At 69.0% G+C, this 56,813-nt stretch carries 55 protein-coding genes, 4 tRNA genes and 1 pseudogene (1 of these 60 running past the window's edge); 20 read left to right on the top strand and 40 right to left on the bottom strand.

Features of this window, described 5'->3' with window-relative positions; all coding sequences use genetic code 11:
- The 3 genes from hrpA to ABD357_RS30270 form a co-directional block, all read left to right on the top strand.
- Window positions 1-3,236, top strand: the 3' portion of a protein-coding gene (gene hrpA, locus ABD357_RS30280; RefSeq protein WP_344394198.1) for an ATP-dependent RNA helicase HrpA. Its footprint begins 724 nt before the window's first position; the window shows 3,236 of its 3,960 coding nt (coding positions 725-3,960); its start codon lies beyond the left edge, outside the window; it ends in the stop codon at window positions 3,234-3,236.
- 94 nt (window positions 3,237-3,330) lie between these two features.
- A tRNA-Asp gene (locus ABD357_RS30275) sits at window positions 3,331-3,408 on the top strand.
- A 240-nt stretch (window positions 3,409-3,648) separates the two neighbouring features.
- On the top strand, window positions 3,649-3,846 hold the full coding sequence (locus ABD357_RS30270) for a DUF6274 family protein (RefSeq protein ID WP_344394197.1): 198 nt from the start codon (window positions 3,649-3,651) through the stop codon (window positions 3,844-3,846).
- Window positions 3,847-4,273: 427 nt separating this feature from the next.
- Here ABD357_RS30270 and bldC read toward each other — a convergent pair whose 3' ends face one another.
- Complete coding sequence (gene bldC / locus ABD357_RS30265) at window positions 4,274-4,480, bottom strand: developmental transcriptional regulator BldC (protein ID WP_003949541.1); 207 nt, start codon at window positions 4,478-4,480, stop codon at window positions 4,274-4,276.
- Between the two features lie 444 nt (window positions 4,481-4,924).
- Window positions 4,925-5,767, bottom strand: coding sequence for a DUF8083 family protein (locus ABD357_RS30260; RefSeq protein ID WP_344394196.1), 843 nt, complete (start codon window positions 5,765-5,767; stop codon window positions 4,925-4,927).
- 233 nt (window positions 5,768-6,000) lie between these two features.
- Here ABD357_RS30260 and ABD357_RS30255 point away from each other — a divergent pair, with 233 nt between their 5' ends.
- Both ABD357_RS30255 and ABD357_RS30250 read left to right on the top strand, forming a co-directional pair.
- Window positions 6,001-7,083, top strand: coding sequence for a Leu/Phe/Val dehydrogenase (locus ABD357_RS30255; protein ID WP_344394195.1), 1,083 nt, complete (start codon window positions 6,001-6,003; stop codon window positions 7,081-7,083).
- Window positions 7,084-7,382: 299 nt separating this feature from the next.
- A complete protein-coding gene (locus ABD357_RS30250; protein WP_165342952.1) occupies window positions 7,383-7,640 on the top strand; it encodes a DUF3073 domain-containing protein in 258 nt (85 codons plus the stop codon).
- Between the two features lie 192 nt (window positions 7,641-7,832).
- Here ABD357_RS30250 and purM read toward each other — a convergent pair whose 3' ends face one another.
- From purM to purS, 9 genes are all read right to left on the bottom strand, one after another.
- Window positions 7,833-8,930 carry a phosphoribosylformylglycinamidine cyclo-ligase gene (gene purM / locus ABD357_RS30245; protein WP_344394194.1) on the bottom strand — a complete coding sequence of 366 codons (1,098 nt, stop codon included), beginning with the start codon at window positions 8,928-8,930 and terminating at the stop codon, window positions 7,833-7,835.
- A 34-nt stretch (window positions 8,931-8,964) separates the two neighbouring features.
- Window positions 8,965-10,491, bottom strand: a complete 1,527-nt coding sequence (purF, locus tag ABD357_RS30240) for an amidophosphoribosyltransferase (protein WP_344394193.1) — start codon at window positions 10,489-10,491, stop codon at window positions 8,965-8,967.
- Window positions 10,492-10,552: 61 nt separating this feature from the next.
- Complete coding sequence (locus ABD357_RS30235; RefSeq protein ID WP_344394192.1) at window positions 10,553-11,368, bottom strand: META domain-containing protein; 816 nt, start codon at window positions 11,366-11,368, stop codon at window positions 10,553-10,555.
- Window positions 11,369-11,442: 74 nt separating this feature from the next.
- The gene (locus ABD357_RS30230) at window positions 11,443-12,246 is read right to left on the bottom strand and encodes a maleylpyruvate isomerase family mycothiol-dependent enzyme (RefSeq protein WP_344394191.1); all 804 of its coding nucleotides are present in this window, start codon (window positions 12,244-12,246) and stop codon (window positions 11,443-11,445) included.
- A gap of 10 nt (window positions 12,247-12,256) precedes the next feature.
- Window positions 12,257-13,090 carry a M23 family metallopeptidase gene (locus ABD357_RS30225; RefSeq protein WP_344394190.1) on the bottom strand — a complete coding sequence of 278 codons (834 nt, stop codon included), beginning with the start codon at window positions 13,088-13,090 and terminating at the stop codon, window positions 12,257-12,259.
- 27 nt (window positions 13,091-13,117) lie between these two features.
- Window positions 13,118-13,618: an ArsR/SmtB family transcription factor gene (locus tag ABD357_RS30220; protein ID WP_344394189.1), complete on the bottom strand. Its 501-nt coding sequence runs from the start codon at window positions 13,616-13,618 to the stop codon at window positions 13,118-13,120.
- Between the two features lie 117 nt (window positions 13,619-13,735).
- Window positions 13,736-15,994 carry a phosphoribosylformylglycinamidine synthase subunit PurL gene (purL, locus tag ABD357_RS30215; protein WP_344394188.1) on the bottom strand — a complete coding sequence of 753 codons (2,259 nt, stop codon included), beginning with the start codon at window positions 15,992-15,994 and terminating at the stop codon, window positions 13,736-13,738.
- Window positions 15,991-16,671 carry a phosphoribosylformylglycinamidine synthase subunit PurQ gene (gene purQ, locus ABD357_RS30210; protein ID WP_344394187.1) on the bottom strand — a complete coding sequence of 227 codons (681 nt, stop codon included), beginning with the start codon at window positions 16,669-16,671 and terminating at the stop codon, window positions 15,991-15,993. Before purQ ends, purL begins: the two co-directional genes overlap by 4 nt.
- Window positions 16,668-16,934 carry a phosphoribosylformylglycinamidine synthase subunit PurS gene (purS, locus tag ABD357_RS30205; protein ID WP_165342945.1) on the bottom strand — a complete coding sequence of 89 codons (267 nt, stop codon included), beginning with the start codon at window positions 16,932-16,934 and terminating at the stop codon, window positions 16,668-16,670. Before purS ends, purQ begins: the two co-directional genes overlap by 4 nt.
- Before the next feature lie 418 nt (window positions 16,935-17,352).
- On the opposite strand from purS, the gene ABD357_RS30200 reads away from it, so the two are divergent.
- From ABD357_RS30200 to ABD357_RS30175, 6 genes are all read left to right on the top strand, one after another.
- Entirely contained in the window at window positions 17,353-17,670 is a 318-nt protein-coding gene (locus tag ABD357_RS30200; RefSeq protein WP_344394186.1) for a histone-like nucleoid-structuring protein Lsr2, read from the top strand.
- A gap of 134 nt (window positions 17,671-17,804) precedes the next feature.
- Window positions 17,805-17,876 (top strand) — tRNA-Gly (locus tag ABD357_RS30195).
- Between the two features lie 79 nt (window positions 17,877-17,955).
- Window positions 17,956-18,031, top strand: a tRNA-Gly gene (locus ABD357_RS30190).
- Window positions 18,032-18,236: 205 nt separating this feature from the next.
- Window positions 18,237-19,589 (top strand): histidine kinase, encoded by a 1,353-nt coding sequence (locus ABD357_RS30185; protein ID WP_344394185.1) that lies wholly within the window; start codon window positions 18,237-18,239, stop codon window positions 19,587-19,589.
- Window positions 19,586-20,206 (top strand): response regulator, encoded by a 621-nt coding sequence (locus ABD357_RS30180; protein ID WP_344394184.1) that lies wholly within the window; start codon window positions 19,586-19,588, stop codon window positions 20,204-20,206. Before ABD357_RS30185 ends, ABD357_RS30180 begins: the two co-directional genes overlap by 4 nt.
- A 23-nt stretch (window positions 20,207-20,229) precedes the next feature.
- Window positions 20,230-20,302: transfer RNA gene (locus tag ABD357_RS30175), tRNA-Gly, on the top strand.
- Window positions 20,303-20,360: 58 nt separating this feature from the next.
- Here the strand turns inward: ABD357_RS30175 and ABD357_RS30170 are convergent.
- From ABD357_RS30170 to ABD357_RS30110, 13 genes are all read right to left on the bottom strand, one after another.
- Window positions 20,361-21,260: a phosphoribosylaminoimidazolesuccinocarboxamide synthase gene (locus tag ABD357_RS30170; protein ID WP_344394183.1), complete on the bottom strand. Its 900-nt coding sequence runs from the start codon at window positions 21,258-21,260 to the stop codon at window positions 20,361-20,363.
- 159 nt (window positions 21,261-21,419) lie between these two features.
- On the bottom strand, window positions 21,420-22,940 hold the full coding sequence (locus ABD357_RS30165; protein WP_344394182.1) for a N,N-dimethylformamidase beta subunit family domain-containing protein: 1,521 nt from the start codon (window positions 22,938-22,940) through the stop codon (window positions 21,420-21,422).
- A 226-nt stretch (window positions 22,941-23,166) separates the two neighbouring features.
- A complete protein-coding gene (locus ABD357_RS30160) occupies window positions 23,167-25,005 on the bottom strand; it encodes a M48 family metalloprotease (protein WP_344394181.1) in 1,839 nt (612 codons plus the stop codon).
- 271 nt (window positions 25,006-25,276) lie between these two features.
- Window positions 25,277-26,530 carry a phosphoribosylamine--glycine ligase gene (gene purD, locus ABD357_RS30155; RefSeq protein ID WP_344394180.1) on the bottom strand — a complete coding sequence of 418 codons (1,254 nt, stop codon included), beginning with the start codon at window positions 26,528-26,530 and terminating at the stop codon, window positions 25,277-25,279.
- A gap of 220 nt (window positions 26,531-26,750) precedes the next feature.
- Window positions 26,751-29,207, bottom strand: coding sequence for a SpoIIE family protein phosphatase (locus tag ABD357_RS30150; protein ID WP_344394179.1), 2,457 nt, complete (start codon window positions 29,205-29,207; stop codon window positions 26,751-26,753).
- A gap of 434 nt (window positions 29,208-29,641) precedes the next feature.
- On the bottom strand, window positions 29,642-31,063 hold the full coding sequence (locus ABD357_RS30145) for an ATP-binding protein (protein ID WP_344394178.1): 1,422 nt from the start codon (window positions 31,061-31,063) through the stop codon (window positions 29,642-29,644).
- Between the two features lie 64 nt (window positions 31,064-31,127).
- A complete protein-coding gene (locus tag ABD357_RS30140) occupies window positions 31,128-31,394 on the bottom strand; it encodes a WYL domain-containing protein (protein WP_344394177.1) in 267 nt (88 codons plus the stop codon).
- A complete protein-coding gene (locus ABD357_RS30135) occupies window positions 31,367-32,191 on the bottom strand; it encodes a helicase-associated domain-containing protein (RefSeq protein WP_344394176.1) in 825 nt (274 codons plus the stop codon). Before ABD357_RS30135 ends, ABD357_RS30140 begins: the two co-directional genes overlap by 28 nt.
- Entirely contained in the window at window positions 32,181-32,768 is a 588-nt protein-coding gene (locus tag ABD357_RS30130; protein ID WP_344394175.1) for a hypothetical protein, read from the bottom strand. Before ABD357_RS30130 ends, ABD357_RS30135 begins: the two co-directional genes overlap by 11 nt.
- On the bottom strand, window positions 32,759-32,920 hold the full coding sequence (locus ABD357_RS30125; protein ID WP_344394174.1) for a hypothetical protein: 162 nt from the start codon (window positions 32,918-32,920) through the stop codon (window positions 32,759-32,761). Before ABD357_RS30125 ends, ABD357_RS30130 begins: the two co-directional genes overlap by 10 nt.
- A gap of 411 nt (window positions 32,921-33,331) precedes the next feature.
- Complete coding sequence (locus ABD357_RS30120; protein WP_053752750.1) at window positions 33,332-33,754, bottom strand: PIN domain nuclease; 423 nt, start codon at window positions 33,752-33,754, stop codon at window positions 33,332-33,334.
- Window positions 33,751-33,966 (bottom strand): type II toxin-antitoxin system VapB family antitoxin, encoded by a 216-nt coding sequence (locus ABD357_RS30115; RefSeq protein ID WP_307662469.1) that lies wholly within the window; start codon window positions 33,964-33,966, stop codon window positions 33,751-33,753. The genes ABD357_RS30120 and ABD357_RS30115 overlap by 4 nt, the downstream gene beginning before the upstream one ends.
- 101 nt (window positions 33,967-34,067) lie before the next feature.
- Window positions 34,068-36,497 carry a helicase-associated domain-containing protein gene (locus ABD357_RS30110; RefSeq protein WP_344394173.1) on the bottom strand — a complete coding sequence of 810 codons (2,430 nt, stop codon included), beginning with the start codon at window positions 36,495-36,497 and terminating at the stop codon, window positions 34,068-34,070.
- 657 nt (window positions 36,498-37,154) lie between these two features.
- Here ABD357_RS30110 and ABD357_RS30105 point away from each other — a divergent pair.
- Window positions 37,155-37,574 (top strand): hypothetical protein, encoded by a 420-nt coding sequence (locus ABD357_RS30105; RefSeq protein ID WP_344394172.1) that lies wholly within the window; start codon window positions 37,155-37,157, stop codon window positions 37,572-37,574.
- A 188-nt stretch (window positions 37,575-37,762) separates the two neighbouring features.
- Entirely contained in the window at window positions 37,763-37,954 is a 192-nt protein-coding gene (locus ABD357_RS30100; RefSeq protein WP_344394171.1) for a hypothetical protein, read from the top strand.
- Between the two features lie 216 nt (window positions 37,955-38,170).
- On the opposite strand, the gene ABD357_RS30095 is transcribed toward ABD357_RS30100, so the two are convergent.
- The 4 genes and pseudogenes from ABD357_RS30095 to ABD357_RS30080 form a co-directional block, all read right to left on the bottom strand.
- Complete coding sequence (locus tag ABD357_RS30095) at window positions 38,171-38,593, bottom strand: WD40/YVTN/BNR-like repeat-containing protein (protein ID WP_344394170.1); 423 nt, start codon at window positions 38,591-38,593, stop codon at window positions 38,171-38,173.
- A 173-nt stretch (window positions 38,594-38,766) separates the two neighbouring features.
- Window positions 38,767-39,507, bottom strand: a complete 741-nt coding sequence (locus tag ABD357_RS30090; RefSeq protein ID WP_344394169.1) for a hypothetical protein — start codon at window positions 39,505-39,507, stop codon at window positions 38,767-38,769.
- Between the two features lie 124 nt (window positions 39,508-39,631).
- On the bottom strand, window positions 39,632-40,090 hold the full coding sequence (locus tag ABD357_RS30085) for a copper chaperone PCu(A)C (RefSeq protein WP_425585062.1): 459 nt from the start codon (window positions 40,088-40,090) through the stop codon (window positions 39,632-39,634).
- Window positions 40,087-40,751 (bottom strand): annotated as a pseudogene (locus ABD357_RS30080) (SCO family protein). Before ABD357_RS30080 ends, ABD357_RS30085 begins: the two are co-directional and overlap by 4 nt.
- A 297-nt stretch (window positions 40,752-41,048) precedes the next feature.
- On the opposite strand from ABD357_RS30080, the gene ABD357_RS30075 reads away from it, so the two are divergent.
- Entirely contained in the window at window positions 41,049-41,606 is a 558-nt protein-coding gene (locus ABD357_RS30075; protein ID WP_344394168.1) for a DUF2752 domain-containing protein, read from the top strand.
- 28 nt (window positions 41,607-41,634) lie between these two features.
- Here the strand turns inward: ABD357_RS30075 and ABD357_RS30070 are convergent, their stop codons facing one another.
- The 10 genes from ABD357_RS30070 to ABD357_RS30030 form a co-directional block, all read right to left on the bottom strand.
- Window positions 41,635-42,276, bottom strand: a complete 642-nt coding sequence (locus ABD357_RS30070) for a DUF305 domain-containing protein (protein ID WP_344394167.1) — start codon at window positions 42,274-42,276, stop codon at window positions 41,635-41,637.
- Window positions 42,273-42,905, bottom strand: coding sequence for a thioredoxin-like domain-containing protein (locus tag ABD357_RS30065; RefSeq protein WP_344394166.1), 633 nt, complete (start codon window positions 42,903-42,905; stop codon window positions 42,273-42,275). The genes ABD357_RS30070 and ABD357_RS30065 overlap by 4 nt, the downstream gene beginning before the upstream one ends.
- 113 nt (window positions 42,906-43,018) lie before the next feature.
- Entirely contained in the window at window positions 43,019-43,504 is a 486-nt protein-coding gene (locus ABD357_RS30060; protein WP_344394165.1) for a hypothetical protein, read from the bottom strand.
- A 137-nt stretch (window positions 43,505-43,641) separates the two neighbouring features.
- Window positions 43,642-44,616, bottom strand: a complete 975-nt coding sequence (locus tag ABD357_RS30055; RefSeq protein WP_344394164.1) for a M56 family metallopeptidase — start codon at window positions 44,614-44,616, stop codon at window positions 43,642-43,644.
- On the bottom strand, window positions 44,613-44,987 hold the full coding sequence (locus tag ABD357_RS30050) for a BlaI/MecI/CopY family transcriptional regulator (protein ID WP_344394163.1): 375 nt from the start codon (window positions 44,985-44,987) through the stop codon (window positions 44,613-44,615). Before ABD357_RS30050 ends, ABD357_RS30055 begins: the two co-directional genes overlap by 4 nt.
- An 86-nt stretch (window positions 44,988-45,073) precedes the next feature.
- Entirely contained in the window at window positions 45,074-45,187 is a 114-nt protein-coding gene (locus ABD357_RS44880; protein ID WP_425585067.1) for a hypothetical protein, read from the bottom strand.
- A complete protein-coding gene (locus ABD357_RS30045) occupies window positions 45,150-45,794 on the bottom strand; it encodes a tRNA-dependent cyclodipeptide synthase (RefSeq protein ID WP_344394162.1) in 645 nt (214 codons plus the stop codon). Before ABD357_RS30045 ends, ABD357_RS44880 begins: the two co-directional genes overlap by 38 nt.
- Window positions 45,795-45,881: 87 nt before the next feature.
- Window positions 45,882-46,271, bottom strand: coding sequence for a hypothetical protein (locus ABD357_RS30040; protein WP_344394161.1), 390 nt, complete (start codon window positions 46,269-46,271; stop codon window positions 45,882-45,884).
- 390 nt (window positions 46,272-46,661) lie between these two features.
- Window positions 46,662-47,897, bottom strand: a complete 1,236-nt coding sequence (locus tag ABD357_RS30035; protein ID WP_344394160.1) for an SWIM zinc finger family protein — start codon at window positions 47,895-47,897, stop codon at window positions 46,662-46,664.
- A complete protein-coding gene (locus ABD357_RS30030; RefSeq protein WP_344394159.1) occupies window positions 47,894-50,740 on the bottom strand; it encodes a DEAD/DEAH box helicase in 2,847 nt (948 codons plus the stop codon). Before ABD357_RS30030 ends, ABD357_RS30035 begins: the two co-directional genes overlap by 4 nt.
- Before the next feature lie 207 nt (window positions 50,741-50,947).
- Between ABD357_RS30030 and ABD357_RS30025 the strand changes: the two genes are divergently transcribed.
- The 3 genes from ABD357_RS30025 (at window position 50,948) to ABD357_RS30015 (ending at window position 52,091) form a co-directional block, all read left to right on the top strand.
- Window positions 50,948-51,316 (top strand): hypothetical protein, encoded by a 369-nt coding sequence (locus ABD357_RS30025; RefSeq protein ID WP_344394158.1) that lies wholly within the window; start codon window positions 50,948-50,950, stop codon window positions 51,314-51,316.
- A 128-nt stretch (window positions 51,317-51,444) separates the two neighbouring features.
- Window positions 51,445-51,693, top strand: coding sequence for a type II toxin-antitoxin system CcdA family antitoxin (locus ABD357_RS30020; RefSeq protein WP_344394157.1), 249 nt, complete (start codon window positions 51,445-51,447; stop codon window positions 51,691-51,693).
- Window positions 51,690-52,091, top strand: a complete 402-nt coding sequence (locus tag ABD357_RS30015) for a PIN domain-containing protein (protein WP_344394156.1) — start codon at window positions 51,690-51,692, stop codon at window positions 52,089-52,091. The genes ABD357_RS30020 and ABD357_RS30015 overlap by 4 nt, the downstream gene beginning before the upstream one ends.
- 617 nt (window positions 52,092-52,708) lie before the next feature.
- On the opposite strand, the gene ABD357_RS30010 is transcribed toward ABD357_RS30015, so the two are convergent.
- Window positions 52,709-53,134 (bottom strand): PIN domain-containing protein, encoded by a 426-nt coding sequence (locus ABD357_RS30010; RefSeq protein WP_344394155.1) that lies wholly within the window; start codon window positions 53,132-53,134, stop codon window positions 52,709-52,711.
- Window positions 53,131-53,409, bottom strand: a complete 279-nt coding sequence (locus tag ABD357_RS30005; protein ID WP_344394154.1) for a ribbon-helix-helix domain-containing protein — start codon at window positions 53,407-53,409, stop codon at window positions 53,131-53,133. The genes ABD357_RS30010 and ABD357_RS30005 overlap by 4 nt, the downstream gene beginning before the upstream one ends.
- 343 nt (window positions 53,410-53,752) lie before the next feature.
- On the opposite strand from ABD357_RS30005, the gene ABD357_RS30000 reads away from it, so the two are divergent.
- The 3 genes from ABD357_RS30000 to ABD357_RS29990 all read left to right on the top strand — a co-directional run bounded on the left by ABD357_RS30000 (window position 53,753) and on the right by ABD357_RS29990 (window position 55,914).
- Window positions 53,753-54,490: a hypothetical protein gene (locus ABD357_RS30000; RefSeq protein ID WP_344394153.1), complete on the top strand. Its 738-nt coding sequence runs from the start codon at window positions 53,753-53,755 to the stop codon at window positions 54,488-54,490.
- A protein-coding gene (locus ABD357_RS29995) for an IS3 family transposase (RefSeq protein ID WP_344394152.1) occupies window positions 54,390-55,570 on the top strand; the annotation gives its coding sequence in 2 pieces (ribosomal slippage) (window positions 54,390-54,654 and window positions 54,654-55,570; 1,182 coding nt in all). The genes ABD357_RS30000 and ABD357_RS29995 overlap by 101 nt, the downstream gene beginning before the upstream one ends.
- A gap of 83 nt (window positions 55,571-55,653) precedes the next feature.
- Window positions 55,654-55,914 (top strand): DNA-binding protein, encoded by a 261-nt coding sequence (locus ABD357_RS29990; RefSeq protein ID WP_344394151.1) that lies wholly within the window; start codon window positions 55,654-55,656, stop codon window positions 55,912-55,914.
- Window positions 55,915-56,813 lie beyond the last annotated feature (899 nt).

Below are 56,813 nucleotides of genomic sequence, written 5' to 3'. Positions count from 1 at the left end.
GGCACTTCGGGGATGCCCCGATCGTCGAGGTCAGCGGCCGTACGTACCCCGTCGAGGTCCGTTATCGCCCGCTCCTCGAGGAGGACAGCGAGGACGTCGACCGGGACCAGATCACCGCGATCACCGACGCCGTCGAGGAGCTCCAGGCCGAGGGGAAGGGCGACATCCTCGTCTTCCTCTCGGGAGAGAGGGAGATCCGGGACACCGCCGATGCTCTCACCAGGAAGAACTACCGGTTCACCGAAGTACTCCCCCTCTACGCCCGCCTCTCGCACGCCGAGCAGCACCGCGTCTTCCAGCCGCACACCGGCCGCAGGATCGTGCTGGCGACCAACGTCGCGGAGACCTCGCTGACGGTCCCGGGGATCAAGTACGTCATCGATCCGGGCACCGCTCGTATCTCCAGATACAGCCACCGTACGAAGGTCCAGCGCCTCCCCATCGAGGCGATCTCGCAGGCCAGCGCCAACCAGCGCAAGGGCCGCTGCGGGCGCACCAGCGACGGCATCTGCATCCGCCTCTACAGCGAAGAGGACTTCACCGCCCGGCCGGAGTTCACGGACGCCGAGATCCTCCGTACGAACCTGGCCTCCGTCATCCTCCAGATGACCGCCGCGGGTCTTGGGGACATAGAGAAGTTCCCGTTCATCGATCCGCCGGACCACCGGAACATCCGTGACGGCGTCCAACTCCTCCAGGAACTGGGCGCGCTGGACCCCAAGCAGAAGGACGTACGCAAGCGCCTCACCGAGACCGGCCGCAAGCTGGCCCAGCTGCCCGTCGACCCCCGGCTGGCGCGGATGGTCCTGGAGGCCGACAAGAACGGCTGTGTCCGCGAGGTCATGGTGATCGCCGCCGCGCTCTCCATCCAGGACCCGCGTGAACGCCCGGCCGACAAGCAGACGCAGGCGGACCAGCAGCACGCCCGGTTCAAGGACGAGACGAGCGACTTCCTCGCCTTCCTCAACCTGTGGCGGTACATCCGCGAGCAGCAGAAGGAGCGGGGTTCGTCCTCGTTCCGCCGGATGTGCAAGCAGGAGTACCTGAACTTCCTGCGGATCCGGGAGTGGCAGGACATCTACTCCCAGCTGCGCACGGTCGCCAAGCAGATGGGCATCCATCTGAACGAGGACGACGCGCCCGACCAGCAGGTCCACGTCTCGCTCCTCGCCGGGCTGCTCTCGCACATCGGCATGAAGGACGTGAAGGAAGGCGCGAAGAACGAGTATCTGGGCGCCCGGAACGCCAAGTTCGCGATCTTCCCGGGCTCCGCACTCTTCAAGAAGCCCCCGCGTTTCGTGATGTCCGCCGAGCTCGTCGAGACGTCCCGGCTCTGGGCGCGCGTCAACGCGAAGATCGAGCCCGAGTGGGTCGAGCCCCTCGCCGGGCACCTGCTGAAGCGCACGTACAGCGAACCGCACTGGGAGAAGGACCAGGCGGCGGTGATGGCGTACGAGAAGGTCACGCTGTACGGCGTACCGATCATCGCGCAGCGGAAGGTCAACTACGGGCGCATCGACCCGGAGACGTCCCGCGATCTTTTCATTCGCAACGCGCTCGTCGAGGGCGACTGGCGCACGCACCACAAGTTCTTCGCCGACAACCGCAAACTCCTCACCGAGGTCGAGGAGTTGGAGCACCGCGCGCGACGCCGGGACATCCTGGTCGACGACGACACACTCTTCGACTTCTACGACCAGCGGGTGCCCGAACACGTCGTGTCGGGCGCGCACTTCGACTCCTGGTGGAAGCACAAGCGGACCATCGAAGGCGCAGAGCCCGAACTGCTCGACTTCGAGCGGTCGATGCTCATCAATGAGCGCGCCGGCGATGTCAGCAAGGACGACTACCCCGACTCATGGCGGCAGGGACGGCTCAAGTTCCGCGTGACGTACCAGTTCGAGCCGGGGGCCGACGCGGACGGCGTGACCGTGCACATTCCGCTCCAGGTCCTCAACCAGGTCACGGACGAGGGCTTCGACTGGCAGATCCCGGGGCTCAGGGAAGAGGTCGTCACGGAGCTGATCCGGTCCCTCCCGAAGCCGATCCGGCGGAATTACGTCCCTGCCCCCAACTTCGCGCAGAAGTTCCTGGACCGGGCCGTACCCCTCCAGGAGCCGGTGACGACGACGATGGCGCGCGAACTGAAGCGCATGGTCGGCGTGCCCCTCACCGCCGACGACTTCGACTGGTCGAAGGTCCCCGACCATCTCCGCATCACCTTCCGGATCGTCGACGAGCGGCGGCGCAAGCTGGCCGAGGACAAGGACCTGGAGGCACTGAAGCTGCGCCTGAAGCCGAAGGCACGGCAGGCGATCTCACAGGCGGCAGCGGCCACGGCCGAACGCACGGGCGGGGAGTCCCTGGAGCGCAAGGGCCTCACGGACTGGACGATCGGCTCGCTCACCCGCGTCTTCGAGACGCGTCGCGCCGGCCAGCCGGTGAAGGCGTACCCGGCGCTCGTCGACGACGGCGACACCGTCTCCGTACGCCTCTTCGACACCGAGGCGGAGCAGCAGCAGGCGATGTGGATTGGCACGCGGCGGCTGATCCTGCTGGGGATCCCGGTGAACCCGGCCAAGTTCGCGTCGGAGAAACTCACCAACCCGCAGAAGCTGGCGCTTTCGGCGAACCCGCACGGATCGATCCAGGCGCTGTTCGACGACTGCGCGACGGCTGCCGCCGACAAGCTGATCGGGGACTTCGGGGGGCCGGCCTGGGACGAAGAGTCGTATCGGAAGCTGTACGACAAGGTGCGGGCCGAGATCGTGGACACGACGGTCCGTACGGTCGACCAGGTCCAGCAGGTCCTTGCCGCCTGGCAGGCGTGTGAGCGGCGCCTGAAGTCCGTACGGAGTCCTGCGTTGCTCGCGAACCTCAGGGACGTACGGGCGCAGCTGGACGCCCTGGTGAAGCCGGGCTTCGTGACGGCCGCGGGTCTTCGCCGCCTGCCGGATCTGATGCGGTATCTGGTGGCCGCGGACCGGCGTCTCCAGCAGATGCCGACGAACGTCCAGCGGGACACGACGCGTATGGCGAAGGTCCATGAGATGCAGGACGAGTACGCCTGGCTTCTTGAGCAGATGCCTGCGGGGCGGCCCGTTCCTCAACAGGTCCTGGACATCCGGTGGATGATCGAGGAGCTGCGGGTCAGCTACTTCGCTCACGCGCTGGGCACGGCTTATCCCGTCTCGGACAAGCGGATCGTGAAGGCCATCGATGCGGCAGTTCCGTGACGGTGTCTGTGCGTTGGGTGAGTTCGACCCTTGGGGCTCTGCTCCTGTAGAGTCTCTTCTCGCAGCGCAACGCGACAATCGCTCTGCGAAACCAGGTCCTGTGGAGCAGTTTGGAGTGCTCGCCACCCTGTCAAGGTGGAGGCCGCGGGTTCAAATCCCGTCAGGACCGCCAGTTGTAGGGGCCCGCATCCGGTAAGGGTGCGGGTCTCTTTGCGTGGGGTTCCTTTCCTCAGCCCCGCCCCTTCCCGAAACTGGGGGCTGCGCCCCAGGCCCGCCTTGCCTCCGGCGGGGGTGGGTGGGGTTCGTGGGCGGATGGGGCGCCTGGCGGGGAACGAGCCCGCTCCCCCATTGACGGCGTCACATTCCGCCGGTACTCAAACACCAAGGGCAACCGACCCCTTGGAGGTGGCGTATGACCGCGTTCGCCCGGCACGAGACGCGGGCTCTGCTTCGCGCCCATCTGCAGGCAGCCTCCGGGTACCGGCATCTGACCCGGCACTGCCCGATCTGCCACCGTCTCCAGAACCTGGCCATGGCCATGGAGCTCGCTCCGGACGACGCGGACACACCGGACGGTGTAGCGGAGGACGAAAGCCCCGCAACGGCATGAGCTCCCCCCTCTACCGCAGGTAACACACCCTCAACAAGGCCCCCGGTGTGTGACGGGTGTCACTGCATAGGTTTTCAAATCGGCGGTACTTACCCGTCACCTACAACCGGTCAATTTAATATGTGCAATTGCACCCCACCCCCGGAGCGGCCCCGAAACCGGATCCAAACCGGCCCCAAGCGGCATCGCAGACCGCTCAGATACCACACAGACACCCCACAACCGCTCACACCCCGTCAGGGATCCCGCACAAAAAAGATCGCGCTGGACCCGGCGGAGTCCAGCGCGATCGACGACGCACCCTTGTTGCTTGAGGTTCTGGCTCGGGCGTGGGCTCTGTTGGGGCAGAACCCGCGTCGCTTGGAGCTTTGGTCGAGCAGTCCGGCACATTGGGGGAACCTGCCGAAATGCCCTGCTATGCAGTTGTTCAGGCTTCGCTACGCTGCTGCGGGATGCCCGCGAGCAACGCGCGGACCTCAGCTTCGCGGTAGCGGCGATGCCCGCCGAGCGTACGGATCGACGTGAGCTTGCCTGCCTTCGCCCACCGTGTGACCGTCTTCGGGTCAACACGGAACATCGTGGCGACCTCAGCGGGGGTCAGCAGCGGCTCGGCATCAGGGGTGCGAGCGGTCATGAGCGGCCTCCTCGGGAGAACCGAACCTTCTCGGTTCTTTCCTCTAAATTCTGCACCTTGACCCGCGTTGCCCGAAATGGCGGACGCGGGTCGAGTCGGTTATAGGACGAACGGCTTGTCCTCGGCACTACAACTACACCATCTGTCCAGCCGCGTCGGCCAAACCGATGGAATTGCCCTCCCAGGTGTTCATCAGCGACGGAAGCCGATGGACCATGCCATAGCGGACAGTCACGCCACTGTGACGATCAGTCACAGGGCGATCAGGAGTCACGAGACCCCCCATAGCGTGCAATGCTGAGATTCCACCCATACATGGGTAGATGGAGTCCTCCCCGGACTCCTTGTCCTATTTTGACATGAGGAGGGGCGTCTGGTGCAAGGTCCGCGTTAGTGCCATCCGTCACCCTTACCCACAAAGTCCTGATGGTGACTTACGTCCCGTCAGTTCGCCGAACGGCGATCCCGGACCGCCCGCCAGCGTTCGACCAGCCGGCCGTACGCCTCCCCGGCCCCGACCCCGTCGCCCGTACGCAGCGCCTCGATCCCCTCGGCCACATCCGCCGCCGAATGGTCGCCGTCCAGCTGCTCGGCGGGCAGGACGTGCACCAGGCCGCCGTAGTCCAGCTCCACCAGCGAGCGTGGATGGAACTCCTCCAGCCAGCGCCCCACATCGACAAGCCCGTCGATCAGCGGCCCTTCGTCGATGGCGTCCTTGAGCGCCTTCAGCCCCCGCGCCACCCGCCGCCGCGCCTGCACCATGGGCGTCCGGTAGCGCAGTACGGGCGCGTCCTCGTCCGAGCCCTTGTCGTACTCGCGCTCCTCGTCGGCGACCAGCACGAACCAGTTCAGCGGTACGTGCCAGGTCGAGGTGCGGATCCAGGGGCGGGCGTCGGGGTTGCGGCTCAGCCAGCGCTCGTAGTCCTGGGAGGTCTGTCGGCGTACGACCGGGGGCAGCACCGCGTCCAGGACCGGCCCCGGCAGCTCCTCGGCCAGCTCTCCCAGGGCCTGCCAGCCACGCAGCCGGGTGCGCCAGGGGCACACGCACAGCACACCGTCCACGTCCGCGACGAACGCGTCGCCGCTCTCGTGCACGGGCACCGGGATCGGTGGCGTGGGCAGCAAGTCGGCCAGTGAGCGTCGCAGTTCGTCCTGGTACGAGGGCCGGTCGGGGCGGCTCGCGTACCGCGCCCAGTGGCCGCGCTCCGGTTCCGGGAAGGCGGCCAGCGGTTCGTACACGCGCAGATAGGCCGCGTACGGGACGATCACCGAGGACACCTTGGGCACGCTTGCTCCCTCCCCCGCGGACCTGACGGAAAACCCTCGAAACCCCCGCGCGGGGCCGCGGGGACACACTGCACAGCGTCCGATGCCACAACGTGACCGTACTCCGGGAGAAGGTGATCCTGAGCACCGCACCAGTGGCGGGTACGCGGAAGCTCTAATCTCAATGTCACGGAACCCGCCATCCTTACGGGCCCCGCCCCAGAACCGCCGCTACTTACCCAGGAGTCACCACCGTGACCGACGTAACCAACGGCGTCCTGCACACCCTGTTCCACTCGGATCAGGGAGGTCATGAGCAAGTCGTGCTCTGCCAGGACCGCGCCAGTGGCCTCAAGGCCGTCATCGCCATCCACTCGACCGCCCTGGGCCCCGCCCTCGGCGGCACGCGCTTCTACCCCTACGCGAGCGAGGAAGAGGCCGTCGCCGACGCGCTGAACCTGTCGCGCGGGATGTCGTACAAGAACGCCATGGCCGGGCTCGACCACGGCGGCGGCAAGGCTGTGATCATCGGGGAGCCCGAGAAGATCAAGACCGAGCAGCTACTGCTCGCGTACGGCCGGTTCGTGGCCTCGCTCGGCGGTCGGTACGTCACGGCGTGCGACGTCGGCACGTACGTGGCCGACATGGACGTCGTGGCCCAGGAGTGCCGCTGGACGACCGGCCGCTCCCCGGAGAAGGGCGGAGCAGGCGACTCCTCCGTACTGACCGCGTACGGCGTCTACCAGGGCATGCGGGCCTCGGCCCAGCACCTGTGGGGCGACCCCTCGCTGCGGGCCCGCCGGATCGGCATCGCCGGCGTCGGCAAGGTGGGCCGCCACCTGGTGGAACACCTCGTGGCGGAGCGCGCCGAGGTCTTCGTCACGGACGTACGCGAGGAGGCCGTACGGCGGATCACCGAGCGGCACCGGGACGTACTGGCCGTCAAGGACACCGACGAACTGATCCGCGTCGACGGCCTCGACATCTACGCCCCCTGCGCGCTGGGCGGGGCCCTGGACGACGACTCCGTGCCGGCCCTCACCGCGAGGATCGTGTGCGGTGCCGCCAACAACCAGCTCGCGCACCCGGGCGTCGAGAAGGACATCGCCGACCGCGGGATCCTGTACGCGCCGGACTACGTCGTGAACGCAGGCGGTGTCATCCAGGTCGCCGACGAGCTCCATGGCTTCGACTTCGAGCGGTGCAAGGCGAAGGCCGCGAAGATCTACGACACCACGTTGGCGATCTTCGCACGCGCGAAGGAAGACGGGATTCCGCCGGCCGCGGCGGCCGACCGGATCGCCGAGCAGCGGATGGCGGAGGCGCGGCGCCACTGAGGCCGCGGCGGAGCCCGGGCCTCCGGCGGGTACCCGCCGACGGGCGTTGGAGATTACTCTCACGTTCGTCGGCGGGTCGTACGTCCAGAAGAGGTTAAAATCGCGGTTGACCAGCGGGGACAGGGCTCCCCGAGGGTCCTGGGCGGCGGCACGTCCTGCGGGCGACGTACCGTATGGGCGTGGGCTCAGGTACCGTGGAAGCCCTACGGACCGGTCTCTCTGCGGAGAGCCCGTTCCAGATCATGAACGCGTGTCAAGACTCTGGGGCCGTCGAGCCCCGTCACCGAGGGGGTCGAGCCATGGGGCGCGGCCGGGCCAAGGCCAAGCAGACGAAGGTCGCCCGCCAGCTGAAGTACAACAGCGGCGGGACTGACCTGTCGCGTCTGGCCAGTGAGCTGGGCGCTTCGACTTCGAGCCAACCGCCGAACGGCGAGCCGTTCGAGGATGACGAAGACGATGACCCGTACGCCCAGTACGCGGATCTGTACAACGACGACGATGAGGACGAGGACGACGAGTCCGGTCCTTCGTCGCAACAGCAGCGTCGCGGCGCTTGACTGTCTTAGCAGCGCTTCACCCGGTCCGGAGCGGATAACGCACCGGACCGGGTTTTGTGCATGGCGCTCCGCTGGGTTCGGAGCTGCGGGTTCGTTGTGGCTGGTCGCGCCCACGCGGCGGAGCCGCACAGTGATACTGCCCCGCGCCCCTATGAGGGGCGCGGTAACCGCACCGGACTTCAGCCAGTACGATTACGCAGCGTAGTCGCCGGTGAGCTCCGCGCCCGTCTCGTGGTCGCCTCGGTCGGTGATCTCGCCTGCCACCCAGGCGTCCACCCCGCGGTCGGCCAGTGTGGCCAGTGCCACGTCTGCCGACTCCTCGGGGACGATCACGATCATGCCCACGCCCATGTTCAGGGTCTTTTCCAGCTCCAGGCGGTCGACCTGGCCGGTCGTACCGACCAGGTCGAAGACCGGGGCGGGGGTCCAGGTGGTGCGGTCCACCCTTGCGTGCAGGGCGTCGGGGATCACTCGGGCCAGGTTGGCCGCCAGCCCGCCGCCGGTGACGTGTGAGAAGGCGTGGACCTCGGTCGTACGGGTCAGGGCCAGGCAGTCCAGGGAGTAGATCTTGGTGGGCTCCAGGAGCTCCTCGCCGAGGGTGCGGCCGAAGTCCTCGATGTGCTGGTCGAGGCTGAGCCCGGCGCGGTCGAAGAGGACGTGACGGACGAGCGAGTACCCGTTCGAGTGAAGGCCGGAGGAGGCCATGGCGATGACCGCGTCCCCCTTGCGGATGCGATCGGCGCCAAGGAGCCGGTCGGCTTCGACCACTCCGGTGCCGGCGCCCGCGACGTCGAAGTCGTCCGGGCCGAGAAGCCCGGGGTGCTCGGCCGTCTCACCGCCGACGAGGGCGCAGCCCGCAAGTACGCAGCCCTCGGCGATGCCCTTCACGATGGCGGCGACGCGCTCGGGGTGGACCTTGCCGACGCAGATGTAGTCGGTCATGAAGAGCGGCTCCGCGCCGCACACCACGATGTCGTCCATGACCATGGCGACTAGGTCGTGGCCGATGCTGTCGTACACACCGAGCTGCCGGGCGAGGTCGACCTTCGTACCGACGCCGTCCGTGGCGGAGGCAAGCAGCGGGCGCTCGTAGCGCTTGAGGGCGGAGGCGTCGAAGAGGCCGGCGAAGCCGCCGAGGCCGCCGAGGACCTCGGGGCGCTGCGTCTTCTTCACCCACTCCTTCATGAGCTCCACGGCGCGGTCGCCCGCTTCGATGTCGACGCCGGCGGCCGCGTAGGAAGCACCAGCGGTGCCCGGCGACGAAGTCGACTGATCAGATGCAGCAGACATTGCCTGAGAACCTTCGGGTTGGTTGGTACGGGGCTTACGGGCGACGGATCGCGTCGGCCGCGGCCGTGGCCGCCGGGCCCGCCGCCAGCTCCGTCTCCAGGAGCTGCTTGCCGAGCAGTTCGGGGTCCGGGAGGTCCATCGGGTACTCGCCGTCGAAGCAGGCGCGGCAGAGGTTCGGTTTGGCGATGGTGGTCGCCTCGATCATGCCGTCGATGGAGATGTACGCCAGGGAGTCGGCGCTCAGGGACTTGCCGATCTCGTCGACCGTCATGCCGTTGGCGATCAGCTCGGCGCGGGTGGCGAAGTCGATACCGAAGAAGCAGGGCCACTTCACGGGCGGCGAGGAGATCCGGATGTGGACCTCGGCCGCGCCCGCCTCGCGCAGCATCCGTACGAGCGCGCGCTGCGTGTTGCCGCGCACGATCGAGTCGTCCACGACGACCAGGCGCTTGCCCTTGATGACTTCCTTGAGGGGATTCAGCTTCAGGCGGATGCCCAGCTGGCGGATGGTCTGTGAAGGTTGGATGAAGGTGCGGCCGACGTACGCGTTCTTCACCAGACCGGCACCGAAGGGGATACCGGAGGCCTCCGCGTAACCGATCGCGGCGGGCGTGCCGGACTCCGGAGTCGCTATGACGAGGTCGGCTTCGACGGGGGCTTCCTTGGCGAGCCTGCGGCCCATCTCGACGCGCGAGAGGTATACGTTCCGGCCGGCTATGTCGGTGTCCGGGCGGGCCAGATAGACGTACTCGAAGACACAGCCCTTGGGCTTCGCTTCCGCGAATCGCGAGGAGCGCAGACCGTTCTCGTCGATGGCGACGAACTCGCCCGGCTCGATCTCGCGTACGAAGCTGGCGCCGCAGATGTCGAGGGCGGCGGACTCGGAGGCGACCACCCAGCCACGCTCCAGGCGACCCAGGACCAGCGGGCGGATGCCCTGCGGGTCACGGGCCGCGTACAGCGTGTGCTCGTCCATGAAGGTGAGGCTGAAGGCGCCCTTGACCTGCGGGAGAACCTTGGCGCAGGCCTCCTCGATGGTCAGCGGCTTGCCGTCCTCGTCGACCTGGGCGGCGAGGAGCGCCGTGAGCAGGTCGGTGTCGTTGGTGGCCGCCACACGCGGAGTGCGGCCCTCCTGCTTGGGCAGGTCGGCGACCATCTCGGCGAGCTGGGCCGTGTTGACCAGGTTGCCGTTGTGGCCGAGCGCGATGGAGCCGTGCGCCGTGGCACGGAACGTGGGCTGGGCGTTCTCCCACACCGAGGCGCCGGTGGTCGAATAGCGGGCGTGACCGACCGCGATATGGCCCTGGAGGGAGCCGAGTGCGGCCTCGTCGAAGACCTGGGACACCAGGCCCATGTCCTTGAAGACGAGGATCTTGGAGCCGTTGCTGACCGCGATTCCCGCGGATTCCTGGCCCCGATGCTGGAGGGCGTAGAGCCCGAAGTAAGTGAGCTTGGCGACCTCTTCACCGGGAGCCCAGACTCCGAAGACGCCGCAAGCGTCCTGGGGGCCTTTCTCGCCGGGGAGCAGATCATGACTGAGTCGACCGTCACCACGTGGCACGCCACCGAGTGTAGGCGAGGTCGGCCGCTGGTCCGAATGGGCGATTCGGGCTCGTTGTGGATCACTTGGCGGCGACGGCTTCGAAGCCGCTGCCGTTTTCGCTGGTCAGGGTGAGGGTGCGGTGCTTCAGCTCATAGGTGGCCTTGCCGTTGAAGAGCTTCAGCAGGGCCTTTTCGGTGTCCATGAGTGAGGGGGAGCACATCATGCGGGTGGTGGATGGGGACCCCAGAGTGATCTGCCCGTCGCTGACCGTCGCCTTTGCCGACACCTTGTTGCAGCCCAGCTGACCGTGGACGGTGCCCTTGCCGTCGAAGGTGAGGTGGACCTTGCCCTCCGCTTCGGAGGCCAGCGCGCTGACCGTGCCGCCCTTGTTGACGCTGCCGGTGACGTTCCACTTCGTGCCCTCGAGCTTGGCCGGTTTCTGGGCGGTGAGCTTCACCGTGTGCCCGTCCTTGGTGGTGAGCGTCAGCTTGTCGCCGTCGACCTTGGTGGTGATCGTGCTCTCGGAGAGCGTCTCGGCCATCTTGGACTCGAACTCCATGGGCTTCTCGCCGCAGGCCATCTTGGTCTGCAGGGTGTCCGAGCCGACCTTCATCGTGTCGCCCTGCATCTCGGCGGTCGCCCCGAAGTGGTTGCAGCCGTAGTTGCCGCCCACCTTGCCGTCCTCGCCGAATTCGATGTGGGCGTCGGCCGGGGCGTCGTACGTGGTGCCCCCGACGTTCACGCTGTCCACTTTCCAGTGCTTGCCGGTGATCTTCGTCTGCTGTCCGGCGCCGACGGACGCGGATCCGTCGTCACCCTTCTCCGTACCGCAGGCCGCGGTGGCGAGCAGGCCGGTGACCGCCAGGACGCTGAGAGTAAGCCGTTGCGTTCGCATGTCGCTGTGACGGGACGGGTGGGGTTGTTGGTTCCCTTCCATTTTCGCTCAACTTCCCGTCCCTCCCCGGCCGCTCAGCCCATCAGCGGGAGCAGTCCGCCCAGGTCGGCCCGCTCGCCGCTGGCGCTGACCTTGGCGTCGGCAAGGGCCGTACGCCATTCCGTACGCCCGGTCGCGAGGCGGATCCAGGTCAGCGGGTCGGTCTCCACGACGTTCGGCGGGGTTCCGCGGGTGTGCCGGGGACCCTCGACGCACTGCACGACCGCGAACGGCGGAACGCGGACCTCGGTGGAGGCGCCGGGCGCCTTCACGGCGAGCGCGTCGGCGAGCAGCCGGGTGCAGGCGGCGAGGCTCTGACGGTCGTACGGGATGTCCAGGCCGGGCACGGCGGCGTTCAGGTCGTCGGTGTGGACGACCAGTTCGATGGTGCGGGTGACCAGGTAGTCGGCGAGGGTCATGAAGCCGGGCCGGGTGGCGAGCAGCCGCTCGCCCGGTGTGACGGCCAGCCGCTCGGACAGCCGCTGCTCGGTGCGGGCGTACAGCGCGTCGAGGTCCTGGTGCTCACGGGCGAAGTCGCGGGTGCGGTCGGCGTTGGCGGCGGCAAGCGCGGGGTCGACGGTCGCGGACGGCCAGTCCAGCAGGGCGAGTTCGGCCTTCGCCGGCGGCTCCAGGTCGATGGTCCGGCTGACGCTTTCGACGGCCACGGCGATATGGGCGGCCAGTTCTCGTACGGTCCAGTCGCCGAGGCGCGTGGGTTGCGTGAGCTGCTCGGGGGTGAGGGTGCGGACGGCTGCCCGTACGTTCCCGAACTGGGCCAGTACGGCGGCGCGGATCTTGACGGGGTCGTATGTACGGGTGCGCTTCTTGGCCGGCGGCATGGCCATCACCCTAGGCGTGGGAGTCCGCGGCGGCGGGTGCTTCGAAGATCTCTCCATTGCGGGGCACGCCGATGCCGTGCCAGCGGAAGGGGATCCCGCGGGCGGTGTCCGGGTCGGGGCCGTCCATCAGCTGGAAGTGGAGGTGGGGCTCGGTGGAGTTGCCGGAGTTGCCGCAGCGGGCGAGCGGCTGTCCGGCACGCACCCGGTCGCCCTCGCGAACGGTGAGGGAGCCGCGCTGCAGGTGGGCGTACAGGGCGTAGGTGCCGTCGCCGAGGTCGAGGACGACGTGGTTGCCGACGACCCGCTTGACTCCGGACAAGTCGCGCACGGATGCCTCCAGGATCATCAGGTACAGCAGCGCGGGCAGCGACGTACGGCTCAGGTGGTCGCGCTGCCGGTCGGTGGCCCGTACGACCGTGCCGTCGGCCACCGCGAGGAGCGGGGCGCCGAAGGCAGGGAAGGCGCTGTTGCGGCGGGCGAGCGGCCACAGCCAGCGGAAGCCCGGTCGGGTGCCCGGCTCGGGCTCGGCGACGATATCGATGGCGTATGTCTGGCCGTAGGCGTGGGTGCCATGGCTCGGAGTACGGTCGGCCGGGCTGTTCTGCGCCGACCAGCGGCCGGTGACGGGCGGGGCTACCTCGACCGGTTCCCGGGCCACGCGGGGACTGTCCGGGGCACCGCCCCACCTGTGGACCACGATGACGATCACGTAGGACAGGGCGATCGGCAGGAAGTTCCACCACCACGGATAACCGAGGTCCAGCGAGAAGTGGGCGATCACCAGGCCCACGAAGGTCAGCTGCAGAACTCGGTAGGCGATCTTGGTGAGTTTGCGTCCGGACATCGTTCCCCCCTTGTGCGTGTCTGTGTGTCAGGGCCGGGCCGTCGACAGCGCCACCAGCAGCGGTACGACCCGCCCCGGCGGCACCTCGTAACGGCCCCGCCCGGTGGTGTGCAGCCAGCCCGCGCCGGTCAGTTGGCGCAGGTGGTGGTAGATCTGGCCGGTCGTGCCGACCTCGTCCAGCTCGGCGAGTTCGGCCGCGGTGCGGCGACCGCCGAGGATCTCGCGGAGCAGCCGCAGCCGGACCGGGTGGCCGAGCGCCGCGAACGTCTCGGCGGCGTCGGTCCAGTCGCCGTCGAGCAGCGCCTCGGTCAACGTGCCGCGCTGCCAGGCGTACTGCTCGCCCGTCGGCAGCCGTACCGCACCGGTGAACAGGACGCCGCCATCGGCCGCTCCCAACTCGCTGAGCTGCTCCTTCAGCCCTTCGAGGGCCCAGAAGTCGCCCTCACCCAGGCGTGGAGCGGGCCGGTCCGCGGCTTCCAGTGCCGCCAGCCGGCGTTCGAGGTCGGCAACGCGTTGTTCCAGTTCCATTCCACTCCTCCGATATTACGGAAGTACGTAATCACGTGCAAGCGGTTCCTGGACATACCGAAGGCCCCACCCGGACTCGGTCAAGTTCGGGCGGGGCCTTCAGGGGCGTACGGGATATCAGGCAAGCATCGCCGGGATCGTCCCCTCGTGCGCCTCGCGCAGCTCGGCCAGGGTGAGCGTGAACTCGCCCTGGATCTCGACCACGTCACCGTCCACGACACCGATACGGGTGACGGGCAGGCCCCGGGCGCCGCACATGTCGTTGAAGCGGAGCTCCTCGGAGCGCGGTACGGCGACGACCGCACGGCCCGCCGACTCCGACAGGAGGAAGGTGAACGCGTCCAGGCCGTCCGGGACGATCAGGCGTGCGCCCTTCCCACCCAGCAGCGCCGACTCGACGACCGCCTGGATCAGGCCGCCGTCGGACAGGTCGTGCGCGGAGTCGATCATGCCGTCGCGGGAGGCGGAGATCAGGATCTCGGCCAGCAGCCGCTCGCGCTCCAGGTCCACCTGGGGCGGCAGCCCGCCGAGGTGGTCATGGACCACCTGTGACCAGGCCGAACCGCCGAACTCCTCACGGGTGTCGCCGAGGAGGTACAGCAGCTGGCCCTCTTCCTGGAAGGCGACCGGCGTACGGCGGGCGACGTCGTCGATCACGCCGAGTACGGCCACGACCGGGGTCGGGTGGATGGCCGCCTCGCCCGTCTGGTTGTAGAGCGAGACGTTGCCGCCGGTCACCGGGGTGCCCAACTGCTGGCAGGCATCCGCCAGTCCGCGGATGGCCTCGGCGAACTGCCACATCACCGCCGGGTCTTCGGGCGAGCCGAAGTTCAGGCAGTCGGAGACGGCGAGCGGCTTGGCGCCGGTGGTGGCGACATTGCGGTACGCCTCCGCGAGCGCCAACTGTGCGCCCGCGTACGGGTCGAGCTTCGCGTACCGCCCGTTGCCGTCCGTGGCGATCGCGACGCCCAGCCCGGAGGCCTCGTCGATACGGATCATGCCCGAGTCCTCGGGCTGGGCCAGCACCGTGTTGCCCTGAACGAAGTGGTCGTACTGGGAGGTGATCCAGGACTTGGAGGCCTGATTGGGGGAGGCCACCAGCTTCAGGACCTGGTCCTTGAGCTCGTCCGGACCGCCCGGTCGCGGAAGCTTGTTGGCGTCGTCCGCCTGGAGGGCGTCCTGCCAGGACGGACGGGCATACGGGCGCTCGTAGACCGGACCGTCGTGCGCGACCGTGCGCGGGTCGACGTCGACGATCTTGCCGCCGTGCCAGTAGATCTCGAGCCGGTCGCCGTCCGTCACCTCACCGATGACGGTCGCGATGACATCCCACTTGTCGCAGATCTCCAGGAACCGGTCGACCTTCTCCGGCTCCACGACCGCGCACATGCGTTCCTGCGACTCGCTCATGAGGATTTCCTCGGGCGAGAGGGTCGAGTCACGCAGCGGTACGTCGTCCAGCGTCACGCGCATACCGCCGGAGCCGTTGGACGCCAGCTCGGACGTGGCGCAGGAGAGACCCGCCGCACCCAGGTCCTGGATGCCGACGACCAGCTTCTCCTTGAACGCCTCCAGGGTGCACTCGATGAGCAGCTTCTCCTGGAAGGGGTCGCCGACCTGGACGGCGGGGCGCTTCGAGGGTTTCGCGTCGTCGAAGGTCTCGCTCGCCAGGATCGAGGCGCCGCCGATGCCGTCACCGCCCGTCCGAGCCCCGTACAGGATGACCTTGTTGCCCGCGCCGGAGGCCTTCGCGAGGTGGATGTCCTCGTGTCGCATGACACCGATGGCACCGGCGTTGACCAGCGGATTGCCTTGGTAGCAGGCGTCGAAGACGACCTCGCCGCCGATGTTCGGCAGGCCCAGGCAGTTGCCGTAGCCGCCGATGCCGGCGACGACACCGGGGAGTACGCGCTTGGTGTCCGGGTGGTCCGCCGCACCGAAACGGAGGGGGTCCACGACGGCGACCGGACGGGCGCCCATCGCGATGATGTCGCGCACAATGCCGCCGACGCCCGTGGCCGCGCCCTGGTAGGGCTCGACGTACGAGGGGTGGTTGTGCGACTCGACCTTGAAGGTGACCGCGTAACCCTGACCGACGTCCACGACGCCGGCGTTCTCACCGATGCCGACGAGCAGGGCGTCGGACTGGGGCGCCTTCTCGCCGAACTGGCGCAGATGCACCTTCGACGACTTGTACGAGCAGTGCTCGGACCACATGACCGAGTACATGGCGAGTTCGGCACCGGTGGGCCGGCGGCCGAGGATCTCCACGACGCGCTCGTACTCGTCCTTCTTCAGACCGAGTTCGGCCCAGGGCAGCTCGACGTCCGGGGTCGCGGCCGCGTGCTCGACCGTGTCCAGAGGAGTGCGGCTCATACGTTGACCAGCTTCTTGAGGATCGAGGTGAAGAAGGGGAGGCCGTCGGTGCGGCCGGTCCCGATGAGCGGCTCCACGGCGTGCTCCGGGTGGGGCATCAGGCCTACGACGTTGCCGGCCTCGTTGCTGATACCGGCGATGTCGCGCATCGAGCCGTTCGGATTGAAGTCCACGTAACGGAACGCAACCCGGCCCTCCGCCTCCAGCATGTCGAGGGTGCGCTCGTCGGCGACGTACCGCCCGTCCATGTTCTTCAGCGGAATGTTGATCTCCTGGCCCGCTTCATAGTCGATGGTCCAGGCCGTGTTCGCGTTCTCCACCCGCAGCTTCTGGTCACGGCAGATGAAGTGAAGGTGATCATTTCCGAGCATCCCGCCGGGGAGGAGATGGGCCTCGGTGAGGATCTGGAAACCGTTGCAGATGCCCAGTACCGGCATTCCCGATTTCGCCTGCTCGATGACGGTCTCCATCACCGGCGAGAAGCGCGCGATGGCGCCGGCGCGCAGATAGTCGCCGTAGGAGAAACCGCCGCACAACACCACGGCATCGACCTGTTTGAGGTCCTTGTCCTTGTGCCACAGCGCCACGGGCTCGGCACCCGCGAGCCGGATCGCACGCTGTGTGTCCCGGTCGTCGAGGCTGCCCGGAAAGGTGACGACGCCAATACGAGCGGTCACTTTCCCGCCTCCGCCTTCACTTCCTCCACCTTGACGGCGAAGTCCTCGATCACGGTGTTGGCGAGGAAGGATTCGGCGAGTTCATGGATGCGGGCGAGCACGGTGTCATCGACCGGCCCGTCCACCTCGAGTTCGAAGCGCTTTCCCTGACGTACGTCGGAGATGCCCTGGAAACCGAGGCGCGGCAGTGCACGCTGCACCGCCTGGCCCTGGGGGTCGAGGATCTCCGGCTTGAGCATGACGTCGACTACGACGCGTGCCACTGGCACTCCCGGTGTGTGGTGCTGAGCAGGTTCCTTCAGACTACCCGGCCCAGGTTTCTACGCGAGTAGATTCGTAGGAATCTACGTGACGGCCATCACGATTTCGCATCGACGGGCTTCCTTCACGGAAAATCCAGGGAAAGATCCGGATCAGCATCCGGAACCCTATTGCGGTGGGACACCGAGACCGATTAAGTCATGCTTCACATTGCATTGGGCGAGGGCTGTACAACGGAAGCAGTAGCGCAGAAGCTGTACAGCGGAATTGGCAATAGGCGATACTTTGCCCGTTCGCTCCATCCATGAGTCCGTACACTTCACGGACCCCATACCCCTCTATAAATCAGCCAACAGTCGGCATCTCCGCACGTCACCGCAACGTTGCCGCCAGAGATGCCGCACGAAGGGACCGATATTCGTGGCGCAGCGTGTCGTAGTCACTCTCTTCGACGACATCGACGGCTCGGAAGCGGCGGAAACGATCGCCTTCGGTCTGGACGGCAAGTCGTACGAGATCGACCTCAACCAAACGAACGCCAAGGAACTGCGCAAGGCGCTCGCGCCCTACGTGGAGGCCGGCCGCAAGCACTCACGCTCCGGCAAGGCGTACCGGCAGACTGCGGTGGCTCCCGACCCGGCGGCCGTCAGGGCCTGGGCCCAGTCCAACAAGATGGACGTGCCTGCGCGGGGGCGGATCCCGAAGAAGGTGTACGAGGCGTTCACCGCGGCTCAGTGAAGGGTGCCCCAGGGTTCGTCGGGTTCGTCAGCGGACCCTGGGGACAACCGACTTGCGCTGCACCCCGGCTGGTCAGCTAGAGTCTGGAGCACGCCGAAGGGCCGGGCCGAAAGGCCGCAGCTCAACGGAGTTACGCGGGTGTAGTTCAGTAGTAGAACATCCCCCTTCCAGGGGGAAGGCGCAGTGTGCAATTCCTGTCACCCGCTCTGCATCTCTTACCGGGCATCCTTTTGGATCAGGTAAGGTGGTGCTCGCGCCGATCGGTGAGAGCCGGTCGGATGCAATGCGGACGTAGCTCAGTTGGTAGAGCGCAACCTTGCCAAGGTTGAGGTCGCGAGTTCGAACCTCGTCGTCCGCTCCAGCGTCAGAAGTTCAGAGATAAGGCCCCGGTCCCGGCGACCGGGGTTTTTTCGTGTGCTCGCTTCCGGTTCGTGCGTCGGCTCCCGGGCGGATGACATTTGTCATGAACAGTAATGACAGCGTGCACTGCTCCGGCGGGTCTGCTGTGCGACGGTGGTCCCGGGGAATCGCGGCGGTGACGGCGTACGCACAGGGGGGGTAACGACATGCGCAGGGCCGGGACTTGGTGGCGGGGGAAGAGCACTCCGGCGAAGGTGGAGACGTATACGCGCTGGTCGTTCCACTTCCTCTCGTTCGTGGAGGTCTTTACCTTCGGGCTGCCGGTCTTCGGGGAGATGCCCTCGTCCTTGTCCTGGGTGCTGTTCCTGATGGTCGTCGGGCATGCGGCGCTCTGCGCAGTGTTCGCGTCGCGGGCCCTGGACTGGACTCGTGGCACCCGGGCGCGGCCGGTGCGGCTGCTGGGGGCGCTCGCGGTCGCCACCGCAGTGGTCGGCATAGTGACCATCGCCCTTGCGACACGCGGCCAGGGGGATGACGAGAAGGCCACGGCAGCGGTGGCGCTGTTCATCGGTGTCCTGGGCTTCGGAACCGGCACGCTCGCGCTCGCGGTGCATGAGCACCGGCGCATGGCCTACACGGTCCTCGGCTTCGCCCTGGCCACCGGCGCCTACTCGTTGTCGGTGGGCGCCCCAACGCTCGCGGCACTCGTCACGGTCGGGTCGGTGCTGCTTGCCGCCGGGTTCTACACCTTCGTCTCCGCGTTCTCCGTCTGGCTGCTCAACTCCGTCTACGAGCTCGACGCGGCCCGTGAGACCAGGACCCGGCTCGCCGTGGCGGAGGAGCGGCTGCGGTTCGGGCGCGATCTGCACGATGTGATGGGACGGAATCTGGCGGTGATAGCGCTGAAAAGCGAGCTCGCCGTGCAGCTCGCGCGGCGTGAGCGGCCGGAGGCCGTGGAGCAGATGATCGAGGTGCAGCGGATAGCGCAGGAGTCGCAGAAGGAAGTACGGGAGGTCGTACGCGGCTATCGCGAGGCCGAACTCGGTGCCGAACTGGCCGGTGCGCAGGGGGTGTTGAACGCGGCCGGGATCAGCTGCACGGTGACCCGCTCCACGGCCGGGCTGCCCGCGGCGGTCCAGTCGGCGCTCGGCTGGGTGGTGCGGGAGGCGACCACGAATGTGCTGCGGCACGGGAACGCCGAGCGCTGTGACGTCTCGCTGCGGGCGGCGGGCGGCCTTGCCGTGCTGACCGTGGAGAACGACGGGGCGCCACCGGACTCGCGTGGCGGGACCTGGACCGGGTCCGGGTCAGGGCTTGCGGGGCTGCGGGAGCGGCTTTCGGTGGTGGACGGGACGCTGGAGGCGGGGCCTGCCGGGGGTGGGATGTTCCGGGTGGTGGCTCAGGTGCCGTTGCCTTCGCCGGCGGTGCCGTCTCCGGCTTCCTTGCCGGAGGGATCTTCGGCTGCGTCGGATTCGTCTTCGGCGTCCCCGTCGCCCTCCGGGCCACGGCCGGTGCGTAAGGCGATGGGTGAGGGGATCAGCGAGAGGTTCGCCTCATGACGGCCGTACAGCGGGTTCGGCTGTTGCTTGCCGATGATGAGCATCTGATCAGGGGGGCGATGGCCGCGCTGCTCGCGCTGGAGGACGATCTGTTCGTGGTGGCGGAGGCGGCTTCGGGGCCCGAGGCGTTGGCCATGGCTCGGGCGCATGCGCCCGACGTGGCCGTACTGGATCTTCAGATGCCCGGTGCGGACGGTGTGAAGGTGGCCACATCGCTGCGGGCCGAACTGCCCGGGTGCCGGGTGCTGATCGTGACGAGTCATGGGCGGCCGGGGCATCTGAAACGGGCTCTTGAAGCGGGGGTGCGGGGGTTCGTGCCTAAGACCGTCAGCGCGCAGAAGCTCGCGGAGATCATCCGTACCGTGCATGCCGGGAACCGTTATGTGGACCCGGAGTTGGCGGCGGACGCGATTGCCGCCGGAGATTCGCCGCTGACCGCGCGTGAGGCCGAGGTGCTGGAGCTGGCGGCCGAGGGGGCGCCGGTCGCGGAGATCGCGGAGCGGGCCGCGCTGTCGCAGGGCACCGTACGCAACTATCTCTCGTCGGCCGCGTCCAAACTGGGGGCCGAGAATCGGCACACGGCGGCGCGTCTCGCTCGGGAGCGAGGTTGGGTATAGTAGCTGTCGCGCAACGGCGCAGTGCGGACGTAGCTCAGCTGGTAGAGCGCAACCTTGCCAAGGTTGAGGTCGCGAGTTCGAACCTCGTCGTCCGCTCAGGAAAAGGAAGCCCCCGGTGTTCGGCCGGGGGCTTCCTTGTGTTTGTGACCAGGCTTTACGACCAGCTCGTGCCGGTCAGGCGCTCGTACGCCTCCACATACTTGGCGCGGGTCGCGGTGACGACCTGCTCGGGCAGGGGCGGCGGGGGCTGCTCGCTCCCCCGGTCCCAGCCGGAGTCGGCGGAGGTCAGCCAGTCGCGTACGTACTGCTTGTCGTACGAGAGCTGCGGGCGGCCCGGCTGCCACTCGTCGGCGGGCCAGAAGCGGGAGGAGTCCGGGGTCAGCACCTCGTCCGCGATGACAAGCTGTTCGCCGTCGAAGCCGAACTCGAACTTCGTGTCCGCGAGGATGATCCCGCGGTCGCGGGCGATGTCGCGGCCGCGGCTGTAGACGGCGAGCGTGGCCTGGCGCAGCTGCGCCGCGGTCTCCGCTCCGACCTGCCGGGCCACCTCCTCGTACGACACGTTCTCGTCGTGCTCGCCGACCTCCGCCTTCGTTGCGGGCGTGAAGATCGGCGCGGGCAGTTCCGAGCCGTCGGACAGGCCCTCGGGGAGGGCGAGGCCGCAGACGGTGCGGGTCTCCTTGTACTCGGCGAGGCCGGAGCCCGTGAGATAGCCGCGGGCGACGCACTCGACCGGGATCATCCGCAGGGACTTGCAGACGACGGTGCGGCCCTCCCAGTCGGCGGGGGCGCCGGGCGGAAGGTCGGTGGTCAGGACGTGGTGCGGGACCAGGTCGGCGATCTGGTCGAACCACCACTGGGAGAGCTGGGTGAGGATGCGGCCCTTGTCGGGGATCTCGGTGGGGAGCACCCAGTCGAATGCGGAGATACGGTCGCTGGCGACCATCACGAGGTCGCCGGCCTCGTTCTGGTACAGCTCGCGCACCTTGCCGGTGTGCAGATGCACCAGGCCCGGGACCTCGATCGGCTCGGGCTTTTCGACGAATCCGGACACGGTTCCTCCCCGCGGTTGAAAAAGAGGTGCGCCCGGAGGGCCCGAGTAGGGCGGTGGTGGGTGACGGGTGGGCGCAAGTGGCTCGATTCTCCCGTATGCGGGGGGTTGATTCGCGCCGGGGCTCGTCGGGAAGAGCTGCCCGGGTCGGCAGGGATGAGGTCAGTCGCGCTTGCAGATGCGATCCACCAGGTTGGCCGTGGCTCGCTGGATGCGCTCGTCGACGTGGCCCGGGCGGTCCAGAGCCGGGGACCAGGCGAAGGTGCCGGAGGCGAAGACCAGGGCGCCGGAGGGGGCGCGGTACAGGGACGTCTCCTGATGGCAGAGGGCGCCTTCGGCGTCGCGGTACGGGGAGTGGGCCAGGAGGATACGGCGCTGGTGCTCGGGAAGCGGGGTGCGCGGGAAGTAGCGGTCGGCCTCGCCTGCGACCAGGCCCTTCAGTTCGTCGCCCTCGTGAGCACCGGTGGCCTCCCACAGCCAGTGTTCGGCGTTGCGGACGACCAGGGGGTGCGGTTCGGGGACCCGGCCCGCGTACTGGATGCCCAGGAGTTCCTGCTCCGGGCGGTCGAGTTCGCGCCAGAGGGCGGGTTTTCCGGGGCCGCGGCGTTTTAGGCAGGTCAGGAGGCGGTCGGGGACACCCGACGGGGAGGGGCTCAGCTCCGCCTGCCAGTACATGGTGTTGGCGGAGAGGAAGACGAGCGAGGTGCCGTGTTCGCGGGCGAGTTCGGTGGTGCGGCGCATGGGCACCGACCAGTACTCGTCGTGACCGGGGAAGACCAGGCCGCGGTAGCGGGTGGGGTCGACGCGGCCGGCGTGCAGGTCGCGGGCGTCGGCGTAGGCGAGGTCGTAGCCGTAGCGCTCGGCCCAGCGGATGAAGTCGTATGCGTGGCCGACGTGCAACGGCAGGCCCGCGCCGGCGTACGGCCGGTCGAACGAGACCGTCGTCGCGGCGTCCGCCTCGCCGAGCAGTCGGCCGTTCTCGTCCCAGGCGTGGTAGAGGCTCGCGCCGGTGCGGCCGTCCTCGGGATACAGGTTGTACGCCTGCCAGGTGACGTCCGGGAGGAGAAGCAACAGGTCTGCTGGGTGGGTGTCGCGGACCGTGAAGGGGACGTGGGAACGGTAGCCGTCGACGGTGGTGAGGACGGCGACGTATGCGCCGATGCTCCAGTAACTCGGGATCTGCAGGCGCCAGGAGAGCCACCAGTGGTGGCAGGAGACTGTGCGGTCGGCGGTGAGCGGGGGCAGTTGCACAATGCCCTGGAGGCGGGGGCTGGTGGTGATCTTGCTGGCGCCTTCGCCCGCGTAGTGACCGATGCGGTAGACGTCCACGCTGAACTGCTGGGGCGGGTCGACGGTGACGTGAAAGTCGATGGCCTCGCCCGGCGCTGCCGCGCCGGTGGAGGTGAAGCCCTTGATCTGACGGTGGACGTCGTCGGCCGAGCGGGGGCCTCCGGCGGTTCGGGGGGTGGGGATCTTGGGTGTACGGGTTGCTGTCCGGGTTGTTGCGCGGGGGGTGGCGGCCGGGGTGGGGTCCACGTCCACGTACCAGGGGACCACCTGGCCGGTGTCGTCGAAGTAGTGCTCGCTGCCGCGCAGCCAGGGGACGGGGCCCTGGCCGAAGGGGTCCGTCACGGCATGCGCCAACGCACCCGATTCCCAGCGGCGGATGTGCTCCGAGCCCATGCGTTGTCCCCTCCCTGGTGCCCCCGTAAGGCCTTGCTGCGCGTATGACGCGGTATCAGGACATCACATTACGGAGGCATGAGGTTACGTTTTGTTGTTATCGCCCCCGCCGCCCCTACCCGTCCGGTCACTGGGGCTGCGCCCCGGGCCCCCGCCAGGGGGTGGGGGGTGACAGTCGTGTCGCTGCTGCGGGTGCGTTGTGGCTGGTCGCGCCCGACAACGAACCTCAGACCAGCCGAACCGGCTTCTCCGCGCGGATGCCCGCCTTGCGAAGCCAGTCCCGCAGGGGTGTGGGGTCGCCCCCCTCTATGAGGGCCAGGACCCGCGGTGTGAGGTCGGCGGAGCGTTCGCCGTTGACGAGGAGGGACGGGCCGTCCAGCCAGTCGAGGCCAGGGCTCGCACCGGCCGTGTCCATCGCAGCGCAGCAGACCATCGCCGTGACATGGTCCGTGAGGACTTCGCGCGCTGTCCGCGGCTGCTGCAGCGGAAAGAGCGGCAGCGTTCCGTCGTCCCAGAGAGCGGCGTCCGGCCCGCTCTGGACGGCGGGGACGCCATTCGGCGGCGACGCCGGACGTATCGCCGGCGCGGCAGCCTCCTCACGGGCGAGCTCCGCGCTGAGGCCCGCTGCCAGCGCGGCGGTCCGCGCGTTGGCGACGCCGCCTCCGTCGTCGTCGTCCTCGTCCTCGTACGCACCGTACGGAACGCCCGGTTCGGCGAGGGCCGCCTCCCGAGGGACCCGCGCCTTATCGCCGCCCCCCGAACCGCCGGAGGCCCCCGCTCCCGTCAGAGCCGTCAGGTGATCCATCACCCGAGCCAGCGTCGGTCCCCCGGGCGCCAGGACCGTCGGATCCGAGGAGCGGCTGACGCCCTGCGCGTCCAGCACCCGGTGCAGCCGAGCCGCGTCCATACGCCACTTACGGTCGACGACCTCATCGGGGTACTCACCCCAGTCCACAGGTGCCCAGTCGGGGCCAGCGTCGGCGGGGCCACCGTGGAAGAGGCGAGCGGCCAGGAGGGAGGCGGCCTCGTCGATCACGCCGGGCTCTTCCAGGAGGTCGCAGGCCGGGCGCTCGCCCAGGCGGGAGGCGAAACCCTCGGCGAGGCGGTCGCGCCGGGACAGTTCGGTGAGGGCCGCGACGACGCCCGCGTCCAGGCGGGACGGCCAGCGGCCCATACGCCAGGCAGGCAGCGCGACGCGGGTCAGCAGCCGGTCCCAGCCCGCATACGCGAGCCCCACCTGCTCCTGCGCGACAATCCGCAGACCGTAGTCCACAGCCTGTGCACGGTCGGCTGCCGCCGCCGCAACGCCCCGCTCCATCTCCGCCGCATGGCCTCGGCAGCTGCGCAGGAGCAGACGCGCGACCCAGCCGACACCGGCGAGGGCCACGTGGGTGACACCTCCACGTGCGGGGGCGGCCGTCACCGCCACCGCCGCGTCGAGGCCCCGTACAAAACGGCGGGCCGCGGCTATGTCGGGGTGCGCCGACGGTCCCGTACCCGCGACGACCGGGGCGAGGACCGCGCGCAGCTCACCGACGCGCATCCACCACAGGAAGGGCGAGCCGATGACGAGGACGGGCGCGGCGGGCGTACGGGTCTGGAGGCCGCGTACACCTGCTATCTCGTCCGGGGATTCCGGACGGGGCGGGCCGTGGGCCCGGTGGGTGCGGTCCTCCAGCCAGCTGTCGCAGTCCGGGGTGAGCGCTATCGCGGAGGGGGCGGGCACCTCGAGGCGGTCGGCCAGGTCCCGCACCATGCGGTACAGATCGGGCGCGGACTCCTCGGAGATCGGGATCGTGGGGCTCACGGCCGGCCGGGAGCGGGCGACGACCAGTGCGATGCCCGCGGCGGCGAGGAGGGCCAGGAACGCGACGGCGGCCAGGATCCAGCTCGCGAGCCGCCAGCCCCCGCCGTCCACATGGTCCGTGGCCCCGGCGACGAGCAGGACGACGGCGACGGCCGTGGGCAGCAGGGCGACGGCCAGCGCCCTGCTGCGGATACGCAGCACGGCGAGAGCCCGGGAGCGCGCACTCTGCGCGCCCGCCTCCACACCCGTACCGGACACGACCGGTGTCACCCCCTAAAGCCGCCCGGCGCGTGCATACCGAGCCACTGCCGGCGGACGTCCATGGCGTTGCTCACTCCCCCACTGTGGCACCCAGGACTGACATCGCAATGCCGGTGGGCCAAGTGCCGGACCGCTTGCGCCGCACCCTAGTTGGGGCTCCGGCCCACGTCAGCCGGATAGAGGATCGGTCACTCGATGGAATGGCTTTGGGGAGAGGTGGCTGACGGGAGGGGTGAGAAAGGCCTGACGGGAAGGGTGAGAAGGAGGGTTACGATCCGGCCGCCGCCTTGGCCGCGATGTCCGTGCGGTGATGCGAGCCGTCGAGGCGGATGCGGTCGACGGCCGCGTATGCGCGTTCGCGGGCCCGGACCAGGTCCGTACCGCTCGCCGTGACGGAGAGCACACGACCGCCCGCGCTGACGATCGCGTCGCCGTCGCGCCTGGTGCCGGCATGCAGGACGTACGCATGCGGAGCGTCCTGTGCGGCCACCTCGTCGAGGCCCTCGATGGGGTCGCCGGTGCGCGGGGTGGCGGGGTAGTTGTGGGAGGCGATGACCACTGTGACGGCCGCGTCGTCGCTCCAGCGCAGGTCCGGGAGGTCGGCGAGCGTGCCCTGGGCGGCGGCCAGGAGTACGCCCGCGAGCGGAGTCTTCAGGCGGGCCAGAACGACCTGGGTCTCGGGGTCGCCGAAACGGGCGTTGAACTCGATGACCCGTACGCCCCTGCTGGTGATCGCCAGGCCCGCATAGAGGAGGCCGGAGAAGGGGGTGCCCCGGCGGCGCAGCTCGTCGACGGTCGGCTGGAGGACGGTGTTCATGACCTCCTCGACCAGGTCGGCTTCCGCCCACGGCAGGGGGGAGTACGCGCCCATGCCACCGGTGTTGGGGCCCTCGTCGCCGTCCAGGGCCCGCTTGAAGTCCTGGGCGGGCTGCAGCGGGACGACGGTCTCGCCGTCCGTGATCGCGAAGAGGGAGACTTCGGGGCCGTCGAGGAACTCCTCGATGACCACGCGGTCGCAGGCGTTGGCGTGCGCCCTTGCCTTCTCGAGGTCGCCGGTCACGACGACACCCTTGCCGGCCGCGAGACCGTCGTCCTTCACGACGTACGGAGCGCCGAAGGCGTCGAGCGCCTCCTCGACCTCCTCGGGAGTCGTGCAGACGTAGGAGCGGGCGGTCGGGACGCCCGCGGCCGCCATCACTTCCTTCGCGAAGGCCTTGGAGCCCTCGAGCTGCGCGGCCTCCTTGGAGGGACCGAACGCCGGGATGCCCGCATCGCGCACGGCGTCGGCGACCCCTGCGACGAGCGGTGCCTCCGGGCCTACGACGACCAGATCGGCGTCGAGCTCCGTGGCCAGCGCTGCCACGGCCTTGCCGTCGAGGGCGTCGACCTGGTGCAGCTCGGCCACCTCGGCGATGCCCGCGTTACCGGGGGCACAGTGCAGGGCGGTGACGGCGGGATCGAGGGAGAGAGAGCGGCACAGGGCGTGTTCGCGGGCACCGCTGCCGATGACGAGGAGCTTCACGGGGTCAGCCTAACGGGCTGCCTCCGCCGGTCGGGCGGGCTACGGGGGTGGTGGGTTGGGGTGCCGTTCGGCGGGTGAGGATTGTGTGTGGCTGGTCCCGCTTCCGGTCGCGGACGTCGCGGGCCTCGCGGCCTTTCGCAGTGCCCTTGGGCTCGCGTCGGCGTTCTCCTCACACGTAGGTGCCGCATCGCGTAGCGCGCCGAGCTGCCGCAGGCCGGCGTCAGCTGTACTCGACACTCTGTTCCGCCCAGATCGTCTTGCCCTTGGTGGTGTGGCGGGTGCCCCAGCGCTGGGTCAGCTGAGCGACCAGGAGCAGGCCTCGGCCGCCCTCGTCGTAGGTGCGGGCGCGGCGCATGTGGGGTGCCGTACTGCTGGCGTCCGAGACCTCGCAGATGAGACTCCGGTCGTGGATGAGACGCAGCTGGATGGGCGGCTCGGCGTGCCGTATGGCGTTGGTGACCAGTTCGCTGACGATCAGCTCGGTCACGAAGGCCGCATCAGTCAGGCCCCACGCCGCCAGCTGACCGACGGCGTTCTTGCGGGCCTCGGCAACGGTGGCGGGGTCCGGGGCCACCTCCCAGGTGGCGACCCGGTCGGCCTTGAGTGCCCGGGTGCGGGCGACGAGGAGGGCCACGTCGTCGGCGGGCCGACCGGGGAGCAAGGTGGCGATCACCGTGTCGCACAGCACGTCCAGGGAGACCGCGGGACCGGCGAGGACCCGCTGCAGCCGGGAGACGCCGTCGTCGATGTCGTAGTCGCGGGACTCGATGAGGCCGTCGGTGTAGAGGGTGAGCAGGCTGCCCTCCGGCAGTTCCGTCTCCATCGCCTCGAAGGGCAGTCCGCCCAGGCCCAGCGGCGGTCCCGCCGGAACGGCGAGCAGTTCCGCGGTGCCGTCCGGGCTCACCACGACCGGGAGCGGATGCCCGGCCCGGGCCAGTGTGCAACGGCGGGAGACGGGGTCGTACACAGCGTAGAGACAGGTCGCCCCGACGTCACCCGTGGTCTCCCCTTCTCCGGCGTTCCCGGCGGTCCGCTCCGCGCCCTCCGCCTCCAAGGCCAGGCGGCCCACCAGGTCGTCGAGGTGAGTGAGCAGTTCGTCCGGGGACAGATCGATGTCGGCGAGAGTTCGTACGGCCGTACGCAGCCGTCCCATGGTTGCGGCGGCGTGGATGCCGTGGCCCACGACGTCGCCCACGACCAGCGCCACCCTGGCTCCGGACAGCGGGATCACGTCGAACCAGTCTCCGCCCACCCCGGCCCGGGCACCGGCCGGGACGTAGCGGAAGGCGACGTCCACCGCGGTCTGTTCCGGCAGCCGCTGCGGCAGCAGGCTGCGCTGCAGGGTTACCGCCGTGCTGCGCTCGCGGGTGTAGCGGCGGGCGTTGTCGATGCAGACCGCCGCCCGGGCCGCCAGTTCCTCGGCCAGCACCAGGTCGTCCTCCTGGAACGGGTCGGGGTGCCGGTGACGAGCGAAGACGACGACGCCCAGCGTGGCTCCGCGTGCCGTCAGAGGCACGGTCATCACCGAGTGGAAGCCGAATTCGCGGATCCGGGATGACCGGAGCGGATCCTCGGCCACCCAGTCGGCGATCGCCGGCTCGGTCACCTGGTACAGCACGGCGCGTCCCGACCGCAGACTCTCACCCGGAGGGGACCCCTCCGGGTACTCGTCCACCTCGCCCGGCGCGATGACCGCCTCGGGGCTTCCCGGATACACGGATTGGTGGGCGATGCGCCGCAGCGCGAGACGGCTGCCCGCCATCAGCGCTTCCGGGGACTGCTCGGGCAGGCCGTCGAGGGACACCAGGAGATCGACGCTGATGAAGTCGGCGAGTCCCGGAACCGCCACGTCCGCCAGCTCCTGCGCCGTCCGCGTCACGTCGAGCGTGCTGCCGATACGGGTACTGGCCTCGGCGATCAGCTGAAGGCGCTTGCGGGCCCAGTACTGCTCGGTCATGTCGTGCCCGGTGGACGCCACGCCCAGGACCCGGCCGTCCGGGTCCTCCAGGCGGTAGAAGTGGACCGACCAGGCGTGCTCACGGGTCTCGCCGGGGGCGCGCGCGTGGTTCTCCATGTACTGCGTCTCGCCGGTTTCCAGGGCCCGCCGCATCCGCCGCTCGGCTACTTCCGCCACCGGTTCGGCGAGCACGTCCGTCAGCCGCAGCCCACGCATGTCGTCGTCGCTCAGGCCCAGTGCGTCCTGCCCGGACCGGTTGGACCGGCGGAAGCGCAGGTCCGTGTCATACACCGAGGTCGCGCAGCACGGGGAGTCGAGCAAACCCCGCCTCACGAGCGCCTCGTCGTCACGATGGGGCTGCGCCCCGGTCACGGCGGAGACCAGGAGCCAGTCGCGGGGCCCGTCGTCAGGTGTCCTGTGATGCGCCAGGACCCTCGCCTCCAGGCGGTAGCCGTCGCGGTGCCGGAGAGCGAGAGTGCCGTGCCACCTCTGCAGTGCCGAGAAGGCCGGGAGGTCGCTCGTCGTGGGCTCCTCGGCGAGGAGTGAGGCCGCCGGCCGGCCCAGGATCTGCGCCGACGCATACCCGAGCAGGTGCTCCGCACCCTCACTCCACCCGATCACGGTGCCGTGTTCGTCGACGTTGGCGCGTGCGGTGAGCTCCTCGCCTACGACGTCCCCGACGGAACGCGCTTCCTGGTCGTCGACGGCACGCCGTTCCATGGTCGCTCATCTCGCTCTCGTCGCGTTCTCGACCGCGCTGAGATCCGCACAGCTCAGGGCACGTGTCGGCGTGGCACTCGAGAGCGCACCACACACCCCGACATTCGATCCTTTTTGGTACTTACCCGCCAGATCACCATCATCACGCACGAAATACCGAACCCCCAGATCAGCGACCTGGGTTGTTGCGGCATGGTCCGGACCACTCGATGTGGGTTGCTCAGTGGTGGGCATGTACGACGGCGTGCACGCACGCCGAAGGGCCCCACCGCGAACGGTGGGGCCCTTCGACATCGTCCAAATGTTCGTCTGGGAGTTCAGGAGTGATCAGGAGCGTTCTGGCCTGCGGCAGAGTGGGGCTGGGGGTAGGTGGCGGACGGCGCTGGACGGGGGTGAATGCAACCAGAACTGCAACCAGCGGGGCCGGTCCCTGCTCACGCCCTGCGCCAGGCACTGAGCAATTCCTCGGGACCGTACGCCGCCTGGAGCCCGGAACAACTGGTCCCGTTGCGGGAGACCGCCACGAGCGGAACGGGCTCGTCGGTGATTGCCGCCCGGTGCTTCTGCAGCGCGGCCAGGTCATGGCTGTCGAACGCGGAAGTCTCCAGCCACTTGACCGACCCCAGAAAGAGCAACTGCCTGGCCACCGGCTGCCGGTCGGCGCCCACCAAGTCGATTTCGACGTCGTTGCTGCGGGTCCAGTACCCGCCGATCGCCGGGGCGGCGGGCAGGAGCCCGTCCGGCAGGAGACGGGCGAGGGATTCCCGGACCAGCGGTTCGATCGCTCGGCCCCGCCAGCTGGTCCACTGCTCCTTGATCCGGGCCAGAGTGAGATCTCCTCGCATTCGCTCGATCTCCGCCATGTGCGGATCCAGAAACGCGAGCCAGAACCGCAGGTAAGGGTCGGCCACCCGGTAGCGGCGTTCCTTCGACGGCCGTATCGAGAGCGGCAGCTCGGCTGCCACCACCCGTTTCCCTGTCAGGACATCCGTGGCTCGAGTGAGAGTGGTGTGGGCGATGCCGCCGGCGGCGCGCGCGATGTTGGTGAACGTTCGCTCCCCGCTTCCGATGGCCCGCAGCACTTCCCGGCTCATCGCCTGCGGTGGGAACTCAGCGGCCAATGAGCGCTCGGCGGAGACCAGCAGCGCCGAGATCGGGTTGTCCAGCGAGTCGCGGAGGAACTCCCAGACATCCGCTCCCGCCCGCCACTCCGCGCAGATCAGCGGGAGACCGCCCGTGATGAGGGCGGCGTCGAAGGCGGCCGCCGGCGACAGGTCGAGCATCTCGCCGATGTCGGCCGGGTTCAGCGGCCCCACGACCATTTCCCGGCCGCGCTGATGGAAGGGGCGGTCGTAGCTGTTCAGCGCCTCCATCATCGACAGGTCGGATCCGACCAGGAGGAGGAGTACCGGCTTACGGCTGAGCAGCCGGTCCCATGCCCGCTGGAGCATGCCCTCGAAGGCGTCGATGCGGTCCATGAGATACGGAACCTCGTCTATGACGACCACGCTCGGGCTGTCATCGGGCAGGATCTCCGCGAGCAGCCTGAATGCCGCATTCCACTGCTCCGGGGTTTCCTCCTCAAACAGTTCCCGCCCCGGCAGCGTGGACCTGGCGACGGCGTCGAGCAACTCCGTCAGTTCGTCCTGAGCCGTGCCGCCCGCAGCGGTGAAGAAAAGGTACGGCGTCTCGGTGCGCCGGAGGAACTCCTCGACGAGGCTGGACTTGCCGACCCGCCGCCTTCCTCGCATGAGGATGCACTGGCCCGGCTTCGCTGGCCCGACGGCATCGCGAACCGCCTGCAAGGCGTTGCCGAGCACGTTCAGCTCGCGGTCCCGCCCAATGAAACGGCGCATGACGAGCCTCCTGCAGAAGATGGTATCGAGAGAGATACTATCTCGATCGATACCATCTTCCTTCTCATTCGGGCACGCTCATGAAGCTGTGGAGGCGGGAAAGGGTGAAGACCCGTTCAGCGTCCCTGAGGTGGCACCAGGCTTCGAGGTAGGGCGGGTCGAGCATGAGGCGGCTCAGAGTACGCACGGTCCGATTGCCGGAGGTGGCGACGTACTCGACGGTGATGGCCTGACCAGTATCGATGGCGGGGGCGAGCTGGCGGACGTCGCCGTACAGCAGGCGCTTCACCCCCCCTGCGACGATCACCTCGGTGTCCGTGGCGAAGGGCACTCCTCCGTCGAACGGCGCCGGTTCGGGGGTCGTGGGCGGGGCGGCCAGCAGCTGGGCCGCCAGGGTGTTGCAGTCGATGGCGGCGGATGCCTTTGTCGCACGCGTGGCAGCGATCCGGCCGCTGTCCTTCGCGCTGGTGCCGCGCAGAGGTGGAACGGGAGCGGTGCCCCGCCGAGGCTGGGCCTTCTCGACGCGTACCGTGCCCTCGACTGTCTCGGCGACAGGGGCGTATCCCTCGGCCCGGAGCGCGGCGACAGTCGTGTCGAGTGGGCGCGGCTGATCAGCACCGTCGGTGCCAGCTGCCGTAGCCCAAGCTTGGCGAGCTTTCGGTGGGCAGCGAGTTCCGCCAGGAGCACGGGCTCGTCGCCGTGGCGGACGCAGGCGGCGGGGGCGATGCGTACACGCCCGTGGCCGCGCGGGGTGTCGGCGATCAGGTACGACAGCGGCTGCGGCAGAGGCCCGGCGGCGACAGCGGTCAGGTCGGCTTTGATGTCGTCGGGGATACGGCCGGTGTCCAAGGCCCGGCGGATACTGCCGGCGCTGAACCGCCACACCGATGCCGTGCCGCTGGTCTCCCGGTCGGCGACTGAGTCCAGGAGTGCGGCCAGCCGCGCGGACGGTGTGCCGGTGACAACGGCAGTGAGGTCGGCGCCGATCCGGGCCACTGCGGTGGCCGGGGGCAGCAGCAGCCGGCACTCGGCGCTCAGTCCCTCCGTGTCGTCGGCCCGCAGGTGGACGCCAAGGGCGGAGAGGGCGCCGCGAGCGAGTACGCCGAGGAGTTCAGCCTCACGGATCACGGCGGCGAACGGCGTTCCGTCCTGGGGGGACGAGTCGGCAAGCGGGCGGTGCCAGGCGATCAGGGGCCCCAGATCCGATCGGATGCCCGAACATGATGAACTGCGCGGGCTCCCCCGGCGCAGCCTCCGCTCGGCGTTCGAGCAGTTCCCGGGCCGCCGCAGGGGCCTTGGCGACCACTGAGGCGATCTGCCCCGGGTCGCTGTGGTGTTCCACCAGTGTGGCGAGCCGCTGCGGCTTGGTGCCCGGCGGCTTGACGCCCAGTGCCGCCAGCATTCCGCGCAGCTCGTCGGAGGTCGTGCCCGCGAGTAGTTCCTCCAGCGGGGCATCCAGCCCCAGGGGCCCGTCCCATCCCTGCCGCAGCGGTCCGGCCATGCGGAGCTTCTCCGTGCCGTCCGGCCAGACCAGAGCATGGTCGGCCGGCGCCTCCAGCACCGCCTCCAGTTCGCGGGTGGTTTCGTCGTGCGCCGCTCCCAGCAGTTCCGCCAGGGCATCGCGCGATGCGGGCGCACCCAGCGCAGCCAGCGCCTCGGCCACCTGGAGGTGCGGCAGCGCGAGCCGCGGCAGGATCAGGGCCACCGATCCCGGGCGCTGAAGACGGTCTCCGCCAGTTCCCCCACCGAGCGCGGCTCCGGAGGGGACACGGCGTCCTTCCGCGTCCCGAGTACGCGTGCCAGACGAGAGGCGTCGAGGCTGCCCGGCCATGTCGCCAGCGTTGATCGGGACTTCATGCGGGGTGCACCTCGTCGGACCTGGGAGCGTCGCAGCGGCGCGGGAGCCCCGGCGCCGGGTTCAAGGATGGCGTATCCCCGTGATCCGCGGGTGCCGCATGAGGGCAGGTTCCCCCTTGTCCCCGGAAACGCCCCCTGTGGACAAAAACCAGGACAACGAGGGCTGAGAAGCACGTCGAAGGGCCCCACCGCGAACGGTGGGGCCCTTCGACATCGTGCCCGGTGAGGCACTGGCGGAGGATACGAGATTCGAACTCGTGAGGGGTTGCCCCCAACACGCTTTCCAAATGTTCGTCTTGGGGTACAGGGGTGTGCGGGAGTGTTCTGACCTGCGGTGCGGCTGTGGCAGGTGGAGCTTCTGAACGGTGCTGTACGGAGGTGAATGCAACCAGAACTGCAACCATCGCCCGCCTATTTGCCGCTCTCCGGGCCGTACCACTGGAGAGCCTGGCCGGTCACTGCCGCGATGCAGGCGAAGTCGTGGTCACGGTGCAGGAGGGTGAGCCCTTGCAACTCGGCCGTCGCGGCGACGACGAGATCCACCGCACCCGCACTGCGATGCTTTCCCTGTTTGGTGAGAGCTTCCTGGACCTGCCAGGCGCGGTCGTAGGCGCGGTCGTCGACGGGAACCCAACCGAAGATCAGTCGCATGTCCTCGATGCCGCGCGCCCTGTCGGCGGCCGACCGGGCGCTGTAGAAGAACTCAAGCTCGGTGATCGGGCAGGTGGCGATGAGCCCGGCGGCTGCCGCCTGGTCCCAGCCGTACTGCTCCGCGTCCTCGCGCATGAACCGAGCGAGCGCGCTGGTGTCGATCAGGAACTGGGCCGCGTTCACCGGCGGTAGTTCCCCTTGTTCTCGAACAGCTCCAGATCGAATGCGCCGTCCCCGGCCGAGGCCCGCAGCCGGGCGAGAGCCAGGGCGCGACGTCGACTCTCCAGCACCTCGCGAAGGGCGGTGTTGACTGTCTCCTTCTTGGTGCTCGTCCCGAGGGCTTTGGCTACGTCCGCGACCAGGTCGTCGTCCAGGTCGATAACCGTCCGACTCACGAGTGCCTCCCAGATATCAAATGTGGGGTTAAGTATACCTCGTGAGGTGCCCCGCGAGGTGGCATAACCGGGCATCCGGGCACCGGCCTGGCCGCCGAGTCCTACGCGGGCATCACGCCATGGATGCGGGAGAGAGTGAAGACGCGTTCCGCTTCGCGCAGGTGGCACCAGGCGTCGAGGTAGGGCGGGTCGAGTTCCAGGCCGCTGAGGGTGCGTACGGTCCGGTTGCCCGAAGTGGCGACGTACTCGACCGTGATGGCCGCACCAGTGTCGATGGCATGCGCGACCTGGCGGACGTCGCTGTACGACAGGTGCTTCGCGTATCCGGCGACGATCTCCTCGGTGTCCGTCGCGAAAGGCACCCCGCTGCCGAACGGGTCGGGTTCCGGTGCAGTCGGCGGGGCCTTGAGCAGCCGGTCGGCCAGGACGTCCATCCCGGTGTCGGCGGGCATGTCCGAGGCGCGGGTTGGGGTGGTCCGGGGGGCGCGCCGCCCGACGTTCCTTCGCGGGGGCGGGACGGCAGCGGCAGCCCTGTGTGGCAGGCGCTTTTCGATGCGTACCGTTCCCCCGGCGGTCTCGGCGACCGGGGCGTAGCCCGCGGCACGGAGCGCGGCGAGAGCCGTCGCGGGTGGGCTGCCGCTGACCAGGACCGTCGGGGCGAGCTGCCGCAGGGCGAGCTTGGACAGTGCGCGGTGGGCGGCGAGTTCGGCCAGGAGCGCGGGTTCGTCGCCGTGGATGACACAGGCCGCTGGGGCGATGCGCACCCGCCCGTGACCTCGTGCGGTGTCGGCGACGAGATAGGCCAGCGGCTGTGGCAGGGCCGTGGCGGAGCCGGCTGCCAGGTCGGCTGTGATGTCGTCCGGGGTGCGGCCGGCGTCCAGGGCCCGGCGGATACTGCCGGCACTGAAGCGCCATACCGACGCCGTGCCACTGGTCTCCCGGTCGGCCATCGAATCCAGCAGCGCCGCGAGTCGCGCGGACGGGGTGCCGGTGACGACGGCGGTGAGGTCGGCGCCGATCCGGGCCGTCGTGGTCGCGGGGGGCAGCAGCCGCCGGACCGTGATGTCGAGCTCTTCGTCGGCGTGGGCCGCCAGGTGGGCACCGAGCGGGGACAGCGCACCCCGTGCCAGCACGCCCAGCAGTTCGCCTTCGCGGATCACGGTGCTGAACGGTGCAGTGTCCTCGGGCGAGGCGTCGTCGGCGAGCGGACGGTGCCAGGCCACGAGCGGCCCCAGCTCCGAAGCGACCTTCACACCCTGTCCTGCCGGGAGCCCCGCTGCTGCGGTGAGCAGCCCGTGGCGGGCCTGCAGACAGCCGTCGCAGTCAGGCGCACCGGCGAGCGCGGGAAGAGCCTTGTTGTCTTCGTCGCGCGCCCGGGTGGGGGTGAGCGGCAGGTCCCGCCATGCCCGGAGCAGTACGGCGAGTTGTTCCGCGGGCTCCTGCTCGGCCCAGGCGTCGTACGCCTCGGTGGGAGGTACGCGATCGCCGTCGCGGGCCAGCAGTCCGGCGGCGTACGCCGTCTCCAGGGCGATGCGTACGACGGCGTCGTCCGCTTGGGCGGCCTTGCCGAGCCGAGCCAGTTCACGCGCGCCGATCCCTCCCGACTTCAGCCGGGTCGGTGGAGCGGTCGCGCACGCCGAAAGGACGGAGGCGGCATGGGCCGCGAACGCGGTGGCGGCCACCGCGGCCTCCCGCTCCACCTCCGAGGAGGTGATGGGCACCAACTGTGTGACGGGCGGCAGAGGTTTGAACGGAGCGTGCCAATCGGGGCCCCGCAGAGCCAAGGCCACCTCGACCGGCATCCGGACGGGCCCGTACCGGTGACGGTCCTGGAGCAGAAGCCCGCGGTCGAGTGCCCATCGGGCGCCTGGTTGGAGGTCGCGGCCAGGAGCTCCGAACACGACGAACAGTGACTGACGCGGCGTGGACCTGGCGCCCTGCTCAAGCAACTTCCGTGTGGCCGCCGGTGCCCCAGCCACCAACGCGGCGACCCGTTCCGCGTCACTGTGATGCTCCACCAGAGCCGCGAGTCGCTGCTGCTTGGTTCCGGGTGGCTTGATACCGAGGACCGCCAGCATGCCCCGCAGTTCCTCCGAGGTGGTGCCGGTCAGCAGCTCTTCCAGCGGGGCGTCAAGTCCCAGGGGCGTGCTCCACGCCTGCCGCAAGGGCGTAGGCATGCGGAGTGCCTCGTTGCCGTCGTGCCACACGAGCGCCCGATCCGACAGCGCCTCCAGGGTCGCGTCCAGCGCGTGTACCGCCGCAGGGGATGTCGAGCTGAGCAACTCCGCGAGGCTGTCCCGGGTCGCTTGTGCTCCCAGGGCTGCCAGCGCCTCGGCGGCCTGCAAGCACGGCAGCGTGAGTTGGGGCAGGACGAGTGCCACGGACCCCGGACGTTGGAGACGGTCCGCCAGTTCCCCCACCGAGCGTGGTTCCGGAGAGGAGGCTGCGTCCTTCCGCATGGCGAGTATGCGTGCCAGGCGGGGACCGTCGAGTTCGCTCAGCCAAGTCGCAAGCGTCGATCGGGACTTCATGAGGGTGCACCTCGACAAACAGGAAACGTCACAGGCGGGCCGAAGCCGCTTCGGCGCCAAGGTCAAGGATGGCGCAGTTCCATGATCCGCGGATGCCGAACGAAGACGGAGTCTGGGGCACCTCCCCGCCGCGGGCCCAGCCCGACGAGACGAGCCGACGGCAGTAGAAGATCCGGCCACCCGCTCGCCGAAATGTTCTTAATCAACGGATATAAACGCAACCAAAACTGCAACCAGCGCACGGCGAGGAGCCGCGATTGCGGCTCGGCTCCTCGTTTCGCCTGTTCAGGCGGATGCGGAGGATACGAGATTCGAACTCGTGAGGGGTTGCCCCCAACACGCTTTCCAAATGTTCGTCTGGGGGTTCGGTGGGGGACGGGGGTGTTCTGACCTGGGGTGGAACGGGTGATGGCGGCGCTCCTGGACGGTGCCGGACGGGGGTGAACGAGACCAGAACTGAGACCAAGGTTCCCAGTGTTCTGCCTGGTCAGGCGGTGCATCCGGGCCCACGCGACGTGCCGATCAGAGGCCGGTGTCGCTCGGCTGGCTGCACGGCCGTGTCGGAGTCTGTGGATGCGGATTGTCCCCTCGGAGTGTCAGTGGTGCCCGGTAGGACCTGCTGGGGCACGTCACCACGAACGGGGAGACATCTCGATCATGTACGACGCCGAATTAATGGCTGTGGCCACTGGCGCAGCCGGCACGCTCGTCGCGGCCATAGCCACGTCGGGTGCCGAGAAGATGCGCTTGAAGGTCGCGCACTTCTTCCGCCGGGCCACCCCGGATGAACAGCGAGTGGCCGCTCAGGCAGTGGATGACACCGCTGCGCAACTCACGTCGCCCTCTCCAGAGGCCCAGGCGCTCGCAGCGACCGCCTGGACGCAGCTCATCGCCCAGTACCTTGCCGAGCACCGCGACGCCATGAGCGAAGTGGACGAACTCGCGGTACCCACCTCGCCGTCCTCGAAGGTCTGGAACCAGCACAACACCGGCACAGGAACGTTCATCGGTGGTGACGTCCACTCTTCACCAGCGGCCGTTCCTTCACGCGACGTTGCTCGACACCTCGAAGCGTGAAGAACGGCCGCCCTGCTGTCCCGGGAACGAACCAAGATCAGCGGGTCAGGTGAACAGCCGAGGTTAAACACCAAGCTCAGTCGTCCACCGGCGGATTCGTGCCTGGCCCGAGTCCGAGTCCTGCCCAGGCCGACCCGATGGTCTACGTGGCTCGCCTCGGTGAACGCCGCGTTCCCTTCCGACACCGCGTGCATGCCGAGGCTCTGGTCGAGCAGTGGGGTGCCGACCGGCCCGAGCACACCGCGGAGGTCGAGGTGTGGGACCGAGGGAAGTGGGAGCACAACGGACCCGGCGGCGTGCGGGCCATCCGCGATCGGATGCCCGACCGCAAGGTCGTCTTCCACGCCCACGCCCTCTTCGCGCCCGGCGGGGAGGGCTGAATGTGGGCGTCTCCGAGCAATGGTCCGTGACTGCCTGGGAGTTCGAGTACGACCTCTACACCGACCTGCCGGTGCGTGGCACACTACTCGCCGCCCCGGCCAAGAGGTCGAGGCGCAGGTCCGCGGCACGGAACGCGCGTGAGCGGCCTCCCGGCAGCGGCGCATGCCGGGAGGCCGCTGCGCGTGCCCGTTTTGCCCCAGGGGAGTCGGCAGGGCTCAGTGGTCTTCGGTGGGGGTGACGGGCAGGCGCTGGGTGAAGGTCTTGCCGCCGTCGCGGGATTCGTAGACGCCGTCCTGGGTGGCGGCCAGGATGCGGTCCGCGTCGACGGCGGTGAGGGCCTGGGGCTGTCCGCCGGGGACGGTGCCTGCCTTCTTCCAGGTGGTGCCGCCGTCGGCGCTGCGGTGGAGTCCGCCCGCCGGGTCGATGCCGTACAGGGCGTTCGGCTTGGTCCAGGAGACGAAGGCCAGGACCGGTTCGGCGCCGTCGGCGAAGGTCTTGCCGCCATCGGTACTGGTGGCGATGCCGTTCTGGGTGGTGGCGAGCACGGTGTCCGGGTCGTTGGGGCTGACGGCGATGTCGAGGGCGGCGAGTTCGGCGCGCCTGTCCCAGGTCTTGCCGTCCTTGCTGACGCGCAGCATTCCGTTGGTGCTGTCGTAGTGAGCCCTCTGCTGTCGGAGCGGAAGGCCGGCGGAAGGTCGAGCGCTGTACGCGATGGCCCATCCCCATCCCCAACACCGAAGCCACGGCTGATGGGGGATCCCGTCTGTCAGTCGTCGCTCATGGCGACGAAGTCGCCGTGCCAGTTGTGGTATCAGACCTGGCCGGTGTCGGCGTTGACGGACAGCATGCCGGTGATGTTGTTCCCCTTGAGGGTGTGCAGGGTGTAGTAGCCGGGGAATGCCTCTGCCTCACTGGGGGTCTGGCCCGAGCGGTGATCGTCGAGCCACTGGCGGGCGATCTTCTCGGCCTCAGGGGCGGAGATGCGGGCCGTGCCGGTGGTGCGGTGCATGGGCATGCCGTAGTCGGTGTTCCAGATCATCGCCGGTCCGTACTCCAGCCAGACGGCACCGCCCGCCGGGTCGATGAGGACTTCGGTGGCGCCCTTGCCGTCGTGGGTGGTCAGCTCGGCGTAGAAGTTGCGGGAGAACTGCATGACTTCGCCCACGCGCAGGCCAAGTCGGTCGGCGAACTCCCCGGCCCGGGCTTTCGCCGAGGCGAGCGAGGTCACCGGCTGCCCGGTTCCGGTCAGCCCACATGGGTGGCCGCCCATCATCCCCGGGCCCATCCACATGCCGTGGTCCTCACGGCCATCACGGCCGTCGCGGTCGCCCATCATGCCCCCGCCGTTCCAGTCGGAGGGCCCGTAGCTGTCGCACCCGGGCGAGGCGGTGGCCGGCTGTCCGTACGCGGCGCGGGCGGCGTTCGAGGCTATGCCGCTGCCTGTTGCGCCGTCCTGGGTGGCTGCCCATACGCCGGCGCCCACGCCGGTCACGGCGAGTGCGGCCACAGTCGTCGCGGTGATGCGCTTCCGGTTCCATGGCATCGTTCCCACCGCCACTCCGTGCAGGCGCGGTCTGTCGCCGCAGCGGGTTCCCCTGACTCCCACCGTGACCCACTACGACGGGAGCGCGCATGGGCCGAACGGCCCGCAGCGGGGCCGACGGGCCCGCCGTTCCTCACGTCCGTGGATTGAAGGTGGCCGTCTCGACGGGAACGTCCGCTGTGAGCGGATCACTCTTGGCGAAGTGCAGCTCGATGGAGACGCGTTCGCCTTGGGCAGGCTTGCGGGCGAGGCCGGTGAACATCAAGTGGCTTCCACCGCGCTTGAGTTCGAGCCTGCCGTTCGCCGGGACGGTGAAGGAGTCCACCTGCCGCATCGTCTCGCCGGCGGATTCATGCAGGGTGATGTCCTCGGCCAGGCCGCTGGTGACGGACGTCAGCTCGTCCGCGGTGTCCCCGGTGTTGGTCACCACCAGATAGCCGCCGGCCAGGTCGTCGCTCACCGGCTGCGGCATGTACGCGCTGGCGACCTTCAGCTCAGGACCGCTTGAAGCGGAGGAGCAGCCCGCGACCGCTGGAGCGGCCATGAGGAGCAGGAGCGACGCGGCCAGGGCGGCCGCGCGGCGGCGGGTCACGGGGTCTGTCCCTTGATCAGCTTGGGCAGGTCCTTGATGTAGTCGTCGGCGGTGGCCTCGTCGCCGTGGTAGAGGACATGGCCCTTGTTGTCGCCGGGAAAGAAGGCCAGCGTGGTCTTCCCGTGCGTGGCGCTGACCTTCCCCTCGGCGTCCTTCGTCGCCGGGGCCATACCCACCCCCACCGAGCGGGCCGCGGCCTGGACCGTGTCGAAGTCGCCGCTCAGGCCGATGAAGTCCGCACTCCCGGCGCTGCGCAGCCACTTCCCAAGCTCCGCAGCGTGTCCCGCTCGGGGTCGGTGGTGACGAAGACGAACCGCATCTTGTCCTGGTCGGCCTTGGGCAGGTCCTTGTACGCGAGGGCGATGTTGCTCACGGTCAGCGGGCAGGCGTCCGGGCAGTGCGTGTAGCCGAAGTAGAGCAGGGTCAGCCGGCCGTCGGTCTGCTTGCGCAGATCGAACGTCTTGCCGTGCGTGTCCGTGAGAACCAGGTCCGGTTTGGTGAACGGCTGGTCCAGTACCCGCTTGGCCACGGGAGTGGTGGCGTCGGCGATGACGACCGGCCCGTCCGATCCGTTCCCCGTTTCGTTTCCGCTTCCGCAGGCGGACAGGGTGAGCGCCGCGGCCACGGTCAGCGCGGCGGTGAGCAGAGCGGGTTTGCGCATGGGGAACGCCCTTTGAGGGGTTGGGAAGGTAGGCGGGCGGTTCCGCACCCGCCCAACCTAAGATGCTTAGGTGTTCTGGATGGAGCTTACGACAGCCCGTCCGCGGCCCCACGGCCCCCCTGTGCCGTTGAGTCGCCGGACCGGTCGCCTGATCAGCCGTCATAGGTCGTCATTGGCCGCTGGGCAGGTGCGGCCGACTGCGACAGCATCGACACTGACCGCACAGACGATGAGTGGGCCGAAGAGACCCACAGAGCGAGGCCGGGCAGAAACGGTGGTTACGGTGGTGAGGACAGCGTGCTGAGTGAGGACGGACGGCGACGGCTGCCGTGCCGAACCGTCTGGGAGGACCGTGACCGGCACCGGTGGGCCGGGCCGCTGGCCGCGGCCGGACTCCTGGCGGGCGCGGCGATGGCCGTCCTCGGACTGCCCCCGCTCGACCTGCACGGGCCGCTGCACTACGCGGGGGTGATGGGGCCGCTGTGCGGCGGCACGCGCGGGGTGCACGAGGCAGCGCTCGGGCACTTCGGCGAGGCATGGCGCTACAACCCCCTCAGCGTGGTGCTTGTCGCCGGTGCCCTGGTCGCCCTGGTGCGTGAGGCCGTCGGGCGCCTCGCCGGCCGGTGGCTGAACCTGCGGGTCATCCGCCGTCGGCCCGTGGTCGTGGCCGGCCTGGTCCTGGGGCTGGCGCTGACCGCCCGCCAACAAGCCCAGGCCGACCTGCTGCGCACCGGCCCGGAGGCCGACACCCCGACCGGTCTGCTGCTGTACGCCGCCGCACTGCCGCTGGTGGCACTCGCCCTCGGACTCGTCATGGTGACCCGGCTACGGGCCCGGCGCCGCCCCGGCGGTTGATCGCGACGTACGCGATCAACCGCTCGGCTCACCCTGCGGCCTTCATACCGCGCTTGGCGAGCATGTCGGCCATGAGCTTCATCTCGGACTGCTGGCCGCGGACCATGCCCTCAGACAGCCGGACGATCACCGGATCCTCGGCCAGTTCGGCGGCGCCCTGGGCCATGTCCACGCCACCACGGTGGTGCGTGGTCATCAGCCGCAGGTAGAGCACCTCCGCGTCCCTGCCCTCGGCCTGGCGCAGCTCGTCCATCTCCGTGTCGGTGGCCATGCCCGGCGTGAGCGACCCGTCGTGAGGCTCGTACTCCGTCGCGTGGCCCATCCACGCCATCGGCGGCTTCTGCGAGGTCTTGGGCAACCCCCAGACGTCGAGCCGTCCGAGGAGCATGCCGCGCTGGTTGGCCTGAGTGTTGATGATGTCGTACGCCAGGCGGCGCACCTCCTCGTCGTCGGTGCGGTCGCGCACGACGAACGACAGCTCCACCGCCTGCTGGTGGTGCACCGCCATGTCGCGGGCGAACCCGGCGTCCGCCGAGTCCGCGCCCGGGGTCGTGCCGTCGGCGCGGGAAGACGTCATCGCCACCAGAGCGAGGACGGCCAGGCACAGGGCGAGCGCGGCTCCGGCGTACGGCAGCCAGCGGGCGGGATTGCGCGTGGTGCCGTCGGTCATGCCATGCTCCCGCCGCTGCACGAAGCGCCCGGCTCCGGGGTCTGCGCGCCCTGGACGTACTTGTCCAGGAACTCGTCCACGCGCGGGTCCGACGCCTTGTCCACCTTCACCTGGTGACCCCAGGCGGTCAGGGTTATGGGCGAGGGCTGGTCCTTGTAGGGGCTGAGGAACGAGTACGGCGTCTTGGTCACCTTCTCGGTCAGCGCCGTGACGTCGGCCTTGGCGGCCTTGTCGGTGTAGGTGATCCAGACTGCGCCGTGCTCCAGGGAGTGCACGGCGTTCTCCTCGTTGACCTCCTTCGTATAGACCTGGGCGTCGCAGTTGAGCCAGACCGGGTGGTGGTCGCCGCCCACGGCCGGGCTCATCGGGTAGTCGACCTGCTTCTCGACGTGGTTCTGGCTCAGATCCGACCAGGTCCGCTCGCCCTGGACCGGGGCGGCCTCGGCCTTCTCCTTCTCGTTGGCGGCATCGAGCAGATACCAGCCGCCGCCGACGACGCCGGCGAGTATCACGGTGGAGGCGATGATCGCGATGATCCGGTTGCGCCTCTCGCGGGCCTGCTCGGCACGGCGCATCTCGGCGATGCGGGCCTTGCGGTCCGCGGCCTTGGCTTTCGACTTCGATCCCATGGCGTGTCCTTCTCCCGCCACGCGTCGTGTTGTGTCGCGGCGGTGCTGTCACTTGTGGCGGTGTGGTGGTGGGGCACGGGGCGGAGCGGTGGGGCTGACTCCGCCGGGGTGCTCTACACGCGCAGGCGTTGCAGCAGGTGAAGGTCAGGCGGACGGCAGAGCGCACAGGCGGGGGAGCCGGTGAGGGACACGGCCCGGCTCGGCGCTGCGGTACAGGGCTGCTCACCGCCGGCTGATGCGGCCCCTGGATACGGCGATGCCGTGGTGTTACGGACAGCGTCGCCCACCGGCCCGTCGCACGAGTCGAACCCGTCTTCGGCGCACTTGGCGCACACCGCCCCGCCGTCCGGGAACGCCCTCGTGCCGCTGTCCCCGCCCGCGACGCCCACCGTCGATGGCTGTGCGGACATGCTCGGCGCCGAGTGGCCCATATCCATGGTGGCTGTGCTGGGCGGCACGGCCACCGAGGCAGCGGTCCCGCAGGCCAGCGCGGTGAGGGCCACAGTGGCAAGGAGAACGGCGAGGATCCGGGCGAAGGCGAACAGGCTCCGCCGACCCGGCGAGGCGACGGCCGAGCGACGTGCGTACGTCAGATCCACGGCCCGACCTCGGTGGGACCGGCGAGCAGGCCGATGCCCGCGCCGCGTGTGATCATCGCCTGCTCATCCCGAGTACCTAAGCGTCATAGGTGATGGTGGCGAACCTACCAGACCCCCCACAGCACACCACAGGCCGATCAAACCGGCTGCTGCGTGACCGGGGCTTCGAGCAACGGGCAGGTGGTGTTCATGCCGGTCGCCGCCAGCGCCGGCTCGGTGACCAGGACCAGCGGCAGCACCAGCAGCGCACCCGCAGCCAGCGCCCCGGCCCACACGACCGCACGCCCCAGCGGGCGCTGCCCGGCCAGTAGCCGCCGCACCCGGCCGGCCACATGACCGCCCGAGGCCGCCAGCGACGCCGTGGGCGCCCCCGCCCCGGCCAGCTCGACCAGCGCGGTGGCCAGGTTCAGCGAACCGGTGCGGGCCGTGGCCGCGTCGTCGGCGGCCATCTCCACCAGCCGCCGTGTCTGCTCCGCCGCCACGGCGAACAGCGGCACCCGCGGAAACGCCCGCTCCAGTGCCTCCGCACCGGCCAGGACCAAGTGGTGCCGCTGGCGGATGTGCGCCCGCTCGTGGGCGATCACTGCCTGAAGCTCCTCGGGCTCCAGGGCGGCCAGTGCAGCTGAGGTCAGCACGATCCGGTGTCCATGGCCGGGCAGGCAGTACACGGCCGGGCGGTCGTCGTCCAGCACGGTCACCCCGAGACCGGCGTGCGCCCGGCCGACCATCGCCAGCACCGCGGCGTGCCGACGGCGCTCACCGCGGGCCCGCAGCAGGCCCGCCGCCAGGCGCCAGCCGACCCGGCCCAGCAGCATCAGGGCCAGTACCGTGCCGCTCGCCGCCACGGCAGCGCCGCCCGGCGTCGCGTACTGCTCCCGCAGCATCAGCACGCACGCGTGCAGCAGATCGGCCAGATTGCCGCTGACCGGCACCGTGGGCACGGCCAGCGCGAGCCCGGCCAGCGCGACGGAGACCACCACCGTGGCACTCAGCGCCTGCCAGGCCCAGATCGCCAATCGCGGCGAGCGCGCCACCCAACTCGCCCGGGCAAGCAGTGGGGCGACCGCCCCGAGCAGGACCGCGTAGCCGAGCAGTGGCACCGCCACCCTCATGACCGGCCTCCCTCGCGGCGCGCGGCGAGCGCCGCCCGCAACTCCGCGACCTCGCCGTCGTCCATCTCGTCGAACAGCCGCACCAGCGTCGCGGTCCGGTCCGCACCGGTCGCCCAGACCTGGTCGATCAGCGAGGCGGCGTACTCCTCACGGCTCTTCGTCGCCCGGTACCGGAACGCCCGCCCGTCCTTGGCCCGCGACAACCAGCTCTTGCGGTGCAGGATCTCCATCACCGTCTGCACCGTGTTGTACGCCAGCGCCTGCGGCCGGTCCCGATTGAGCTGCTCCAGCACCTCACGCACGGTCAGCGGCCCGCCCTCGGTCCACACCACGTCCATGATCGCCTGCTCCAGCTCGCCGAAGCCCCGCATCCCGGCCGCCCTCCCGCATGAAAACCTAAGCGCCATAGTACGTGCCGTCCGGAATCGCTCGTCCGGGCTCGCCCACGCTGTCGCGCTCACCGCGCCGCCCCCGCCAGGTGCACATAGCCCTGACCGTCCACCGGTCGGAGAGCGAGCCGGTGGTGGAAGAGGTCATCGAGGAAGGCCGGCACCTGGTGATAGCAGAACACCGAGGCCGTCACGCCGGCGATCCGCGGCGTATCGAGGAAGAGGGGGGAGCTCGGCCAGGAAGTACCGCACCGCGCAGCGCAGCTGCTCCTGCGTCGGCGTCTGCCCGGGCGGAAGACGCCGCTCCAGCGTCCAGGCAGATGCTCCCAGGCACGCCCGGGCGAAGGCGGTATCCCGCCCGTAGCGATCCTCCACCTCCCCCAGCACCTGCCCGTAGGCGATGTTCACCGCCAGGGCCTGCCCGTCGAGAATGTGGGCTCGCGGCTCGCCGATGTCGGCCGCCGACAACGCACGAGTGATCTTGTTGCGGACGTACTGGCCCTGGCGACGCGCCTTCCACGCTGCCCGTGCCGGCGCGTATCCCAGGGCCTGAAGAGTGTGGACTGCGGCGGTGTCCGGCACGAAGAAGTGCACGCGGTCGAAGGAGCCGAGCGCCCACCGGACCAGGGCGGTGATCCGCTCGGCGGAGAAGTGACTGTTGAACGGGCTGACACCGACACATCCGTGAGCGCGGGCGGCGAAGACGGCCCGGCACCGGTCGGTCAGCGGCACGGCGTGGAACGGCCCGTCGGACGGGTCGGGCAGGGCAGGCGGGGACGAGCTGGGCACGGAGACTCCTCGCGCGGGATGGAAGGCATGACGGTGAGCACGGCGAAGCTCTCGGTCACATGAATCTCGACCGAGGACCCGTCTGACCTAAGTGCGGATCACGCACAACGCGAAGCGGCCCCCGGAGCTGGGCGAGGTTCGGGCCCCGCAGGAACCTGCTGTCGGACGCTCGGAAGACCGGGGCGGCCACCACGCCGCCACACCGCCCTGCGGACTCAAGTCCGTGTACGGCACATTCTCGAAGCGGGCATCAGGGCACCGGTCGGTCCAGGCGCCGCACAGGTGCCCCGCACCGGCGCGCATGCCGTCGCCCGTCTCGGCGACGGGACCGGCGTGCAGCTCCTGCACATGCCGCTGCTGCTGCACAGCCGTGGCGGATCCCGCCCTGGCGCCCGACACGCAGCCCAGCAGCGTCAACGCGAGCAGCAGCACACCGAGGATCCGGTGGAGCGCGGCATTGGCGCGGGGCATGTCCATAGCCCGTGACCGTAAGCAGCGAGTCCGGACCGCGGGTTCCGCAACGCCGACGCCGTCACCCGGAAGAGGCGACAACGCCAACTGCAACCACGGCATGACGAAGGTCCCGACCGCTCAGCGGTCGGGACCTTCGTTTCGGCTGGTCAGCCATGGCGGAGGATACGAGATTCGAACTCGTGAGGGGTTGCCCCCAACACGCTTTCCAAATGTTCGTCTGGGGGTTCTGGGGCGTACGGCAACGTCCTGACCTGCGGTGCAGCTGGTCCTGGCGGGGGTTCTGAACGGTGCTGTACGCCGGTGAATGCAACCAGAACTGCAACCACGGAAGCGGAGCAGCGTGAGTGCGTCCAGCTTCTGCTCGTGGTTCCTGGTCAGCGGGGAATCGCCTCCTTACTCACCGTTCTGCGACCAGGCCGCGGTGAGCGCGGTGACCGGGTCACTGTCGGCTGGTGCCGCGGGCCACCACTCGCCGTCGTCGTCCTGGAGGTAGGGGTACCAGCGGGCATCGGGGCCCAGACGCAGCTGGATGCCGTGGTCGGTGAGGGTGAGGCGGTTGCGCCAGGTTCTGAGGTGTGTGGGGGAGTCGGTCATCTCGGCGAGGGCCGCGTCCAGGGCGGTGCGGGTGGCCTTCATCACCGCCGGGTCGGGGGCGTAGGGCTGCTCGGCGACGGTGATGCCCGTGGGGCCGCCGTGGCGCCAGGCGCGGGTGAGGCGTGCGAAGGCAGTGGGTTTGGTGCCGGTGTTCTGGATCAGGTGGTGGAACCACTCGGGTCCGGGGTCGCTTGCGGCGATGCGGACGGCGTCCTGGTGCTGGGTCAGGTGCAGGTCGGCGGTGTCGCCCGCGAGGAGCCGGGCGGCGCGCGCGGTGGCGTCGGCCATGAGACGTTCCAGGTCTACGGCGGCCAGGCCGGTGCCGGGTGGCGGGGCGACGGGCAGTGCTGTGGTGTGGGCGGCGGGTTCCGGGAGTTCGGGCAGTTCGCGGGGCTCTTCGGCCCAGTGGGCGTACGCGGCGGCGGCCGGGATGCCGGCCGGTGCTGGTGGGGCGGCGGTCTCCTGTGCTGCCGTACGGAGTGCGCGCAGCTGGGCGAAGACCTCCTCGCGACCGCGGCCGCGCAGCGCGAAGAGCACGAATGGGTCGGTGTCGATGGTGGCGGCGATGGCGTAGCAGAGCGCGGCGGCGTGCTTGCAGGGGTATCCCCAGTCGGGGCAGGAGCACTCCGGATCGAGCTCGGTGGGCAGTGGGAGCAGTGGGACGCCTGCGTGCCGGGCGTCGTCTACGAGTTCGGCGGGCATCTCGTCGTCGAGAAGTGCTGCGAGATGTCCGGCGCGGGCCGCGATCGTGTCGAGCAGGGTGTCCCACTGAGGGTCGGTGAGGATGGGCAGGTGGACTGAGGAGCGGTACGGGCGCGGGCGGCTGCCCTGGACAGCGGCATTGACCTTGCCCGGAGCGACGGTGACCGGGCCGACCATGCCCTTGCGGGCGTAGGTGCGTCCGCGCGAGAGCCGTCCGGCGTCCAGGGTGGAGTCCTCCAGGGCTGCCACCCATGCCTGGCCCCACCAGGTCGCGGCGAAGGCTCGCTTGCCGCGGGCGGGCGCACGGCGCGGGCCGGGGACAGCGGGGCTCATGACTGCCTTCCGAGGGCGACGAGTTCGGCGAGGTCGGCGTCGGACAGTTCGGTCAGGGCTGCCTCGCCGGAGCCGACGACGGCGTCGGCGAGGGCGCGCTTGGCTTCGAGCAGCTTCGCTACCTTGTCCTCCACGGTTCCCTCCGCGAGGAGCTTGTGTACCTGGACGGGTTTGTCCTGGCCGATGCGGTAGGCGCGGTCGGTGGCCTGGTCCTCGACGGCCGGGTTCCACCAGCGGTCGTAGTGCACGACGTGCGTGGCGCGGGTGAGATTGAGTCCGGTGCCCGCCGCCTTCAACGACAGCAGGAACACCGGCACTTCACCGCGCTCGAAGCGGTCCACCATCTCCTCGCGCCGCGCGACGGGGGTGGCACCGTGCAGGAAGAGAGTGGGGATGCCGCGGTCGCCGAGATGCTTGTCCAGCAGAGCCGCCATCTGTTTGTACTGAGTGAAGACCAGCACGGATTCGCCTTCGGCGGTGATGGTGTCGAGAAGTTCGTCGAGCAGGTCGAGCTTGCCGGAGCGGCCCCGCAGGGGAGTGGACTGGCGCAGGCTGTGCTCTTTCAAATACTGGGCGGGGTGGTTGCAGATCTGCTTCAGCGCGGTGAGCAGCTTGAGTACCAGACCGCGTCGGGCGATGCCCTCCGACTCCGCGATCTTCGCCATGGTCTCGCGGACCTGTGCCTCGTACAGGCTGGTCTGCTCGGCCGTCAGCGGGACGACGTGGTCGGTCTCGGTCTTGGGCGGCAGTTCGGGCGCGATGCCGGGGTCGGACTTCTTGCGGCGCAACAGGAAGGGACGTACGAGACGGGACAGGCGCTCGGCTGCCTCGGGATCCTCGCCCGCCTCGATGGCGCGGGCATGCCGGTCACGGAAGGCGGTGAGTGAGCCGAGGAGCCCGGGGGTGGTCCAGTCGAGCAGTGCCCACAGCTCGGAGAGGTTGTTCTCCACGGGGGTGCCGGTGAGCGCGACGCGGGCGCGGGCGGGCAGGGCACGCAGTTCGCGGGCGGTGACGGCGTAGGGGTTCTTGACGTGCTGGGCCTCGTCGGCGGCCACCAGCGACCAGGCTGTCTCGGCAAGCACTTCGCGGTCGCGGCGCAGCACCCCGTAGGTGACCAGGACGATCTCGTCGCCGGCCAGGTCCATCAGGTGGCGGTCGCCGCCGTGGTAGCGGCGTACGGGGGTGAGCGGTGCGAATCTGGCGGCCTCGCGCTGCCAGTTGCCGAGCAGGGAGGCCGGGCAGACGACAAGGGTGGGGCCCGCGGTGGTGGGGGAGCTCTGGCGGTGCAGGTGCAGAGCGAGCAAGGTGATGGTCTTGCCCAGGCCCATGTCGTCGGCGAGACAGCCGCCGAGGCCGAGTGCGCACATCTCGGCCAGCCAGGCCAGGCCCCGCTTCTGGTAGTCGCGCAACGTGGCCTTGAGGGCGGCGGGCTGGGGCACGGGGGTGCGGGACTCGGGGTCGCGGATACGAGCGACCAGGTCGCCGAGCGCACCGACCGCCGCGCAGGGGACCCGGTCACCGTCCCTCCCCCAGCCTCCGGCCGGGGGGACCCCCATCTCGCTTCGCTCGGCCTCGCCGGTGAGCGCGGCGCTCAATGCCTCCATGGGGGTGAGCGGTTCCATCCGGCGGCGCTTGGCGCGGGCCACCAGCTTCGGGTCGGCGACCACCCACTGGTCGCGAAGCCGGACGAGGGGACGGCGTGACTCTGCGAGAGCGTCCATCTCGGCCTCGGTGAGCGGCTCGCCGCCGAGGGAGACTTGCCAGCGGAAGTCGAGGAGGGCCTCTGTGTCCAGCAGGCCGCCCGCGGTGGAACCGGGGGCGGTGCGTTGCCCGATCTCCGCGGTCGCGGTGAGCGCCTTGACCAGGTCGCGCGGCCAGTGCACGTCGACACCGGCCGCGCGCAGCGCGTCCGTGGAGTCCCCAAGGAGATCGAAGGCTTCGTCGTCGGTCAACCGGAGCTGATCGGGAGCGGCATCGTTGAGCAGCCTCCGCAGTGGGGGCCAGGCGCGGGCGCCGCGGCGCAGGGCGAGAAGGGTCTCGGTCTCGGCGCGTGGGCCGAGCAGCCGCTCCACTTCGGTCGGCTCGCTCCACAGTCGTGCGGCCTCGATGACGAGCGCCGGGTCCGCCGCGGTGTGCAATTGCAGGACGGCCCGGAACTGCCGTCGGCGTCCTTCGGGTACGTCGACGCGCAGGGAGACACTGACCTCGGCAGTGAGCGCCGCCTGGGTTTCCTCGGCCCATTCACGCAAGGTGGGCACGGCGCGGGCCTCGCGCCAGGCGTACGGCAGCGCTCCCATGGCGAGCGGCGCGGCCGGCGTACGGACCAGATCATCGGCGACCGCGTCGCAGAACTGGCGTACCAGCGCTGCCGGTTCGGCGATCCGCACCGGCGCAGGGCCAGGCTCGGGCAGGCAGTGGGCGTGCGGCGGGAAGGCGGCGGCCAGGGCGTCCAGCGACTGGCGCTGGGCGGCGGTGCAGGGACCCACCTGCCAGGTGTCGTAACCGGCGGGGGTGAGGGCCGGATGGAGGCGGCCGTCGGCGAGCAGCCGGAGCGCGAAGCGAGTGGCGGCCTGCCAGGCGGCGCCGGAGGGATGCGTCGGCTCCGCATCAGCCAGCGCGGAGATTGCGACGGCGACAGGCACCGCGTAACCCTCGACCCTGCGTCGCCTGACCGAGCGGCCGTGCGGCAGGACCAGCTCCACCACCTCGGTCTCAAGGCCGGTGGGAGCCATAGTGTCTCGGGCTGCTGCCCCGGTCGGCTTCCACAGCAGCAGCCGCCCAAGGCGGGCGGGCTCACCGGGCAGGAACACCGCCGCCCAGCCAGTGCCGAACAACTGTCTCACGAAGGCGGATGTTTCCTGCCGGGCCAGTGGCGGTGCGCTCCTCGCGCCCGTACTCGGCTCTCGTACGACGACTCGTGCCACTGTCTTCCGCCCTGTCGCTTGCCGGACCCTCCTCAGGCCCGCTCACTACCGAACCCCACCAGGCAACGTCACACGCTGGCAACCGCGGGCCTCGGCTTGACTGCTGGCGACGGCACCACGGCGGATATGCCGCTGCTGAACACACCGGTCCTCGACCGCAAGGTGCGGCACTACGGTGAGGTCATGAGCACCTGGGACCCAGCCGCGCTGGAGGCGTTGATCGAAGAGGCCACCGTCGACGCCTACGGCCAGGATGAGCAGCTCACCGGCTTCTTCACGATGATCGAGGAGAACCTTGCCGTGCCGTTCACCACGACTGTTCTCGGCGTGGAGGCGAGCGTGGTCGGTGTCGATCTGGCCGAGGACGGGCGCGTGGTCGCACGCTGCGCCCGGGGGTCGGTCCGACAGGACATCGGAATCCTGGACCTGCCGTTGCCGGAACCCGCCCCTGAGGGCTCGCAATGGATCGAGGCATACCGCTACTGGGCCCGTTGAACTGACGCGTCGCGCAACTGCCCAGCTGAGCCCCTGCTCGAACGGACAGTCGCCCCGACTGCCGCTGACCGGAGCGACTGCGGGAAACGTAGAGCACGTAGCGCGCATACCGCAGTATGCTTACCGCTATGGCTGACACCACACGCATCACGGTGACACTCCCCACCGAGCAGGTGGCGGAGCTGAAGAAGATCACGGACAACATTTCCGGCTACGTGGCCGAAGCGGTCGCCAGACAGATCCGGCACCAGCTTCTGGGGGCCGACCTGCGCAGCCACACAGACGAGCACGGGGCCTTCAGTGAGGAAGAGCTGGCCGAGGCGCGGGCGCGGATCTTCGGTTCCACGCAGGCCACCGGCGGCGCGAGCGCCGCGTGAGCGGGCACATTGAGACTGTCGTCCTGGACAGCGAGGGGCTGTCAGCCTGGGTGGCGCAGGACCGGAAGGTTCTGGCGATGTTCCAGGTGTTCCACGACATGGGAGCGGACCTTGTCGTCAGCGCCAACACCATCGTGGAGGTGAGCCATGCCAGGGTGAACCTGCCCCGACTGCAATGGGCGCTCTCCCGGGTCAAGGTAGAGCCGATCACGGAGGCGGCGGCCAAGGCGGCAGCCCAACTGCTCAAGGGCGCTGGTCTGCACGGACACAAGTACGCGATCGACGCCACCGTCGCGGAAGCGGCCTTGCGTCAGCCTGGCCCGGTCGCCATCCTCACGTCGGATGTCGATGACATGACCCGGCTGTGCGGCAGCAAGGTCCGGATGATCGGGCTATGACCGCGACACCGTCCCGGGACCATGGACAGATCCGCGTGGATCCGCCGAGACTGAAGTCGCCGCAGGCCAACCCCTGATGGGTGAATAAGGCATCGACGAATGCGGGGGCATGACTGCGTTCGGTGTCAAAGCTCCTCAGGGCGCAACGCCTGCTGGCGGCTCAGGGCGGCGACTGCCTCTTTGTCTACGCCGTTGAGGACGGCCAACTCATCGTGTGGGTCCTGGCGGCCGGTAACCGTCGTGACGTATCCCGTCAGATGGTGTGGCTCCCCGCAGTCTGCGCCCGTCGCCCCATAGGACGTGAGTGTGCGCCTCTCCTGCTCGAGGCAATGTCGTAAATGTCGCCTATGAATGCAACCGAAACTGCAACCAAGGCATGCCGAAGAGCCGGACCGCAATGAGCGGTCCAGCTCTTCGTTTCGCCTGGTCAGGCGGCTGCGGAGGATACGAGATTCGAACTCGTGAGGGGTTGCCCCCAACACGCTTTCCAAATGTTCGTCTGGGGGTTCGGCGGCGATCGAGGGCGTCCTGACCTGCGGCGGAGTGGGGCACGGGGAGGGCAGTGGACGGTGCTGGACGGGTATGAATGAGACCAGAACTGACACCAGGGCGCCGGGTCATACCTTCTTGACGACGACGGCGTTCGGTAGGAGCTTCTCCAGGTCGTCCACGTCCGAGGTGAAGACGGTGACCTGCCCCTTCTGCTGGCGTGCGATGACAGCGAGCACGGCATCGATGGCGTACTTGTGACCGTGCAGCTTGGCATCTGCCAGGAGTCGCCGGGCCTGGCGGGCCTCGTCCTTTCCGATGTCGGCGACCTTGAGGCGGGAGAGCACCCAGTCCCAGCGCTGCTCGGTGGTTCTGCCGTCGTACGCCTCGACCAGGGTCATAGGAGACGTCACCACTTCCGCCTCACCTCCGGCCGCGAGGTCGAGCCAGGCGATCATCTTGCGGTCGCCGCGCACGGCCAGGGACAGGGCTTCGCAGTCGAGTACGAAGACGCGCAGTGGCCGCTGCCTGTGCTCACCGGCCCGCTTCTTCACGCGGCCTCTCCGGCATCGTGTCCTCCGCCGGTGCGGCGGCGCTCGTGCTCGGCGTCGAGCTCGTCCAGTTCCGTGAGGGCTGCCGTGCGCTCGTCCTCGGTGACCGGCCCGTGTTCTTCCTGCAGCCAGTCGACCAGCTCCAGCAGCCGGTCCCGATCGCGCTTGAATCGCAGTGCTTCGGCTACATACGCCGAAAGTCCTCGCTCGGCCGCGTCGGCGCGGATCTCATCGAGGAGATCTTCGGGGATCGTCACCGTGACTTTTTTCGTCGCCATACAAGAAACCATACTCCTGGTGCAAGTGCCCTTACCAGGGTAGCTGAACCAGTCAGGCCCAGGATGCGAATGGTTGATCACGGAGTCTTCCCCGACGTTGAACGCTGGGACACATCGTTTCACTCGGTCACCCCGTGTCGTTTACTCCCACCAGCGCATGCATCGGCTGGTGCGGATAGTCGCTTTTTGACGCGGTGAGCCTCTTGCTGTTGGCGGAACCACAAGAGGAGGGGCTGTGTCCCTGTTGCCTTCGGCAGACGTCTTCAGATCAATCGAGCTAAATGTTTCGCAGTTGCTCGGTGGACAGTTGGTGTGTCCACATGCGCCCGGGGAGCGGTGTTCTGTGGGTGAGCACCTCACGCTCTCGGAGGCGAAGGATGCGGCGGCGCGAGATGCCACCGACGTTGCACTTCGGGACGCGCTGTGGCGATGCGTAGGCCGCGATGCCCGTAGTGACCTGTCGAACTTGGCTCAGCGCAGCCAGTTGCTCGCGCTGTATTTCGTCATCCCCTACCTCCGGAAGTCGGCTGGGCGAGTGTCGAGGAGGCTGTGCGTCGACGTCGCCGAGGTGAGGTCGGCCATGGTGTTCGGTGCGTTGTACGGTCTGGCGCTGGCCACCGAAGGCGCCGATGTCCGTGACGAGGTCGTCCGGTCCGCCAATGCGGCCGGCTGGGCGGTGGAACGGGCTGATCCGGCCGAGCGCACGACGGATCCGCACAACCTTGTCGACCGCGCGAGCCGACTTGATGACGGCTACTCACCCATCCGTGACGAGTCAGACATCCAGGTGGTCGACGAGATGGACCCTGTGTTGTGGGGGCGCATCAGCGGCGAACGCATGGGCGCTACCTTGCACCGCCTCGGGCTCTTGGGCGAGTTCCTCGCCTCGGGTTCGGAGCAGGTGCCCGAGGGTGTGAGGGGCCACGAAGTTTCCGGACAGGGACCCAATAGGGTTGTCCTGAACAGGAAACGAGGAAACAGTGGCGCCACCCAGCAAGTACTCACCGGAGTTCCGCGAGGAAGCCGTCCAGATCGCGTTGAGGTCGAGCAAGACGATCTCCGAAGTCGCCCGGGAGCTTGAGCTGAACCCGGAGACGCTACGCGGCTGGGTAAAGAAGCACCAGAAGCAGCAGGAACCGGCCCCCGACGCGGAACTGACAGTGAACGAGCGGGCACGTCTGAAGGAACTCGAACGGCGCAACCGCGAGCTGGAGATGGAAGTTACCTTCCTGAAAAAAGCCGCAGCGTACTTCGCGAAGGATCCCCGGTAGCAAGCAAGTACGAGTTCATCGACGAGATGCGGCTCGGCACCGAGGAGTACGCATACAGCGTCGAGTTCATGTGCGGCCGACTCGGCGTATCCAGATCCGGCTACTACGACTGGCGATCCCGCCCGGAATCCGCGACAGCTCACCGGCGCGAAGAACTGAAATTGCTCGTCGAGAAGGCCTTCGACATGTCGGACAGCACCTACGGGCACCGGCGCATCCAGGCCCAGCTGCACCGCTGGGGCGTCGCCGCGGGCGTGGAGCTGGTCCGCCGCGTCATGCGTGAACTGGGCCTGGTGCCCTGCCAGCCACGGCCGAAGAGGTTCAACCTCACGCAGGCCGCGGCCGGCCAGGTGCCAGACCGTGTCCGCCGCGACTTCACCGCCGATGCGCCCGGCGAGAAGCTCGTCGGTGACATCACCTATATCGCGACTGGGGAAGGCTGGCTGTACCTCGCAACGGTCATCGACTGCTGCACGAAGGAAGTCATCGGTTACGCGATGGACGACCACTACCAAACCCCACTGATATCCAGGGCGATCCGTAACGCGGCACGGAACAGGAACCTCTCGGCCGACGCGATATTTCACTCGGACCGCGGAAGTAACTACATGTCAGCCGAGTTCGGGAGGACGCTGGACCGCTTCGGGCTCCGCAGATCTGCCGGCCGCACCGGGATCTGTTTCGACAACGCCATGGCCGAATCATTCTTCGGCGCCCTGAAGAACGAGCGTGTATCAAGGGTGACTTACCTGACCCGCGAGGCCGCCCGGCAGGACGTCACTCGCTACATCGAATTCTGGTACAATCGCAAACGCCTCCACTCGGCAGTGGGTTACCGCCCTCCGCGCGAAGTCCACGCCGAATACGAGAAGTTGCGAATCGCCGCGTGAAATAGACGGTCAGACGCCCGTCCGGAAAACGCGAGGCCCCTCAGTGAGTCCGACGGGCTCGATAGACCGCAGAAGGAAGCCGAGTGAGCCCAAGCGCAAGGCGACTTTCGCAGTGGCTGGCCGAGCCAATGCCCCTGCGTAAGGTGGCAGATCTCCTCGGGGTCGACCCATCGAAGGCTTCCGGGCTGGTGAGGGCGGACCGCTTTCCATGCCGTGTCACGAAGCTGAAGGGAAAATACGTGGCCTTTCCCGCCGATGTGATGGTGGCCCTGGGGATCGATGATCCGATCGTGCGGACGGGCGACCTGCTGGCCGGTGCTGAGTTCGCGAGGCGATGGGACTGAGGGCTGGCCGCCGGAGGCTGAGTGCAAGCTCAGAGGGCCGGGCTGCACAAACGGCTCGGCCCCTCTGGGGAGGCGTGCGACGTGGAAGGGCTGATAGGGCGGACGTGGATGGTCAGTGCACTGCTGATCCGGACGAGTGGTTCTGCGTCGGCATTCGGTCGCACGGAAGTGAAACCCTCCAGCGGCACGGCAGGCGTGGTCCAACCAACAGGAACGTCTTGCCCGGTCGGCGTCCGGCGACCACTCCGAGTGCCGTACCTGGCTGCGGGCTGCTTCTGGGGCACGTCCTGCGATGCGGGTCAACCGTCACCTGAGGCTGATCTAGGCCGTCGGCCTTCAGCGTGCAGGCCGGCGAACGAACGCTTGGATGGCTCCCCACTGTCGTCGCCAGAGGCGCGTCGTCATTCCGCACAGAATGCCGAATATATCGTAAATAAATGAGACTACAACTGAGGCCAAGGTATGCCAAGAACCCCGGCCGCCGAAGCGGTCCGGGGTCCTCGTTTCGCCTGTTCAGACGGCTGCGGAAAATACGAGATTCGAACTCGTGAGGAGTTGCCCCCAACACGCTTTCCAAATGTTCGTCTGGCTGTTCAGAGATGGTCACGAACGTCCTGACCTGCGGCGATGCGGTTCGCTCGGCCGGTTGTGGACTGTGCTGGACCAGGATGAACGCAACCGAAACCGCAACCGGTCGAGTTGTGTTCCCGCCACCCGCCCCCGGCAGTGCGACGAGACTGCCTCAAGCCTGTCATCCCGCTGTTTGCCGGAATCGCAGGTCGCGCCAGCCGAACGCAGGCTGTCCCTCCCCTCGTAGCGTGGAGTCCGTGATTGCAGGGGAAGTTGAGGTTCATGGGAACTGAGAAGCGGACGTTTGACGCCGAGTTCCGTGAGGGTGC

This window comes from Streptomyces vastus, assembly GCF_039532825.1.
GTDB lineage: Bacteria > Actinomycetota > Actinomycetes > Streptomycetales > Streptomycetaceae > Streptomyces > Streptomyces vastus.
The sequence above is the reverse complement of the archived record's forward strand: the minus strand, read 5'-3'. Positions and strand labels throughout refer to the sequence as shown.

Coding starts and splice junctions, on each gene's coding strand:
- ABD357_RS30270 (WP_344394197.1), top strand. CDS start 3,649: ATGACCGCGTTCGCCCGGCACGAGACGCGGGCTCTGCTTCGCGCCCAT.
- bldC (WP_003949541.1), bottom strand. CDS start 4,480: ATGACCGCTCGCACCCCTGATGCCGAGCCGCTGCTGACCCCCGCTGAG.
- ABD357_RS30250 (WP_165342952.1), top strand. CDS start 7,383: ATGGGGCGCGGCCGGGCCAAGGCCAAGCAGACGAAGGTCGCCCGCCAG.
- purM (WP_344394194.1), bottom strand. CDS start 8,930: ATGTCTGCTGCATCTGATCAGTCGACTTCGTCGCCGGGCACCGCTGGT.
- ABD357_RS30235 (WP_344394192.1), bottom strand. CDS start 11,368: ATGCGAACGCAACGGCTTACTCTCAGCGTCCTGGCGGTCACCGGCCTG.
- ABD357_RS30230 (WP_344394191.1), bottom strand. CDS start 12,246: ATGCCGCCGGCCAAGAAGCGCACCCGTACATACGACCCCGTCAAGATC.
- ABD357_RS30225 (WP_344394190.1), bottom strand. CDS start 13,090: ATGTCCGGACGCAAACTCACCAAGATCGCCTACCGAGTTCTGCAGCTG.
- ABD357_RS30220 (WP_344394189.1), bottom strand. CDS start 13,618: ATGGAACTGGAACAACGCGTTGCCGACCTCGAACGCCGGCTGGCGGCA.
- purL (WP_344394188.1), bottom strand. CDS start 15,994: ATGAGCCGCACTCCTCTGGACACGGTCGAGCACGCGGCCGCGACCCCG.
- ABD357_RS30185 (WP_344394185.1), top strand. CDS start 18,237: ATGCGCAGGGCCGGGACTTGGTGGCGGGGGAAGAGCACTCCGGCGAAG.
- ABD357_RS30180 (WP_344394184.1), top strand. CDS start 19,586: ATGACGGCCGTACAGCGGGTTCGGCTGTTGCTTGCCGATGATGAGCAT.
- ABD357_RS30165 (WP_344394182.1), bottom strand. CDS start 22,940: ATGGGCTCGGAGCACATCCGCCGCTGGGAATCGGGTGCGTTGGCGCAT.
- ABD357_RS30150 (WP_344394179.1), bottom strand. CDS start 29,207: ATGGAACGGCGTGCCGTCGACGACCAGGAAGCGCGTTCCGTCGGGGAC.
- ABD357_RS30145 (WP_344394178.1), bottom strand. CDS start 31,063: ATGCGCCGTTTCATTGGGCGGGACCGCGAGCTGAACGTGCTCGGCAAC.
- ABD357_RS30125 (WP_344394174.1), bottom strand. CDS start 32,920: ATGAAGTCCCGATCAACGCTGGCGACATGGCCGGGCAGCCTCGACGCC.
- ABD357_RS30110 (WP_344394173.1), bottom strand. CDS start 36,497: ATGAAGTCCCGATCGACGCTTGCGACTTGGCTGAGCGAACTCGACGGT.
- ABD357_RS30105 (WP_344394172.1), top strand. CDS start 37,155: ATGTACGACGCCGAATTAATGGCTGTGGCCACTGGCGCAGCCGGCACG.
- ABD357_RS30095 (WP_344394170.1), bottom strand. CDS start 38,593: ATGCTGCGCGTCAGCAAGGACGGCAAGACCTGGGACAGGCGCGCCGAA.
- ABD357_RS30070 (WP_344394167.1), bottom strand. CDS start 42,276: ATGACCGACGGCACCACGCGCAATCCCGCCCGCTGGCTGCCGTACGCC.
- ABD357_RS30065 (WP_344394166.1), bottom strand. CDS start 42,905: ATGGGATCGAAGTCGAAAGCCAAGGCCGCGGACCGCAAGGCCCGCATC.
- ABD357_RS30055 (WP_344394164.1), bottom strand. CDS start 44,616: ATGAGGGTGGCGGTGCCACTGCTCGGCTACGCGGTCCTGCTCGGGGCG.
- ABD357_RS30050 (WP_344394163.1), bottom strand. CDS start 44,987: ATGCGGGGCTTCGGCGAGCTGGAGCAGGCGATCATGGACGTGGTGTGG.
- ABD357_RS30040 (WP_344394161.1), bottom strand. CDS start 46,271: ATGGACATGCCCCGCGCCAATGCCGCGCTCCACCGGATCCTCGGTGTG.
- ABD357_RS30035 (WP_344394160.1), bottom strand. CDS start 47,897: ATGAGCCCCGCTGTCCCCGGCCCGCGCCGTGCGCCCGCCCGCGGCAAG.
- ABD357_RS30025 (WP_344394158.1), top strand. CDS start 50,948: ATGCCGCTGCTGAACACACCGGTCCTCGACCGCAAGGTGCGGCACTAC.
- ABD357_RS30020 (WP_344394157.1), top strand. CDS start 51,445: ATGGCTGACACCACACGCATCACGGTGACACTCCCCACCGAGCAGGTG.
- ABD357_RS30005 (WP_344394154.1), bottom strand. CDS start 53,409: ATGGCGACGAAAAAAGTCACGGTGACGATCCCCGAAGATCTCCTCGAT.